Source organism: Streptomyces sp. NPDC085524, assembly GCF_044541755.1.
Taxonomy (GTDB): Bacteria; Actinomycetota; Actinomycetes; order Streptomycetales; family Streptomycetaceae; genus Streptomyces.
The window spans coordinates 55,166-112,268 of the sequence record NZ_JBITTH010000019.1 but is presented as its reverse complement, the minus strand read 5'-3'; the positions used below and the strand labels follow the sequence as shown (position 1 = coordinate 112,268).

General features: G+C 72.1%; 51 protein-coding genes and 1 tRNA gene (2 of these 52 cut by a window edge). 19 read left to right on the top strand and 33 right to left on the bottom strand.

Going from position 1 to position 57,103, the window contains the following annotated elements; all coding sequences use genetic code 11:
• The 10 genes from ACIGFK_RS27280 to rsmI all read right to left on the bottom strand — a co-directional run.
• Nucleotides 1-52, bottom strand: partial view of a PQQ-binding-like beta-propeller repeat protein gene (locus ACIGFK_RS27280; protein ID WP_400053929.1) — the 5' portion only. The gene continues 1,589 nt to the left of window position 1, outside the view; only the first 52 of its 1,641 coding nucleotides appear in the window; its start codon is at nt 50-52; the stop codon falls past the left edge of the window.
• 193 nt (nt 53-245) lie between these two features.
• Nucleotides 246-1,901: a PQQ-binding-like beta-propeller repeat protein gene (locus ACIGFK_RS27275; protein ID WP_400053927.1), complete on the bottom strand. Its 1,656-nt coding sequence runs from the start codon at nt 1,899-1,901 to the stop codon at nt 246-248.
• A gap of 147 nt (nt 1,902-2,048) precedes the next feature.
• Nucleotides 2,049-3,854, bottom strand: a complete 1,806-nt coding sequence (locus ACIGFK_RS27270) for an ABC-F family ATP-binding cassette domain-containing protein (RefSeq protein WP_376661326.1) — start codon at nt 3,852-3,854, stop codon at nt 2,049-2,051.
• Between the two features lie 28 nt (nt 3,855-3,882).
• Nucleotides 3,883-5,214 carry an acyltransferase gene (locus tag ACIGFK_RS27265; protein WP_376661325.1) on the bottom strand — a complete coding sequence of 444 codons (1,332 nt, stop codon included), beginning with the start codon at nt 5,212-5,214 and terminating at the stop codon, nt 3,883-3,885.
• Between the two features lie 307 nt (nt 5,215-5,521).
• A complete protein-coding gene (locus ACIGFK_RS27260; protein ID WP_386465056.1) occupies nt 5,522-6,439 on the bottom strand; it encodes a 4-(cytidine 5'-diphospho)-2-C-methyl-D-erythritol kinase in 918 nt (305 codons plus the stop codon).
• Nucleotides 6,436-7,347, bottom strand: a complete 912-nt coding sequence (gene rsmA, locus ACIGFK_RS27255; RefSeq protein ID WP_376662400.1) for a 16S rRNA (adenine(1518)-N(6)/adenine(1519)-N(6))-dimethyltransferase RsmA — start codon at nt 7,345-7,347, stop codon at nt 6,436-6,438. The genes ACIGFK_RS27260 and rsmA overlap by 4 nt, the downstream gene beginning before the upstream one ends.
• Nucleotides 7,344-9,008, bottom strand: a complete 1,665-nt coding sequence (locus tag ACIGFK_RS27250) for a ubiquitin-like domain-containing protein (RefSeq protein ID WP_400053925.1) — start codon at nt 9,006-9,008, stop codon at nt 7,344-7,346. The genes rsmA and ACIGFK_RS27250 overlap by 4 nt, the downstream gene beginning before the upstream one ends.
• A 101-nt stretch (nt 9,009-9,109) precedes the next feature.
• Nucleotides 9,110-9,985, bottom strand: coding sequence for a TatD family hydrolase (locus ACIGFK_RS27245; protein ID WP_376660169.1), 876 nt, complete (start codon nt 9,983-9,985; stop codon nt 9,110-9,112).
• A gap of 10 nt (nt 9,986-9,995) precedes the next feature.
• The gene (locus tag ACIGFK_RS27240) at nt 9,996-10,478 is read right to left on the bottom strand and encodes a hypothetical protein (protein ID WP_400053924.1); all 483 of its coding nucleotides are present in this window, start codon (nt 10,476-10,478) and stop codon (nt 9,996-9,998) included.
• A gap of 161 nt (nt 10,479-10,639) precedes the next feature.
• Nucleotides 10,640-11,497, bottom strand: a complete 858-nt coding sequence (gene rsmI / locus ACIGFK_RS27235) for a 16S rRNA (cytidine(1402)-2'-O)-methyltransferase (protein ID WP_376660170.1) — start codon at nt 11,495-11,497, stop codon at nt 10,640-10,642.
• A gap of 139 nt (nt 11,498-11,636) precedes the next feature.
• Here rsmI and ACIGFK_RS27230 point away from each other — a divergent pair, with 139 nt between their 5' ends.
• Nucleotides 11,637-13,400: a dolichyl-phosphate-mannose--protein mannosyltransferase gene (locus tag ACIGFK_RS27230; RefSeq protein ID WP_376660167.1), complete on the top strand. Its 1,764-nt coding sequence runs from the start codon at nt 11,637-11,639 to the stop codon at nt 13,398-13,400.
• Nucleotides 13,401-13,434: 34 nt separating this feature from the next.
• Here ACIGFK_RS27230 and ACIGFK_RS27225 read toward each other — a convergent pair whose 3' ends face one another.
• A complete protein-coding gene (locus tag ACIGFK_RS27225; RefSeq protein ID WP_400053922.1) occupies nt 13,435-14,670 on the bottom strand; it encodes an RNA-guided endonuclease InsQ/TnpB family protein in 1,236 nt (411 codons plus the stop codon).
• Between the two features lie 229 nt (nt 14,671-14,899).
• Here ACIGFK_RS27225 and ACIGFK_RS27220 point away from each other — a divergent pair, with 229 nt between their 5' ends.
• Both ACIGFK_RS27220 and ACIGFK_RS27215 read left to right on the top strand, forming a co-directional pair.
• Nucleotides 14,900-16,543 carry a penicillin-binding transpeptidase domain-containing protein gene (locus tag ACIGFK_RS27220; RefSeq protein ID WP_376660166.1) on the top strand — a complete coding sequence of 548 codons (1,644 nt, stop codon included), beginning with the start codon at nt 14,900-14,902 and terminating at the stop codon, nt 16,541-16,543.
• Between the two features lie 170 nt (nt 16,544-16,713).
• Entirely contained in the window at nt 16,714-17,199 is a 486-nt protein-coding gene (locus ACIGFK_RS27215) for a YbaK/EbsC family protein (protein WP_376660165.1), read from the top strand.
• Here the strand turns inward: ACIGFK_RS27215 and ACIGFK_RS27210 are convergent.
• From ACIGFK_RS27210 to ACIGFK_RS27195, 4 genes are all read right to left on the bottom strand, one after another.
• Nucleotides 17,196-18,362, bottom strand: a complete 1,167-nt coding sequence (locus ACIGFK_RS27210; RefSeq protein ID WP_376660164.1) for a serine hydrolase domain-containing protein — start codon at nt 18,360-18,362, stop codon at nt 17,196-17,198. The two genes, ACIGFK_RS27215 and ACIGFK_RS27210, sit on opposite strands and share 4 nt — an antisense overlap.
• A 114-nt stretch (nt 18,363-18,476) precedes the next feature.
• Complete coding sequence (locus tag ACIGFK_RS27205) at nt 18,477-19,241, bottom strand: energy-coupling factor ABC transporter ATP-binding protein (protein ID WP_376660163.1); 765 nt, start codon at nt 19,239-19,241, stop codon at nt 18,477-18,479.
• A gap of 198 nt (nt 19,242-19,439) precedes the next feature.
• The gene (gene cbiQ / locus ACIGFK_RS27200; protein ID WP_376660162.1) at nt 19,440-20,201 is read right to left on the bottom strand and encodes a cobalt ECF transporter T component CbiQ; all 762 of its coding nucleotides are present in this window, start codon (nt 20,199-20,201) and stop codon (nt 19,440-19,442) included.
• A complete protein-coding gene (locus tag ACIGFK_RS27195; protein WP_376660161.1) occupies nt 20,201-21,232 on the bottom strand; it encodes an energy-coupling factor ABC transporter permease in 1,032 nt (343 codons plus the stop codon). Before ACIGFK_RS27195 ends, cbiQ begins: the two co-directional genes overlap by 1 nt.
• Nucleotides 21,233-21,395: 163 nt before the next feature.
• On the opposite strand from ACIGFK_RS27195, the gene ACIGFK_RS27190 reads away from it, so the two are divergent.
• Nucleotides 21,396-21,794 carry an SsgA family sporulation/cell division regulator gene (locus tag ACIGFK_RS27190; protein WP_376660160.1) on the top strand — a complete coding sequence of 133 codons (399 nt, stop codon included), beginning with the start codon at nt 21,396-21,398 and terminating at the stop codon, nt 21,792-21,794.
• Nucleotides 21,795-21,860: 66 nt separating this feature from the next.
• On the opposite strand, the gene ACIGFK_RS27185 is transcribed toward ACIGFK_RS27190, so the two are convergent.
• The gene (locus tag ACIGFK_RS27185) at nt 21,861-24,065 is read right to left on the bottom strand and encodes an MMPL family transporter (RefSeq protein ID WP_400053920.1); all 2,205 of its coding nucleotides are present in this window, start codon (nt 24,063-24,065) and stop codon (nt 21,861-21,863) included.
• Nucleotides 24,066-24,188: 123 nt separating this feature from the next.
• Nucleotides 24,189-24,779 (bottom strand): TetR/AcrR family transcriptional regulator, encoded by a 591-nt coding sequence (locus ACIGFK_RS27180; RefSeq protein WP_376660158.1) that lies wholly within the window; start codon nt 24,777-24,779, stop codon nt 24,189-24,191.
• Nucleotides 24,780-24,932: 153 nt separating this feature from the next.
• Here ACIGFK_RS27180 and ACIGFK_RS27175 point away from each other — a divergent pair, with 153 nt between their 5' ends.
• Complete coding sequence (locus ACIGFK_RS27175; protein ID WP_376660157.1) at nt 24,933-28,187, top strand: S41 family peptidase; 3,255 nt, start codon at nt 24,933-24,935, stop codon at nt 28,185-28,187.
• A gap of 86 nt (nt 28,188-28,273) precedes the next feature.
• On the opposite strand, the gene ACIGFK_RS27170 is transcribed toward ACIGFK_RS27175, so the two are convergent.
• The 4 genes from ACIGFK_RS27170 to ACIGFK_RS27155 form a co-directional block, all read right to left on the bottom strand.
• Nucleotides 28,274-28,459 carry a hypothetical protein gene (locus ACIGFK_RS27170; RefSeq protein WP_376661862.1) on the bottom strand — a complete coding sequence of 62 codons (186 nt, stop codon included), beginning with the start codon at nt 28,457-28,459 and terminating at the stop codon, nt 28,274-28,276.
• A 74-nt stretch (nt 28,460-28,533) separates the two neighbouring features.
• Complete coding sequence (locus tag ACIGFK_RS27165) at nt 28,534-29,418, bottom strand: SDR family oxidoreductase (RefSeq protein ID WP_376661863.1); 885 nt, start codon at nt 29,416-29,418, stop codon at nt 28,534-28,536.
• Complete coding sequence (locus tag ACIGFK_RS27160; RefSeq protein ID WP_386465036.1) at nt 29,415-30,341, bottom strand: alpha/beta fold hydrolase; 927 nt, start codon at nt 30,339-30,341, stop codon at nt 29,415-29,417. The genes ACIGFK_RS27165 and ACIGFK_RS27160 overlap by 4 nt, the downstream gene beginning before the upstream one ends.
• Entirely contained in the window at nt 30,338-32,083 is a 1,746-nt protein-coding gene (locus ACIGFK_RS27155) for a flavin-containing monooxygenase (protein WP_400053959.1), read from the bottom strand. Before ACIGFK_RS27155 ends, ACIGFK_RS27160 begins: the two co-directional genes overlap by 4 nt.
• Nucleotides 32,084-32,250: 167 nt before the next feature.
• On the opposite strand from ACIGFK_RS27155, the gene ACIGFK_RS27150 reads away from it, so the two are divergent.
• A complete protein-coding gene (locus ACIGFK_RS27150; RefSeq protein ID WP_376661865.1) occupies nt 32,251-32,916 on the top strand; it encodes a MerR family transcriptional regulator in 666 nt (221 codons plus the stop codon).
• Here ACIGFK_RS27150 and ACIGFK_RS27145 read toward each other — a convergent pair.
• Together ACIGFK_RS27145 and ACIGFK_RS27140 are read right to left on the bottom strand one after the other, a co-directional pair.
• The gene (locus ACIGFK_RS27145; RefSeq protein WP_376661866.1) at nt 32,898-33,701 is read right to left on the bottom strand and encodes an exodeoxyribonuclease III; all 804 of its coding nucleotides are present in this window, start codon (nt 33,699-33,701) and stop codon (nt 32,898-32,900) included. The genes ACIGFK_RS27150 and ACIGFK_RS27145 overlap by 19 nt on opposite strands.
• Nucleotides 33,702-33,736: 35 nt before the next feature.
• On the bottom strand, nt 33,737-35,356 hold the full coding sequence (locus ACIGFK_RS27140) for a recombinase family protein (protein WP_400053919.1): 1,620 nt from the start codon (nt 35,354-35,356) through the stop codon (nt 33,737-33,739).
• A gap of 142 nt (nt 35,357-35,498) precedes the next feature.
• Here ACIGFK_RS27140 and ACIGFK_RS27135 point away from each other — a divergent pair, with 142 nt between their 5' ends.
• Together ACIGFK_RS27135 and ACIGFK_RS27130 are read left to right on the top strand one after the other, a co-directional pair.
• Nucleotides 35,499-35,747, top strand: a complete 249-nt coding sequence (locus ACIGFK_RS27135) for a hypothetical protein (protein ID WP_376661868.1) — start codon at nt 35,499-35,501, stop codon at nt 35,745-35,747.
• Nucleotides 35,748-35,830: 83 nt separating this feature from the next.
• Nucleotides 35,831-36,322, top strand: coding sequence for a GNAT family N-acetyltransferase (locus ACIGFK_RS27130; RefSeq protein ID WP_386465029.1), 492 nt, complete (start codon nt 35,831-35,833; stop codon nt 36,320-36,322).
• A 130-nt stretch (nt 36,323-36,452) separates the two neighbouring features.
• On the opposite strand, the gene ACIGFK_RS27125 is transcribed toward ACIGFK_RS27130, so the two are convergent.
• Nucleotides 36,453-37,805 carry a CoA transferase gene (locus ACIGFK_RS27125; RefSeq protein WP_400053918.1) on the bottom strand — a complete coding sequence of 451 codons (1,353 nt, stop codon included), beginning with the start codon at nt 37,803-37,805 and terminating at the stop codon, nt 36,453-36,455.
• A complete protein-coding gene (locus ACIGFK_RS27120) occupies nt 37,792-38,349 on the bottom strand; it encodes a TetR/AcrR family transcriptional regulator (protein WP_400053917.1) in 558 nt (185 codons plus the stop codon). Before ACIGFK_RS27120 ends, ACIGFK_RS27125 begins: the two co-directional genes overlap by 14 nt.
• Between ACIGFK_RS27120 and ACIGFK_RS27115 the strand changes: the two genes are divergently transcribed.
• From ACIGFK_RS27115 to ACIGFK_RS27105, 3 genes are all read left to right on the top strand, one after another.
• A complete protein-coding gene (locus tag ACIGFK_RS27115; RefSeq protein WP_400053916.1) occupies nt 38,240-38,698 on the top strand; it encodes a DUF6463 family protein in 459 nt (152 codons plus the stop codon). The genes ACIGFK_RS27120 and ACIGFK_RS27115 overlap by 110 nt on opposite strands.
• A gap of 413 nt (nt 38,699-39,111) precedes the next feature.
• Nucleotides 39,112-40,659, top strand: coding sequence for an MFS transporter (locus ACIGFK_RS27110; protein WP_400053915.1), 1,548 nt, complete (start codon nt 39,112-39,114; stop codon nt 40,657-40,659).
• 136 nt (nt 40,660-40,795) lie between these two features.
• Nucleotides 40,796-41,227, top strand: a complete 432-nt coding sequence (locus ACIGFK_RS27105; RefSeq protein ID WP_400053914.1) for an ester cyclase — start codon at nt 40,796-40,798, stop codon at nt 41,225-41,227.
• 270 nt (nt 41,228-41,497) lie between these two features.
• On the opposite strand, the gene ACIGFK_RS27100 is transcribed toward ACIGFK_RS27105, so the two are convergent.
• The 7 genes from ACIGFK_RS27100 to galU form a co-directional block, all read right to left on the bottom strand.
• Nucleotides 41,498-41,571, bottom strand: a tRNA-Ala gene (locus tag ACIGFK_RS27100).
• A 78-nt stretch (nt 41,572-41,649) separates the two neighbouring features.
• Nucleotides 41,650-42,696, bottom strand: a complete 1,047-nt coding sequence (locus ACIGFK_RS27095; RefSeq protein WP_376657454.1) for a hypothetical protein — start codon at nt 42,694-42,696, stop codon at nt 41,650-41,652.
• 169 nt (nt 42,697-42,865) lie between these two features.
• Nucleotides 42,866-43,474 (bottom strand): GNAT family N-acetyltransferase, encoded by a 609-nt coding sequence (locus ACIGFK_RS27090; RefSeq protein ID WP_376657455.1) that lies wholly within the window; start codon nt 43,472-43,474, stop codon nt 42,866-42,868.
• A gap of 17 nt (nt 43,475-43,491) precedes the next feature.
• The gene (locus ACIGFK_RS27085; protein ID WP_400053957.1) at nt 43,492-43,983 is read right to left on the bottom strand and encodes a molybdenum cofactor biosynthesis protein B; all 492 of its coding nucleotides are present in this window, start codon (nt 43,981-43,983) and stop codon (nt 43,492-43,494) included.
• Between the two features lie 92 nt (nt 43,984-44,075).
• A complete protein-coding gene (gene moaC, locus ACIGFK_RS27080) occupies nt 44,076-44,555 on the bottom strand; it encodes a cyclic pyranopterin monophosphate synthase MoaC (RefSeq protein ID WP_376657456.1) in 480 nt (159 codons plus the stop codon).
• Between the two features lie 73 nt (nt 44,556-44,628).
• Nucleotides 44,629-45,990: a gephyrin-like molybdotransferase Glp gene (glp, locus tag ACIGFK_RS27075; protein WP_400053913.1), complete on the bottom strand. Its 1,362-nt coding sequence runs from the start codon at nt 45,988-45,990 to the stop codon at nt 44,629-44,631.
• Between the two features lie 4 nt (nt 45,991-45,994).
• Nucleotides 45,995-46,897, bottom strand: coding sequence for a UTP--glucose-1-phosphate uridylyltransferase GalU (gene galU / locus ACIGFK_RS27070; protein ID WP_376657458.1), 903 nt, complete (start codon nt 46,895-46,897; stop codon nt 45,995-45,997).
• 94 nt (nt 46,898-46,991) lie between these two features.
• Here galU and ACIGFK_RS27065 point away from each other — a divergent pair, with 94 nt between their 5' ends.
• Nucleotides 46,992-47,603: a 5-formyltetrahydrofolate cyclo-ligase gene (locus tag ACIGFK_RS27065; protein WP_376657459.1), complete on the top strand. Its 612-nt coding sequence runs from the start codon at nt 46,992-46,994 to the stop codon at nt 47,601-47,603.
• A 13-nt stretch (nt 47,604-47,616) separates the two neighbouring features.
• Here ACIGFK_RS27065 and ACIGFK_RS27060 read toward each other — a convergent pair whose 3' ends face one another.
• Nucleotides 47,617-50,451: a penicillin acylase family protein gene (locus ACIGFK_RS27060; protein ID WP_400053911.1), complete on the bottom strand. Its 2,835-nt coding sequence runs from the start codon at nt 50,449-50,451 to the stop codon at nt 47,617-47,619.
• A 288-nt stretch (nt 50,452-50,739) separates the two neighbouring features.
• Here ACIGFK_RS27060 and ACIGFK_RS27055 point away from each other — a divergent pair, with 288 nt between their 5' ends.
• The 7 genes from ACIGFK_RS27055 to ACIGFK_RS27025 form a co-directional block, all read left to right on the top strand.
• Nucleotides 50,740-52,227: a potassium/proton antiporter gene (locus tag ACIGFK_RS27055; protein WP_376657461.1), complete on the top strand. Its 1,488-nt coding sequence runs from the start codon at nt 50,740-50,742 to the stop codon at nt 52,225-52,227.
• A gap of 411 nt (nt 52,228-52,638) precedes the next feature.
• Nucleotides 52,639-53,961 carry an MFS transporter gene (locus ACIGFK_RS27050; protein WP_376657462.1) on the top strand — a complete coding sequence of 441 codons (1,323 nt, stop codon included), beginning with the start codon at nt 52,639-52,641 and terminating at the stop codon, nt 53,959-53,961.
• 67 nt (nt 53,962-54,028) lie between these two features.
• Nucleotides 54,029-54,346: an FmdB family zinc ribbon protein gene (locus tag ACIGFK_RS27045; RefSeq protein ID WP_386465010.1), complete on the top strand. Its 318-nt coding sequence runs from the start codon at nt 54,029-54,031 to the stop codon at nt 54,344-54,346.
• Between the two features lie 90 nt (nt 54,347-54,436).
• Nucleotides 54,437-55,270, top strand: a complete 834-nt coding sequence (locus tag ACIGFK_RS27040; protein WP_376657464.1) for an S-methyl-5'-thioadenosine phosphorylase — start codon at nt 54,437-54,439, stop codon at nt 55,268-55,270.
• A 190-nt stretch (nt 55,271-55,460) separates the two neighbouring features.
• The gene (locus tag ACIGFK_RS27035) at nt 55,461-55,940 is read left to right on the top strand and encodes a hypothetical protein (protein ID WP_400053908.1); all 480 of its coding nucleotides are present in this window, start codon (nt 55,461-55,463) and stop codon (nt 55,938-55,940) included.
• A gap of 93 nt (nt 55,941-56,033) precedes the next feature.
• Entirely contained in the window at nt 56,034-56,588 is a 555-nt protein-coding gene (locus ACIGFK_RS27030; protein WP_400053906.1) for a carboxymuconolactone decarboxylase family protein, read from the top strand.
• A 129-nt stretch (nt 56,589-56,717) separates the two neighbouring features.
• A protein-coding gene (locus tag ACIGFK_RS27025) for a hypothetical protein (protein ID WP_376657467.1) crosses the window boundary here: on the top strand, nt 56,718-57,103 show its 5' portion. It continues 136 nt past the right edge of the window; 386 of the gene's 522 nt are visible here — the first part of the coding sequence; the start codon lies at nt 56,718-56,720; its stop codon lies beyond the right edge, outside the window.

The following is a 57,103-nucleotide window of genomic DNA, read 5'->3' as shown; positions in this document are numbered from 1 at the left end:
CCGGCGGGGGGCCCGGCGGCGGCACGGGCTGGGCCGCGGGCTGGACCGGCATGGTCGGCGGCTGCGGCACGGGCTGGGCCGGAGGCTGCTGCGCAGGCGCCGGCGGCCCGGGCGGCGGGGGCGGGGCGAACCCTCCGTTCGGGGGATCCTGCGGCGCTCCGAAGCCGCCGGACGGCGGCTGGCTGGGGGGCGGCGGGGTACTCATGCGTTGCTACTGCCTCTCGGTGGGCGGCTGTCGGACACGTTCACTTGCCGAAGACCATGAGGAGCTTCTCGTCCTTGCCCTCGGCCTTCAGGTGGCCGGTGGAGATGAAGAACCGTCCGTCCACGTAGTCGGCCTTCGGGAGACGGAACGAGTGCTCGATCGGAGCGGCGGGGCCCGAGGGGTTGCGCAGGAGCGCGGTGGGGGTGCCACCGGCGGCGGGGATCGAGAGGATCTCGCCGCCCTTGTCCTCCTCGGCCTCGCGGTAGAAGATCAGCTGTCCGTCCGCTGCCTTGAGCGGGGTGATGGTGCGCTTGTCCCCGGCCGGGGTGCGCCACTTGGCCTTGCCGGTGGACAGGTCGAAGGCGACGATCTCGTTCGCCTTGCCGTCCGGCTCCTTGGTGGCCAGGTAGAGGGTGTTGTCGGCGACGGCCGAGGAACTGCACGTCGTCAGGGACCGGAAGAGTCCGGTGTCGCCGCAGCCCAGGGGGAAGTTGCCCTCGCCGGTGAGGGTGGCGGTCTGCTTCCCGTCGGGGCCGATGACCACGATGGAGCGCTCCTTGCTCTCCTCGTTGCCGAGGTCGAGGACGAGCGGGTCCACCGAGTAGATGCTGGTGACCTTGAACTTCGGGGGGAGCCGGAAGGTCCAGTTCGGCTTGCCGGTGACCGGGTCGGTGCCGTGGACCTCGACGGTGCGGTTCTCGTCCTGGCAGGTGGCGAGGGCGATCATCTTGCCGTTGCCCGCCGTGTAGGAGTCGGGCTGGCACCCGTCGCCCTGGTTGCTCGCGAACAGCTTGTCACCGGTGCTGATCTTGAAGGCGCTGGCGTTGCCGCCGCGGCTGATGGCGACGGTGTCGCCGGTGATGTCCACCGAGGGGCTGGTGAAGAGGTCGAACAGCCCTTCCTTGGGCACCTCCTTCGACCAGACCTCCTTGCCCGTCTTCAGGTCGACGACGCGCATCTGGGTGCAGGAGGCGGTGTCCGACTCGCCTTCCCTGTACATGACGACGGTCTTGCCGTCGGTGGTGGTCTGCGGGCTGGTGGCGCAGATCAGGGCCGGGAAGGGCAGCGTCCACTTCTCCTTGCCGTCGGCGGCCGAGTAGGCGGTGAGGGACTTCCAGACGCCCTTGACGACGGTGTCGCCCACCACCCACTGGCCCGGGGAGTCGACCCCCATGCCCGGTCCGTCGATCTTGACCATCTTGAGCCAGAGGACCTTGTCCTCGCCCTGCTTGCGGCCGGCGTTGAGGTCGGCCTCCTGGGCGCCGTTGCCGCTGCCGTCGCCCTTGTCCACGGAAGGCGACGAGGAGGGCTTGCCGTCGGCGGGCACGGAGTTCTGCGCGGTGGGCTTGTCCGGGCCGTCGTCCCCGCGGGAGAGGGCGACCCAGCCGACGCCTCCGATGAGCAGGAGCGCGGTCGCCGAGGCGGCGACCAGCAGGGTCAGCTTCTTCTTCGGCGGCATCCCGGGCGCGGGCGGAGGCATCCCCGGCAGGCCGGGAGGCGGCGGCGGGTACCCGTACCCCGGCTGCGTCGGGGGCTGTGGGGGGTGCTGGAACTGCTGTGGCTGCTGGGGCGGCTGGGCGTACGGGTTGGGGCCCTGCGGCGGATGGCCGTACGCGGACGGCTGCGGCGGGCCGGGCAGGTGCCCGTAACCGGAAGGAGTCGGCGGCTGGTTCGGCGGCTGGGGCGGCTCGGTCATCAGCGCACGCTTTCGGCTTCGGGCGGGTGTGGGGGGATGACCTTTCTATCACTGCCCGCACGTGCACAACGGGCCGGTCCGTCCCCTGTTCCCAAGGGAGGACCGGCCCGTGACGCCGTCGTTATCGGTTCGGCCGGCGCGGTCCGGCTACTGGGCCTCTTCGGCCAGTTCCAGCCAGCGCATCTCCAAATCGTCCCGTTCCGAGAGGAGTTCGCGCAGTTCCGCGTCGAGCTTGGCGACCTTGTCGTAGTCGGTGGAGTGCTCCGCGATCTGCGCGTGCAGGTTGCTCTCGCGGTCGGAGAGCTTGTTCAGCTGGCGCTCGATCTTCTGGAGTTCCTTCTTCGCCGCGCGGGAGTCGCCCGACGAGGTGGACTTCGCGGCGGCAGCGGCGGGCGCGGGCGCCGGGGCGGCCGCCTCGATCATCCGCTGGCGGCGTTCCAGGTACTCGTCCAGGCCGCGCGGGAGCATCCGCAGGCTCGCGTCGCCGAGGAGGGCCATCACCGTGTCGGTGGTGCGCTCGATGAAGAACCGGTCGTGGGAGATCACGATCATCGAGCCGGGCCAGCCGTCGAGGAGGTCCTCCAGCTGGGTCAGGGTCTCGATGTCGAGGTCGTTGGTGGGCTCGTCGAGGAAGAGGACGTTCGGCTCGTCCATCAGCAGGCGCAGGATCTGCAGCCTGCGCCGCTCGCCACCGGAGAGGTCGCCGACGGGCGTCCACTGCTTCTCCTTGGTGAAACCGAACTGCTCGCACAGCTGGCCCGCCGTCATCTCCCGGCCCTTGCCGAGGTCGACGCGGTCGCGTACGCGCTGCACCGCCTCCAGGACCCGCAGGGACGGGTCGAGTTCGCCGACCTCCTGGGAGAGGTAGGCGAGCCGGACGGTCTTGCCGACGGTGACCCGGCCGGCTGCGGGCTGGCTCTCGCCCTGGGTGCGGGCGGCTTCGGCCAGGGCGCGCAGCAGGGAGGTCTTGCCGGCGCCGTTGACGCCGACGAGTCCGATGCGGTCGCCGGGGCCGAGGTGCCAGGTGAGGTGCTTGAGGAGGACCTTGGGGCCGGCGTGGACGCTGACGTCTTCGAGGTCGAAGACGGTCTTGCCGAGGCGGGCGTTGGCGAAGCGCATCAGCTCGGACTTGTCGCGCGGCGGCGGCACGTCGGCGATCAGCTCGTTGGCCGCCTCGATGCGGTAGCGCGGCTTGGAGGTCCGGGCGGGCGCGCCGCGGCGCAGCCAGGCCAGCTCCTTGCGCATCAGGTTCTGCCGCTTCTGCTCCTCGGTGGCGGCGATCCGCTCGCGCTCGGCGCGCGCGAAGACGTAGTCGCTGTAGCCGCCCTCGTACTCGTGGACGTCTCCGCGCTGGACGTCCCACATGCGGGTGCAGACCTGGTCGAGGAACCAGCGGTCGTGGGTGACGCAGACGAGCGCGGAGCGGCGCTCCTGGAGGTGCTTGGCCAGCCAGGAGATGCCCTCGACGTCGAGGTGGTTGGTGGGCTCGTCGAGGACGAGGAGGTCCTGGTCGGCGATGAGCAGCTTGGCGAGCGCGATGCGTCGGCGCTCACCGCCGGAGAGCGGGCCGATGACGGTGTCGAGGCCCTGGCCGAAGCCGGGCAGGTCGAGCCCGCCGAAGAGGCCGGTCAGCACGTCGCGGATCTTGGCGTTGCCGGCCCATTCGTGGTCGGCCATGTCCCGGATGATCTCGTGGCGGATGGTCGCCGAGGGATCGAGGGAGTCGTGCTGGGTCAGGACGCCCATGCGCAGGCCGCCCGACTGGGTGACGCGCCCGGTGTCGGGCTCCTCCAGCTTGGCCAGCATGCGGATGAGGGTGGTCTTGCCGTCGCCGTTGCGGCCGACGACACCGATCCGGTCCCCCTCGGATACGCCGAGGGAGATGCCGTCGAGCAGGGTACGTGTGCCGTACACCTTGCTGACTGCCTCGACATTGACCAGATTGACGGCCATCAGACGCGCTCCAGGGAAGGGGTGTGGATCAGCCCCTCAGCCTAACGCGCCGGGCAGTGCCGGACCGTTCCACCAGGAGCCAGCCGCACAGCGCCATCGCGATGGCGGCCGGCGCGGTGACGGGAACGGCGATCAGGGTGGCGGTGTGGCCGTCGAGCAGGCCGCCGAGGCCGGTCATGGAGAGCCCGAGGATGCCGAGGAGGCACAGGGTGATGCCGGCGGCGGCGCGCGGACCGCTGCCGGAGGCGGTGGGGGCCCCGGCCTGCTGCGGCGGGGCCTCGAAGCGGCGGAACAGGGCGACCAGGCATCCGGTCAGGACGGCGGCGGCCGCGATCCTCACGGGCACCTGCGCCCACCAGGCGGCGGTGGCCGGCTCGGGCAGTGCGATGCCGAGGGCGATCTGGGCTCCGTACACGGCGAGCATGGCGGTGAGGTGCCAGAGGAAGGCGGTCATGGCGATCCCGTTGGCGGCGACGACCCCGCGCCAGACCCGGGGCCGGGCCAGCCAGGCCGTGGCGGGCTCAACCAGCAGTTGGACGGCGCCGACGAGCCACAGGCCGTGGCAGAGCAGGGCCAGGGTGGGCGGGGCCATGTTGGAGACCTTCTCGCCGGGCATCCCGACCATGGACAGCGGGTACGGGCCGTACGCCACCAGCAGCGCGGCCCCGGCCAGGCCCGCGGCGGCCAGGAGGGCGGGGCGGCGGATCCGGCCGTCGGCGCGGAGGAAGCCGAGCTGGTGGACGGCCAGCCAGACGAAGCCGAAGTTCAGGAACTCCACGTACGGCACGCCGAGCGCGAAGCGCAGTACGTCCACGGCGGCGGCCGCGCCGGCCAGCCCCGCGAAGGCCGCCCAGCCGTGGCGCTCGTGCAGCTTCAGCAGCGGCGGGGTGAAGGCGACCATGGCGAGGTAGATCCCGATGAACCAGAGCGGCTGCGTGACCATCCGCAGCGCGGCCCCGCTCAGCACCCCGCCGCCGTGCCCGGCGGCCTGCACGGCGAGCGCGAGGGCGGCCCACACGAGGACGAAGACGAGCGTGGGCCGCAGCAGGCGGCGCAGCCGGGCGCGCAGGAAGTCGGCGTAGACGGGCCGGCCGTCGCTGCGCCGCGCCAGGGAGCGGTAGGACAGCGCGTGCGAGAACCCGCCGACGAAGAAGAACACCGGCATGATCTGCAGTCCCCAGGTGAGCACCTGGAGCCCGGGCACGACGGCGAGGAGGTTCCCTATGCCGCCGCTGCTGACGGCGGCCATCAGCCAGTGCCCGGCGATGACGGTGCCGAGGGAGGCGACCCTCAGCAGATCCACGTACCGGTCCCGCCCGGCGGGGGTGGCGTCGGCGATGTCGCGTGCGCTGGCTGTCATGTCCCCCACGGTCGCCCGCCGGCCGGCTCCGCCGACAGGGCGCGGGTACTCAACTGCCGCCTGAGTACGGCGCGCTCCCGGGGCTCCGCCCCGACCCCCGCGCGTCAAATCGCCGACGGGGCTGATTCGCCGTCGCGTGCGGCGCCGTTGCGGGGGCTCCGCCCCCGAACCCCCGCTCCTCAAACGCCGGAGGGGCTGGATTTTGCCGCACCTGGCGGACGGCAGCAGCCGAAAAGCCTCGCCGGCATTTGAGGAGCGGGTCTGGGCGGAGCCCAGGGTGCCGCGCAGCGGCATCTCGGCCGTGGGGCTACGCCAGGACCACCGCTCCGGGGGCCGGGGCCGAGGCCACGCGGGTGGTGCGGCACGTACCCGAGGCTTCCAGGGCCGCGGCCACCTTCAGCGCGGATTCCGGGTCGCGGACCAGGAAGGCCGTGGTCGGGCCCGAGCCCGAGACCAGCGCGGCCAGCGCACCGGCCTCCACGCCCGCATCCAGCGTCGCGGCCAGCGACGGCCGCAGGGACAGCGCGGCCGGCTGGAGGTCGTTGGCCAGCACGCCCGCCAGCGCGTCCGGGTCGCCGGAGGCGAGGGCCGCGAGGAGTTCCGGGGAGGCCTGCGGCTCCGGGATCTCCCGGCCCTCGGTCTCGGCGAGGCGGTCGAACTCGCGGAACACCGCCGGGGTCGACAGCCCCCCGTCGGCGACCGCGAACACCCAGTGGAAGGCGCCCGCCGCGACGGGCGTCAGCAGCTCCCCGCGCCCCGTGCCGAGCGCGGCCCCGCCGACGAGGCTGAAGGGGACGTCGCTGCCGAGCTCCGCGCAGATGTCCAGCAGCTCGGCCCGCGGGGTGTCGAGCCCCCACAGCGCGTCGCACGCCAGCAGGGCCGCCGCGCCGTCCGCGCTGCCGCCCGCCATGCCTCCGGCCACCGGGATGTTCTTCGCGATGTGGAGGTGCACGGAGGGGGAGATGCCGTGGCGCGCCGCGAGGATCTCGGCGGCCTTCGCGGCGAGGTTCGTACGGTCCAGCGGCACCTGGTCGGCGTCCGGTCCGGTGCAGCTGACGGTGAGGGAGTCGGCCGGCGTCGCCGTGACCTCGTCGAAGAGGGAGACGGCGAGGAAGACGTTGGCCAGGTCGTGGAAGCCGTCGGGGCGCGCCGCGCCCACCGCGAGCTGGACGTTGACCTTCGCGGGGACCCGTACGGTCACGCCCGTGCTGGTGCTCGTGTTCACAGCGCGGGCCTCTCCGCCTGCGGCTTGTGCTCGGCGATCGCGGCGAACTGCTCCACCGTCAGCGACTCCCCGCGCGCCTGCGGGGAGATCCCGGCGGCGACCAGCGCCTCCTCGGCGCCCGCGGCCGAACCGGCCCAGCCGGCGAGCGCGGCGCGCAGCGTCTTGCGGCGCTGTGCGAAGGCGGCGTCGACGACCGCGAACACCTCCGCCTTGGAGGCGGTGGTCTTGATCGGCTCGGTGCGGCGGACGAGGGAGACCAGGCCCGAGTCGACGTTGGGGGCGGGCCAGAAGACCTTGCGGCCGATGGCGCCGGCCCGCTTGACGTGCGCGTACCAGTTGGCCTTGACGGAGGGCACCCCGTAGACCTTGTTGCCGGGCTCGGCGGCGAGCCGGTCGGCGACCTCCGACTGCACCATGACGAGGGTCCGCTCGATGCTCGGGAAGCGGTCGAGCATGGTCAGCAGCACCGGCACGGCCACGTTGTACGGCAGGTTCGCGACGAGCGCGGTGGGCGCCGGCCCGGGCAGCTCCGTGACGAGCATCGCGTCGGAGTGGACCAGCGCGAAGCGGTCCTTGCGCTCGGGCATCCGCGCCTCGATGGTGGCGGGCAGCGCGGCCGCGAGGATGTCGTCGATCTCGACGGCGGTGACCCGGTCGGCGGCCTCCAGCAGAGCGAGCGTCAGCGAGCCCAGCCCCGGCCCGACCTCGACGACCACGTCGTCGGGCCGCACCTCGGCGGTGCGCACGATCCGGCGGACCGTGTTGGCGTCGATGACGAAGTTCTGCCCCTTCTGCTTCGTCGGCTTCACGCCGAGTACGGCGGCCAGCTCCCGGATGTCGGCCGGGCCGAGGAGGGCGTCGGAAGGGGTGGAGGGGTTCTCGTTGGGCTGCTGCTCTGCGGTGCTCACCGGGCAAGCCTACGGCCGCAGTGCGGCCACGGGCTCGCCCCCCGCTGCACGTAGAGCTTCTTCGCCCGGTACGTCTGTTCCGCGGCGGGCGCGTCCTGCGGGCGGCCGCTGCCGCCGAGCGCCTGCCAGGTGCGGACGTCGAACTGGTAGAGGCCGCCGTAGGTGCCCGAGGCGTCCGTGGCGGAGGGGCGCCCGCCGGACTCGCACTGGGCGAGGGCGGCCCAGTCGAGGCCGTCGGCGCCGGAGACGGTGGTGGGCAGCGGCTTCGTGCCGACCTTGACCAGCTGGGTGACGGGCTCGCGGACCACCTCCTCGGCGATGCGGCGGGGCTTCTGCCGGACCCCGTTGACGGTGCGCAGGCTGTAGGTGACCCGCCGGGCGCCGGGCCGGCCGGCGCGTTCGACGACCTCGGTCCCGGCGAAGAGGCCGGGGTCCTCGGTCTTCTCGACGGCGTAGGGGATGCGTTCCTCCCGGACCTCGCGGGTGCCGGTGATGCGGAGCACGGTGACGGTCTGGCCGTCGCGCGGGAAGGAGTCCGCGGGGACGGAGGTGCCGTCCTGGCCGTGGAGGGTGATGCCGGCCTGGTCGAGGGCCTCCTGGACGGTGGCCGCGTTGGTGCGGATGGTGCGTTCGCTGCCGTCGGCGAGGAAGGTGATGCTGCGTTCGGTGCGGACGCTGAGGGCGAGGCCCGTGCGGGGGACGGGGGCCTCGCGTGGGGAGGAGAGGAAGGCGCCCTCGGCGCGGATGCCGAGCTGGCGCAGGGCGCCTTCGACGGTGCGCGCGGTCGTCCACACCTGGCGGGGCTGTCCGTCGAGGGTCAGGCGCAGGGGGCGGCCGTAGCGGACGACGACCTCCTCGCCGTCGTCGAGCGGTTCGCCGGGGGCAGGTGCGACGAGGTCGTGGGGGCCGACGCCGAGGCCTTCGGAGGCCAGGAGTTCATCGACGTCGTCGGCGAAGGTGTGGAGGTTCCTGGGGACGCCGTCCACGGTGAGCCGGACCGTCTTGTCGGCGGCGACGAAGGCGGTGGTGCCGCCGGCGAGGAAGGCGACGACGAGCGCCTGCGGCACGATCCGCCGCCAGGTCCCTCCGGGGGCGGGCGGGGGTGCGGCCGCGGCCCGCCGCCGGCCGGTGCCGGGTCCGGCGGGGGCCGGCAGGGTGGCGGGTTCGCCGCTCCGGCGGCGGCCGGTGCCGGGTCCGGCGGGGGCGGGGGCCCCGGCGCGGCGTCTCCCGGCCCCCGGCGGGGCCTCCCCGCCGGGCGGGGCGGCGGCGGGGCCGCCGAAGGCGGCCTCGGCCTGTGCACCGCGTCGCCGCCCGGGTCCCGGCGGGGCAGGGGCCGTGGTCGCGGAGGTCCCGCCGTTCGCCGGGCTGCGGCGGCGGCCGGTGCCGGCCGCGGTGGCGGGTGGGGCGGCGGGTGGGGCGGCGGGTGGGGCGGCGGCGCCCTGCGGAGTGGCGGGGGCCGGGCCGGGCGCCGTCGGTGCGGCGCCCGGCCGGTCGGTGTTCCGGCCCCGGGCCCGCCGGCGCGAGCCGCGGCCCCCCGCGTCCCGGGGGGCCGGGACCTCGGGGCCGGCCGGGCCGGGTGCGGGCCCGGAGGGACCCGCGGCGGCCTGTCCGGCCCCCGGCCCGGGACGGCCGCGGCGGTGACTGCCCTGCGCTTCGCTCACGACGCTCGCTCCCCTGGTGGTCGGCACCCGCTGGTTCGGGGCACGGCACCATAGCGGAGGAGTCGTCACACTCCAAAGTTGTACGACTACTCTGGGTGGCGTCAGTAGTCGAAGGCGCGGGCCGTGTTGGCCGCCAGGGCCGTGGCCATCGCGTCCTCGTCGATGCCGCGGACCGCGGCCATGGCGCGCACCGTCAGCGGAATGAGGTACGGCGCGTTGGGCCGTCCGCGGTACGGCGCCGGGGTCAGGTACGGGGCGTCGGTCTCCACGAGGACGAGCTCCAGCGGGGCCACGGCCAGGGCCTCGCGCAGGGGGGCCGCGTTCTTGAAGGTGACGGTCCCGGCGAAGGACATGTAGTACCCGGCGGCGGCGCACTCGCGGGCCATGTCGGCGTCCCCGGAGTAGCAGTGGAAGACGGTCCGCTCCGGGGCGCCCTCCTCGCGCAGGACGCGCAGCACGTCCGCGTGGGCCTCGCGGTCGTGGATGACGAGGGCCTTGCCCTGCCGCTTGGCGATCTCGATGTGGGCGCGGAAGGAACGCTCCTGCGCGGCCATCCCCTCCGGTCCGGTGCGGAAGTGGTCCAGCCCGGTCTCGCCGACGGCCTTGACGTGGCCGAGGGCGGCCAGCGCCTCGATCTCCGCGAGCGCCTCGTCGAGGGCCGCGTCGCCGCCGCCCGCCCTCGCGCCCTGCCGGGACCAGCCGTCGGGGTCCCCGTGCACGATGCGGGGGGCCTCGTTGGGGTGCAGGGCCACGGCGGCGTGGACGTTCTCGTACGCCGCCGCGGTCTCGGCGGCCCACCGGGAGCCCTTCACGTCGCAGCCCACCTGGACGACGGTGGTCACCCCGACCGAGGCGGCCTTCGCGAGGCCCTCCTCGACGGTGCCGGACTGCATGTCCAGGTGGGTGTGCGAGTCCGCGACCGCCACCCGGAGGGGTTCGGGCAGCGGCGGCGGTGCGTCTTTCGAGGAGGAGCTCATGCGGCCGATCTTATGACCGGCGGAAGACCCCCATCAGCCGGGAGAGCAGGCTCCGGCCGCGTTCCGCCTCGTCCACCGGGACGGGTCCGGGGCCTTCGTGCGTGCGCGGCCTGGGGGTGCGGGGGACGTCCGCTCCGGCCGGTACCGGCCCGGCGATTCCGGGGGCGATGCGGTGGTGGTAGAGCCGGTCGATCGTGCCGAGCACCGAGGAGACCTGGCCGGCCCGCATGATCCGCACGACGTGCCCGCCGCAGTTCATGCACGTCGGGTTGGACAGCGGGGAGGGCACCCGCTCGCCGTTGACCATGCACATGATGAAGGGCTCGCCCCTGCCGTCCACGTGGTGCTCGATCGCGTAGGCCTGCTCCCAGGCGTATCCGCACTTCATGCACGCGAACGAGTACGCCTCGTGCACGGTCTGCACGGGAGGGGTGGAAACGGCTGCGGGTACCGCGCGGGCCACGGGTACCGGGGTGTCAGCGATCTCACTCATGCCAGCTCCTCTTGTTCCACTGGTGCCATTGCCAGTGGACGCCTCTTCGGGCGGGAGCGCATCAGGCCCTGCCGACTGTTGGACGGTCTTTGGGCGACTCATGCCCCAAAGCGCCCGGTGCGCGGTCTGAGCTTTGCTTTTCAGGTTAGCTCTTTACCGACCTACGGCATCTTTTGAGCCGCATTCTTTGCCGCGACGACCGCGTCGAACACTTCCCGCTTGGGTACTCCGGCCTCCGCCGCGACCGCCGCGATGGCTTCTTTCCGACGCTCCCCCGCCTCCTCGCGCACCCGGACCCGGCGCACCAGTTCCTCGGCGTCCACGTCTCCGGGCCCGGCCGCCGGGGCTCCCTCGACCACGACCGTGATCTCCCCGCGCACCCCCTCGGCCGCCCACGCCGCCAGTTCGCCGAGACCGCCGCGCTTGACCTCCTCGTACGTCTTCGTCAGCTCGCGGCACACGGCGGCCCGCCGGTCCGCACCGAAGACCTCGGCCATCGCGGCCAGGGTGTCGTCGAGCCGGTGCGGGGCCTCGAAGTAGACGAGGGTCCGCCGCTCGCCCTCGACCTCGCGCAGCCGGCCGAGGCGCTCCCCCGCCTTGCGCGGCAGGAACCCCTCGAAGCAGAAACGGTCCACGGGCAGCCCGGACAGGGCGAGCGCGGTCAGCACGGCGGAGGGCCCGGGGACGGCGGTGACCTTGATGTCCTTCTCCACGGCGGCGGCCACGAGCCGGTAGCCGGGGTCGGAGACGGAGGGCATGCCGGCGTCGGTCACCAGCAGGACGCGCTTGCCCTCCTCCAGGGCCTCGACGAGCTCCGGGGTGCGCGCGGACTCGTTGCCCTCGAAGTACGAGACGACCCGCCCGGTGGTGTGCACGCCGAGCCCCTGGGTCAGCCGGCGCAGCCGGCGGGTGTCCTCGGCGGCGACCACGTCGGCCCGCTCCAGCTCGGCCGCGAGCCGCGGCGGGGCGTCCGCGAGGTCGCCGATGGGCGTCCCGGCGAGGACGAGCACGCCCGTCAGGCCTGCGGCCGTGGCCGTCGCGGAGGAGGGTGCGGTACGGAGGGGCTGGTCAGTCGTCACCCGCCCATCCTCTCAGTCCCGTGGCCCGCCGCCCCCCGGGTACTGGGGCACACACAGATCTCTTCCCTACGATGTGCCGGTGACCAGTACCGCGACGCCGCCGCCCAGCCCCGCGGGGGCCCCTCCCGCCCTGCCGTCGGGGCGGGCCGAAGAGCAGCCCACCTGGCTGCGCCGCCTGCGCGGCTTCGGCTACGCGCCGCCCGCAGGAGCGCGCACGGACCTCCGCGGCCGCCTGGTGCCCCCGTACGCCCAGCCGTCCCCGCAGCTGTGGATGACCTTCGGCCTGCGGCCCGAGGTGTGGGGGACGTGGAACCGGATCCTGGCGTGGGCGGGGCCGCTGCTGGTGGCGCTGGTCGCCGGAGTGCTGAGGTTCGTGCACCTGGGCAGCCCGAAGGCGGTGATATTCGACGAGACGTACTACGCCAAGGACGCCTGGGCAACGATCAAGCAGGGCTACGAGGCGAGCTGGCCCAAGGACATCGACAAGCTGATCCTCGAGAACCCGCACGGGGTCGCCCTCCCGGCGGACGCCGGCTACGTGGTGCACCCGCCCGTCGGCAAGTGGGTCATCGGCCTCGGCGAGTGGATGTTCGGCTTCGACCCCTTCGGCTGGCGGTTCATGACCGCCCTGCTCGGCACCCTGTCGGTGCTGATGCTGTGCCGGATCGGGCGCCGCCTGTTCCGCTCCACCTTCCTGGGCTGCCTGGCGGGCGCGCTGCTCGCAGTGGACGGCCTGCACCTGGTGATGAGCCGCACCGCCCTGCTCGACCTGGTGCTCATGTTCTTCGTCCTGGCCGCCTTCGGGGCGCTGCTCATCGACCGGGACAGGACCCGGGCCCGGCTCGCGGACGCGCTCCCGGTGGACGAGGAGGGCCGCACCCGGCCCGATGTGAGGATCGCCGAGACGCTGCGGCTGGGCTGGCGCCCGTACCGGATCCTGGCGGGCGTCTGCCTGGGCCTGGCCGCCGGCACGAAGTGGAACGGCTTCATCGCGCTGGCGTTCTTCGGCGTCCTGACCGTGCTGTGGGACGCGGCCGCGCGCCGCACCGCGGGTGCGGGGGCCCCGTACGCGTCGATGCTGCGGCGCGACGCGCTGCCGGGCTTCCTGTCGACCGTGCCGGTCGCGGTCGTCACGTACCTGGTCTCCTGGTCGGGCTGGATCTTCAGCCCGGACAACGGCAAGGGCGGCTACCTGCGCGACTGGGCGGCCAAGTACGACCAGAAGAGCTCGCTGTCGTTCCTGCCGGAGTGGCTGCGGAGCCTGTGGCACTACGAGACCGAGGTCTACAAGTTCCACGTCGGCCTGACCTCGGGGCACACCTACGAGTCGAACCCGTGGAGCTGGCTGGTCCTGGGCCGGCCCGTCTCCTACTTCTACGAGTCCCCCGCGCCCGGCACGGACGGCTGCCCGGCGACCGAGACGGGCAAGTGCGCCCGCGAGGTGCTGGCCCTGGGCACCCCGCTGCTGTGGTGGGCGGGCTGCTTCGCGCTGCTGTACGTGCTGTGGCGGTGGTTCTTCCGCCGCGACTGGCGGGCGGGGGCGATCGCGTGCGCGCTGGGTGCGGGCCTGCTGCCCTGGTTCAACTACCAGGAGCGGACGATCTTCTACTTCTACGCGGTCGTCTTCGTCCCGTACCTGTGCCTGGCGGTGGCGATGATGATCGGCGCCCTGCTGGGCCCGGCCGGCTCGAGCGAGCGGCGGCGGGCGCTGGGCGCGATCGGGGCGGGTGCGCTGGTGCTGCTGATCGCATGGAACTTCATCTATTTCTGGCCGATCTACACGGGCCAGAGCCTGCCGATGGACTCGTGGCGGGGCCGGATGTGGCTGGACACCTGGGTTTGAACCCTCCCCCTCGCAAATGAGGGGGATTCCTACCTCACGCTGCCTGGCGGACCGGCGGTCCGTCGGGTCTTCCACGATCAACGGCAGCCGGGATGAGACCAGCCCGGACGAGCATCACGCGTGCGGAGTTCTTGTCCCTGGGGGAGACGGCTCCGCACGCGGTGCACGTGTAGGTACGTTCCGACAGCGGCAGTGCGTGCTTGGCTCTCGCTCCACACCGCCCGCAGTCCATGGTGGTGTGCGCCGGGTGCACGAGCCGCAGGTGGCGGCCGTGCTTGCGCGCCATGTTGATCAATTCGTGCTTGGTGGCCGAGATCGCCGCGTCGGCCGCCTTGCGGGCCATGGCTGACTTGGCGAGAAACTTCGGCCGGAAGTCCTCAACCGCGATCCGGTCGAAGTCCGTCACCACGCGCTTGGCCCACTTGCGGGCCGCGTCCTGCCGCTGCCAGGCGATCTTCTTCTGCGCCTTCGCGGCCTGCCGCTTCGCCTTCCGGTACCCCTTCGACGCGGCCTGCCCGGACTTCGGCTTCCGGCGGGCCATCATCCGCTGATACCCGGCCAGCTTCCCAGCGGATTGCTGGCCGTACCCGGGGTGCGGAAGGTCGTGTTCGTCGCTGGTGGTGGTCGCGGTCTCCTTCACTCCCCAGTCAATGCCGATCGCCTCACCGGTTTCCGGCAATGGCTGCACGTCCGTCTGAACAATGAAGGAGGCGTACCAGTGGCCGAGAGTGTCAAGGTAGACACGCACGCTGGACGGGTCAGAGGGCAGATCACGCGACCACACCACCGTCAGCGATATTCCGCCTGCGAGACACAGCCGCCCATCCTTCAGCCGGAAACCACGCCGGGTGTAGTTAAGCGTCGGACCTGCGACCGTCTTCTTCTTGAAGCGGGGCATCCCCGCGCGCCGCCGCATAGGCAACCCGGCCTTGATGTCCTTCACCGCTTTGGAACGGGACGTGGCAAAGTCCCGGATGATCTGCTGCTGCGGCACGCTCCCACCGGCGCGCAGCCACTCATGCTCGCCGCGCCATCCGGTCAGCAGCCACTCATGCTCGCCGCGCCATCCGGTCAGCATTCTGTCCAACCGGGCAGGACCACACTTCTCTTTGGCCTTGTGTGCCGCCCTGGATTCCGCCACGCACTGGTTCCACACCCACCGACACCGGTCCCACTCACTCAAGAGAGCCGTGCGGGCGATAGACGACACACGCAGCCGGAAGGTGTACCGGGCGTGCCCGCCCTCCCCGACCTCCGCCAACGCCGTCACGACGCCAACCTAGTGCCGCAGCCGACTTCGGTCCCCCGAACCAAAACACCCAACCCGAACGAGTGGCCGCCCCAATACGCCGGGCCCTCTTGCCATTTCCCGCTCCCTTTCGGCCATCGAGGTTCCGTTCCGGTAACGAGAGCGAAGTCGCACGGCGACGGGGCGTAAGGTCCGCACCAAGGGTTCTTTGAACGCGTTCAGAGAACTGTGGTTCGGGGGAGGATGCGACATGAACGGGGCGGCAAAGGGCGCCATCGTCGGCGGGGTGTTCCTCACGCTCGTCGGCGGCGCCGGGTACGGGGTGTACACGCTGGTCGGGGACGGCGGCCAGGGCGGGAAGAGCGGCGCGAAGGACGGCACGACCTCCGTCCAGGCGGGCAAGGGCAGCGGGCCGGTGACGGAGAAGGAGACGGTGGAGACCGCCAAGGCCTTCCTCGCCGCGTGGGCCGCCGGGGACTCGGCCGCGGCCGCCGCGCTGACGAACAACGCGCATGACGCGCAGCCCGCCGTCGGCGAGTTCAAGACGAGGGCGCTCGTGTCCAAGGCCGTGATCACCCCCGGCGCGCACAACGGCACCACCGTGCCCTTCAAGGTCGAGGCGGAGATCACGTACGAGGGCACGACCAAGCCCCTCGCCTACGACTCCGAGCTCACCGTGGTGCGCGGGCTGACCACCGGGAAGCCGCTGGTCGACTGGAAGGACTCGATCATCCACCCGCAGCTCCAGCGCGGCGAGCGGCTGCGCGCCGGCGCCCCCGCGACCCCGCCCGTGAAGGCGCTCGACCGCAACGGCAAGGAGCTGACCGCCGAGCAGTACCCCTCGCTGCGGGCGGTCCTGGACGACCTGCGCAAGGCGTACGGCGAGAAGGCGGGCGGCACGAAGGGCGCGGAGGTGTGGATCGAGCCGTTCACCCCGAACGACCCCAAGCGGACCCTGATGACGCTGTCCGAGGGCAAGCCGGGGGAGATCCCGACCGTGCTGGACGCCGAGGTGCAGGCCGCGGCGGAGAAGGCGGTGGCGAAGTACGCCGAGGCCTCGGTGGTCGCGATCCAGCCGAGCACGGGCGAGATCCTGGCCGTGGCCAACCACCGCAAGGACGGCTTCAACGCGGCGATGCGGGGGGCGCGGGCGCCGGGCTCGACGATGAAGATCGTGACGGGGGCCATGCTGATCGAGCAGGGCCTGGTGTCGGCGGACAAGCCCGCGGCCTGCCCGGCCACCGCCACGTGGGAGGGGCGGACCTTCCACAACCTCGGCAACTTCAAGTCGGAGGGCGAGACCTTCGCATCGAGCTTCGCCAGGTCCTGCAACACCGCCTTCATCAGCCTGATCGACGACGTGCACGACAACGGGGCGCTGCCGCGGGAGGCGAAGGACGTCTTCGGCATCGGGCTGGACTGGAAGACCGGGATCGTCTCGCGGGACGGGTCGGTCCCGCAGGACTCGGGGGCGGGCGCGGCCGCCGCGTACATCGGCCAGGGCACGGTCACGATGAACCCGCTGAACGTCGCCTCGATCACGGCGACCGCCCGGACCGGGGTGTTCCGCCAGCCGGTGATCGTCAAGGCCTCGCTGGACGGACGCACCCTCGCCACCGCCTCGCGGGCCCTGAAGCCGGGGGTGTCGGCGCAGCTGGTGAAGATGATGAAGCTGACCGCGACGAGCGGCACCGGCCGCGAGGCGATGTCCTCGGTCGGCGGCTCGGACAAGGGCGCGAAGACCGGCTCCGCCGAGGTCGACGGCGCGGGCAGCCCGGACAGCTGGTTCACCGGCTTCAGTGGCGACGTGGCCGCGGCGGCCATGGTCGAAGCGGGCGGCCACGGCGGCGAGGCGGCGGGCCCGATCGTGGCGCAGGTCCTCAACGCCGGGTAGCCCTCCCGGGCCGTTTCCCTCCCGGGCTGGGTCGGGCCGCTCCTGGAGTGCGGCGCCGTTGCCGGGGCGCTGCCCCGCGCCCCGCCAGGAGGGTGCCCGCGAACCTGCCCGACCCGGCCCGGGAGGGAAACGGCTCGACCCGGGCGGAGGCGCGGCGCTAGCGTCCCGGTATGACGACCTCCACGCACCCCCTCTTCGCCGAGGCCCTGGCCGGGCTGGGGCTCGACCCCGCCGTCCGGACCTTCCCCGAGGGGACCCGTACGGCCGCCGACGCGGCCGCCGCGATCGGCTGCGAGCTCAGCCAGATCGTGAAGTCGCTGATCTTCGCCGCGGACGGGGTCCCCGTACTGGTCCTCATGGACGGGGCCTCCCGGGTCGATGTCGAGGCCGTGCGCCGCGAACTCGGCGCCGGGAAGGTCACCCGGGCGGACGCGGCCGTGGTCCGGGAAACCACCGGCTACGCCATCGGCGGCGTCCCGCCCTTCGGGCACCGGACCCGCACGCGCGTGCTCGCCGACCGGTCCCTGCTGGCCCACACCGAGGTCTGGGCGGCGGCCGGCACCCCGAACAGCGTGTTCCCGATGGCCCCCGGGGAGCTCATCGCGCACGCGGGCGCCACGCTCGCCGATGTGCGGGAAGGGGCCTCCCAGGGCTAGAGGGCCGACTTCAGGGCCCGTACCAGCGCCTGCGCGCGGGGGTCGGCCGTGACCGACTTGGCGTGGGCGTTGGTGACGTAGCCGAAGCCGATGCCCGCGTCCGGGTCCGCGAAGGCCAGGGAACCGCCGCGGCCCGGGTGGCCGAAGGAGGCCGGGGAGAGCAGCGGGGAGGCCGGGCCGTGCAGCATGTAGCCGGGCCCGAAGCGGGTGTTGACGATCAGCACCCGGTCGGGGCCCGAGGAGAGCTCGCGGGCGGCCAGGGCGGTGGTCTCCGGGGTGAAGATGCGGGCGCCGTCCTCGACCACGCCGATGGTGGCGCCGTAGAAGCGGGCCAGGGCGCGGGCCGTGCCGATGCCGGCGGAGCCGGGGAGCTCGGCGGCCTGGTAGGCGGGGTCGTTCTCGTCCGGCTGGGGGTCGATGGCCGCGAAGGCGCGGCGGGTGAGGGAGTCCGGGTCGGCGTAGGCCTCGGAAACGTTTCGCCGCGGCCGGGTCTTCAGCAGGCCCGCGCTCTCCGGCGGGTCGACGGGCGCGACCCGTCCCACCCGGTGGGACTCCGTCTCCGGCAGGCCGATCCAGAAGTCCAGCCCCAGCGGCTCGGCCATCTCCTCCGCGAGGAACGAGCCGATGGTGCGGCCGGTGGCCCGGAGCACCAGCTCGGACACCAGCCAGCTGAAGGTCTGCGCGTGGTAGCCGTGCTCGGTGCCGGGCTCCCAGAAGGGCCGCTGCGCGGCGACCGCGCGGGCCCCGGTGACCCCGTCCGCGGCCTCGGCCACGGTCAGCCCCCGGTCCAGCGCCGGAACGCCGGCCCGGTGCGCGAGGAGGTCGCGGACGAGCGTCTTCTCCTTGCCGCCCGTCTTGAACTCCGGCCAGTACGAACCGACCGGCGCGTCCAGGTCCAGCAGCCCGCGCTGGTGCAGCAGCAGCGGCACGGCGGCGGCGACGCCCTTGGTGGCGGAGCGGACTATCTGCGCGGTGTCCTCGGCCCAGGGCTCGGAGCCTTCGCCGCCTTCGGCGTCCTTGGTGCCGCCCCACAGGTCGACGACCTTGCGGCCGTCCCGGTACACGGCCACGGCCGCACCCCGGTCACCGAGCACGTCGAAGTTGCGTACGAAAGCCTCGCGGACCGGCTCGAAGCCCTCCGCCACCGACCCGTGGACATCCACGTCTACTCCCAGCACCTGCCGTGGCGCCCCGACGGCGCCCACGACACAATGCAACGCCTGCTGGACGGCCCTGCTTCCCGGGTCCCCGGAACGACTCCCCGGGCCCGGCGCCGGTCAGTGCGAGGGGGGCGTCAGGAGGGGCGTGCGCGGGTCGAAGCCGAAGGGCAGCTCCAGCCGGTGGGCCCGCATCAGCTCCTCGTCGCACAAGAGCTCCTGGGTGCGGCCGTCGGCGGCGATGACCCCTTCGCTGAGGATCACCGAGCGCTGGCACAGCTCCAGGGCGTACGGCAGGTCGTGGGTCACCATCAGCACGGTCACGTCGAGGGAGCGCAGGATGTCGGCGAGCTCGCGGCGCGAAGCCGGGTCGAGGTTGGAGGAGGGCTCGTCGAGGACGAGGATCTCCGGCCGCATCGCGAGGACCGTGGCGACGGCCACCCGGCGGCGCTGGCCGAAGGACAGGTGGTGCGGCGGCCGGTCGGCGAAGTCCGCCATGCCGACCTGGTCCAGCGCCCCGCGCACCCGCTCCTCCAGCTCCGCGCCGCGCAGGCCCGCGGCCGCGGGGCCGAAGGCCACGTCCTCGCGGACGGTCGGCATGAACAGCTGGTCGTCGGGGTCCTGGAAGACGATCCCGACCCGGCGGCGGATCTCGGCGAAGTTCCGCTTCTCCACCGGCAGCCCGGCCACGGCCACCGAGCCGACCCCGCCGCCGAGGATGCCGTTGAGGTGCAGCACGAGGGTGGTCTTGCCGGCGCCGTTGGGGCCGAGCAGGGCGACCCGCTCGCCGCGCCCGACGCTCAGGTCCACCCCGAAGAGGGCCTGGTGGCCGTCGGGGTAGGCGTAGGCGAGTCCGGATACTTCGAGCGAGGGCTCGTGGTTCACTTGGACCTCCGGTCACAGAATCCGATACACTTCACTACAGACAGTGCGCAGCGAGAACCAAGCACGCACGTCACCTTTCGCATTGCTGTTGTCCGGGCTGGTTTCAACCCGGCTGGCGCTGATCGTGGAAGACCTGACGGGCCGCCGGTCCACCAGGCAACGTGAGCCAGGAATCCCCTCCCTCGGGAAGGGGAGGATTCAAAGGGACCATCCCATCAGACAGACGGCGAGGGCCGTCACCGGGAGCACGGCCGCGTACGCCCACTGGGCTCGGGTCGCCACGACGTCGTCGGTCACCGGCATCGAGCCGGCGTAGCCGCGGCTGACCATCGCGAGGTAGACCCGCTCGCCGCGCTCGTAGGAGCGGATGAACAGTGCGCCGGCCGTCTTGGCCAGCACCCCCCAGTGGCGGATGCCGCTGGCCTCGAAGCCGCGGGAGCGGCGGGCGATGGACATCCGGCGCAGCTCGTCGCTGATGACGTCGCCGTAGCGGATCATGAAGGAGGCGATCTGCACGAGCAGCGGGGGCAGCTTCAGCCGCTGCAGGCCGAGGAGCAGCGCCCGCAGTTCCGTCGTCGAGGCGAGCAGGACGGAGGCGGCGACGCCGAGCGTTCCCTTGGCCAGGACGTTCCAGGCGCCCCAGAGGCCGGAAACGCTGAGCGACATGCCGAGGACCTCCACGCGCTCGCCCTGCGCGACGAACGGCATGAGCACGGCGAAGGCGACGAAGGGGATCTCGATCAGCAGCCGGCGCAGCAGGAAGCCGGCCGGGATCCGGGCGGCGGCAGCGGCGGCCGCGATGAGGAGCGCGTACACCCCGAAGGCCCACACCGCCTCGCGCGGTGTGGACACGACGGCGACGACGAACGCGAACGTCGCCGCCAGCTTGCAGTGCGGGGGGAGGTCGTGGACGGGGGTGTGGGCGTGCCGGTAGAGCTTGTGGGCGTGTCCCGCGCCCATCAGACCGCGGCCGACGGCTCGGACGTGCGGCGGCGGCGCACGGCCCAGAAGATCCCGGTGCCCACGGCGACGGTCGCGCCGACGCCGAGGGCGCCCGCGAGGCCGCCGGAGAGGCGGGCGTCGGCGACGTCCTTGACGGAGTAGTCGGCGAGCGGGGAGTCCTTGGCGGCGTGCTCCTGGACCTTGGCGTCGATGCCCTGGTCGGCGGCGACCTTCTCCAGGCCGTCGGGGCTGGCGGAGGCGTAGAAGGAGACGAAGCCGGCGAGAACGAGGGCGGAGACCAGGCCGGTGACCCACACCTTCGTGGCGGAGCGGGCGGCGGCGGGCGCGGCGGCCGCGGGCGCGTCGACGAGTTCCCCGCCGACGCGGAGCTTCAGCGGGGCGGTCAGCCCGCGCGCGCCGTGCACCAGGTCGGGCCGTACGGCGATCACGGCGCCCACGGTCGCCGCGGTGATGGCGGCTTCGCCGATGCCGATGAGCACGTGGACGCCGACCATCGCGGTGAGCACCTTGCCGATGGGCACGTCGGTGGTGCCGCCGACGGCGTAGATCGCGGTGAAGGCGGCGGCCGCGCCGGGCACCGAGAGGAGGGCTCCGGCGAACGCGGCGGCGGTCACGGAGCGGCGGGTGGCCGGCAGCACCTTGAGCAGACCGCGGAAGACCGCGTAGGCCACGACGACGGTGACGACGCCCATGACGGTGATGTTCACGCCGAGGGCGGTCAGCCCGCCGTCGGCGAAGAGGATGCCCTGCATGAGGAGGACCACCGACACGCACAGCACGCCGGTGCAGGGGCCGACGAGTATCGCGGCGAGCGCCCCTCCGAGGAGGTGTCCGCTGGTGCCTGCCGCGACGGGGAAGTTGAGCATCTGCACGGCGAAGATGAAGGCGGCGACGAGCCCGGCGAGCGGGGCGGTGCGCTCGTCGAGTTCGCGGCGGGCGCCCCGCAGGCTGACGGCGACCGCGCCGGCCGCCACCACTCCGGCGGCCACCGATACGGGTGCGTTGATGAATCCGTCGGGCACGTGCATGGGGGCTCCGCTTTCTCGCAGTTTTCAGCCGTCCAAGAATAGTGCCTAGTTGCAAACCGTTGGCAACAGCGTCTGCAGCACAAATGACCCCGTGCGGTTTCGCTGGGATGTGCGAGGCTGGAGGGCAAACGGACGCATATGTGCCGAAAAGAGGAGTCTTGTCGTGTCAGCCACCGCCGAGAATCCCCCAGCGACCGCCACCTCCGTCGAGGAGCGCGTGATCGCGCGCGTGATCAGCGACGACCCCCTCTACCGGAAGATTCCGGTGGCCCTGCGCTTCGCCGAGTCCGAACCGCTGGCCGTGCGGATCGTCTTCCCCGCCGAGCTGTCCCCCGAGGGCACGGAGAACGAGTGGGTGTTCCCCCGGGCCCTGCTGGAGGCCGGGCTCCAGGCTCCGAGCGGGACCGGGGACGTACGCGTCTGGCCCTGCGGCCGCGTCCAGGCGGTCGTCGAGTTCCACTCCCCGGACGGCGTGGCGGTGGTGCAGTTCGACATCGCGGCCCTGCGCCGCTTCCTGCGCCGTACGAACGCCCCCGCCCCCGCCGGGCGCCGGCTCGGGTGAACGGGTCCGGCCCCGCACCTCCTGGTGATCAGGGGGTGCGGGGCCGGGGCCGTCGTGCGGGAGCGGTTACGCGTTGACGAGCTCGCGGTCCTTGCCCGGGCCCTCCGGGCCGTCCGCGGACTCAGCGGCCAGGTGCTTGCGCAGGCTCTCGCCCTCGACGTCCACGTTCGGCAGCAGCCGGTCGAGCCACTTGGGCAGCCACCAGGCCTTGTGGCCGAGCAGGGCGAGCACCGCCGGGACGATGGTCATGCGGACCACGAAGGCGTCGAAGAAGACGGCGACGGCCAGGCCGAAGCCGATCATCTTGACCATCTGCTCGCTGGCTCCGATGAAGCCCGCGAACACCGCGATCATGATGACGGCGGCGGCCACGACCACCCGGGCGCTGTACTGGAAGCCGGTCACCACGGCCTGGCCGGGGCGCTCGCCGTGGACGTACGCCTCCCGCATGCGGGTGACGAGGAAGACCTCGTAGTCCATGGCCAGGCCGAAGACCACGCCGACCATGAAGATCGGCATCATCGACATGATCGGGCCGGTCTGCTCCACGCCGAAGAGCGAGCCGAGCCAGCCCCACTGGAAGACCGCGACGACCGCGCCGAGGGCGGCGACCACCGAGAGCAGGAAGCCGAGGGCCGCCTTGAGCGGGACCAGGACGGAGCGGAACACCAGCATCAGGAGCAGGAAGGCGAGGCCGACGACGAGCGCGAGGTAGGGCAGCAGCGCGTCGTTCATCTTCTGCGAGAAGTCGATGTTCATCGCGGTGGCCCCGGTGACGAGGACCTCGTCGCCGCTGCCGTTCCGGATCTCGTGGACCAGGTCCTCGGTCTGCGTGGAGGAGGGCCGGTCCTTCGGGATCACGTTGATGATCGCCGCGTCGCCGTCCTTGTTGAGCATCGGCGGGGTGACCGCGGCCACGCCGTCGAGGCCCTTGATCTGGTCGACCGTCTTGTCGGCGAGCTCCTTGCCGCCGTCCACGACCACCATCAGCGGACCGTTGAAGCCGGGGCCGAAGCCGTCGGACAGCAGGTCGTACGCCTTGCGCTGGGTGGTGGAGACCGGCTGGGCGCCGTCGTCGGGCAGGCCCATCTCCAGCTTGCTCGCGGGGATCGCGACGACGCCGAGGCCGATCACACCGGCCAGCAGCACCATGACCGGGCGGCGCAGTACGAAGCGGGCCCAGCGGGTGCCGCCGTTGACCTTGGGCTTGTCGCCCGCAGGCTTGCCCTTGCCGAACAGCTTGCTCTTCTGGCCGGCCGGCAGCACCTTCTTGCCGGCGAAGCCGAGGATGGCCGGGACCAGGGTCAGCGCCACGAGCACCGCGATGACCACCGTACCGGCGGCCGCGGCGCCCATCTTGGTCAGCATCGGGATGTTGACGACGGACAGGCCCACGAGGGCGATGACCACGGTCAGACCGGCGAAGACGACGGCGGAGCCGGCGGTTCCGGCGGCGCGGCCGGCGGCCTCGTCGCGCTCCCGGCCCTCGGCGAGCTCCGTGCGGTAGCGGGAGACGATGAAGAGGGCGTAGTCGATGCCGACCGCGAGGCCGATCATCATCGCGAGGGTGGAGGTGGTGGAGCCGAGGTCCAGCACGTTGGCGAGCGCGGTGATGGAGGAGATGCCGATGCCCACGCCGATCAGCGCGGTCAGCAGCGGCAGGCCGGCCGCGATCAGCGAGCCGAAGGTGATGACGAGGACGATCGCGGCGATCAGGATGCCGATGACCTCGCCGGAGCCGGTCTCGGGCGCCGCCATCAGGGCGTCGCCCCCGATCTCGACGGTCAGCCCGTGCTCCTGGGCCTCCGTGCCGGAGTCCTTCAGCGCCTCGCGGGTCGCGTCGGTCAGCTCCATGCCGCTGACCTTGTACTTGGTGCTGATGTAGGTCGTCGAACCGTCCTGGCTCACGGCCTGCGCCTGGTACGGGTCGGTGACCGAGGAGATCTGGTCCTTGCCCGGGCCGGACTTGAGGTCGTCGATGATCTTCTGGACCTCGGCCTTGGGGCCGGGGTCGGTGACCTTCGCGCCCGCCGGGGCCTTGATGACGATGCGGGCGGTGGCGCCGTCGGCGGCCATGCCCGGGAAGCGCTTGTCCAGCAGGTCGAAGGCCTTCTGGGCCTCCGTGCCGGGGATCGAGAAGGAACCGGAGCTGGGGGCGCCGGCCGAGGCCGCGCCGAATCCGGCGGCGAACAGCAGCGCCACCCATATGAGGGCGACGAGCCCGCGGCGCCGGAAAGCGCCGCGGCCGAGCCGGTAGAGGAAGGTGGCCACGAGGGTGGTTCTCCCGTTCAGGTCGTGGGATGGAAGGCAGGATGAGCCGGCCCGACGACGAGAGCGGCGTGTCAGGAGCAGCAGCGAGCGACGAGCTGTGGGGACTGGGCGAAGCGGGGAGGATCAGACGCCGAGGGCGGGGAACACCACGGCGTCGATGAAGTCACCGAGGAAGGTCCGGTCCACCGGACGGTCCTCGATCAGCGGGAGCGCGATGAACGCCCCGATGAGCATGTGGGGTACGAAGTCGAGGGCACGGCAGTCCGGGCTGATCTCGCCCCGGTCCACCGCACGCCGCAGCATCAGCTGGAGACCGTTGATCTCCGGGTCGACGAGCAGGTCGCGCAGTGCCTTGTGGAGTTCCGGGCTCTCGTGGATGGCGTGGGTCAGACCCCGCATGAGTGCGGTGTCCTTGGCCATCTGCGCGTCGTCGGAGTGCTCCACCATGCGCGCGAAGTCCCCGCGCAGGCTGCCCGTGTCGATCTCCCGCAGCGAGACGGGCTGCGTGCATCGCAGGGCCTTGGCGACCAGTTCGGGCTTGCTCCCCCACTGGCGGTAGAGGGTGGCCTTGCTGGACTTCGTACGAGCGGCGATCGCATCCATGGTCAGCGCCTCGTAGCCGACGTCACGCAGGAGGTCGAGGACCGCCTCGTGCAGTTCGGCCTGCCGTTCGGGGGTGATCCGGCTGCGCCGCGACGCACTCGCCTCGGTCATCTCCGCACCTCCCATCCGAACGAAACTACTTCGTACTCATAAGACCATACCCCCTCGCCCCAGCGAAACGAAACCGTTCCGTTTCGATAATGGGAGTGGTCTGGATCACCTGTACGAGTTGCCAGGCCCCTCCGGCGCGGAAAGCATTGTGGGGTGAGTCACGACGTCGCGTACCTCCGCTTCCCGCATCTGCACGACGACCTCCTGTGCTTCGCCACCGAGGACGATCTTTGGGTCGCACCCTTGGTTCCCCCTGGAGATCCGGTCGGCCGGGCCTGGCGGCTCACCGTCGACCGGACCCGGGTCGGCCACCCCCGCTTCTCCCCCGACGGCAGGCACATCGCCTACACCAACTGGCGCAGCCTGGACCCCGAGATCCACCTCGCCCCCGTGGACGGCGGGCCGGTCCGCCGGCTGAGCTACTGGGGCGCCACCGACACCCGCGTCTGCGGATGGGACCCGGACGGCAACGTCCTCGCGGTCACCTCCCAGGGCCAGCCCTTCTCCTACTACTCCTGGGCCTACAAGGTGCCGACGGACGGCAGCCCCGGCGGGCGCCTGCCCTGGGGGCCCGTCTCCGACATCCAGGTCGCCGACATCGACGGGGAGCACCGCACCCTGCTGCTCACCGGCAAGCCGCCGCACGAACCCGCCGCCTGGAAGCGCTACCGGGGCGGCGCCACCGGCCGGCTGTGGCTGCACGGCAAACGGCTGCTGGAGGACGTCGAGGGCCACCTCGACGCCGCCATGTTCGTGGACGGCCGCATCGCCTTCCTCTCCGACCACGAGGGCGTCGGCAACCTGTACTCCTGCCGGCACGACGGCACCGACCTGCGCCGCCACACCGACCACGAGGAGTTCTACGCCCGGCACGCCTCCAGCGACGGCCGCCGGGTCGTCTACCAGTGCGCCGGGGAGATCTGGCTCGTCGACTCCCTCGCCCCCGGCTCCGTGCCGCGCAAGCTCGACGTCCGGCTCGGCGGCCCGCGCGCCGGCCGGCGCACCTACCAGGTGCCGGCCGCCAGCCACGTCGACTCCCTCTCCGTCGACACCACCGGCCGGGCCAGCGCCGTCGTCGTGCGCGGCAGCCTGTACTGGCTGACCCACCGCGACGGGCCGGCCCGGACCATCGCCGACACCCCGGGAGTACGGGTGCGGCTGCCCGAGATGCTCGGCTCCGGCGGCCAGGTCGCCTACGTGACGGACGCCGAGGGCGAGGACGCGATCGAGATCGCCTACCTCCCCCGGGCCTCCGGCGACCGGGAGCCGCGCCGGCTGGCCTCCGGCGAGCTGGGCCGCGTACTGGAACTGCTGTCCGACCCGGACGGGGAGCGGCTCGCGATCGCCTCCGACGACGGGCGGCTGCTGCTCATCGACGCCGCGGAGGAGTCCGACGGGGAGGTCACCGAGCTCATCACGTCCATCAACGGGCCCGTCACCGACCTGGCGTTCTCCCCCGACGGAGCCTGGCTGACCTGGTCGCACCCGGGCATCGGGCGCTCGCTGCGGCAGATCAAGATGGCCCGGATCTCCGGCCCGGGGCCGCACGTCATCGTCGACGTCACCAACGGCCGCTTCGCGGACGAGAACCCGGTCTTCACCCGGGACGGCCGCTACCTGGCCTTCCTGTCCTGGCGCGGCTTCGACCCGGTCTACGACGTGCACACCGGCGACCTCTCCTTCCCCCTGGGCTGCCGCCCCTACCTGGTGCCGCTGTCCTCGGCCACCCCCTCCCCCTTCGCGCTCTCCGCCGAGGGCCGGCCCGCCGCGGGCGGACTCGACCCCGCGGAGGGCGACACGGGCGACGGCACGGTGACCGTCGAGGTGGAGGGGCTGGAGAGCCGGGTCACGCCCTTCCCCGTGACCGCGTCCAAGTACTCGGCCCTGTACCCGGTGAACGGCGGCGGGCTGGTCTGGCTGCGCTGGCCCATCTCGGGCGCGCTCGGCGAGACCTTCGCCAACCCGAACGACATCAGCGGCAAGCCGACACTGGAGTACTTCGACCTCACCAAGGCCCGCAAGACGGAACTGGCCTCCGGGCTGGACTGGTTCGCAGTCAGCGGCGACGGCACCCGGCTCGTCATCAACGACGACGGCGACCTGCGCGCGGTACCCGCCACCGAGTCCGGCGACAGCGACTCGACTGTCTACCTCGACCTGCGGCGCATCCTGCACGAGGTGGACCCGGCGGCCGAGTGGCGCCAGGCCTTCGAGGAGGCCGGGCGGATCATCCGCGCGTACTTCTGGGAGCCGAAGATGTGCGGCATCGACTGGGACGGCGTACTGCGCCAGTACCGCCCCCTGGTCGAACGGGTCGCCTCCCCCGACGAGTTCGCAGACCTGCTGCGCGAGGTCCTCGGCGAACTGGGCACCTCGCACGCCTACGTCTCGCCCGCGCGCCGCAACGAGGGCCCCCCGCACTACCAGCGCGCCATCGGACTGCTCGGCGCCAACCTCGTCCCCCGGGACGGGGCGTGGGTGGTCAGCCGCATCCTGCCCGGCGAGTCCTCCGACTCCAAGGCCCGCTCCCCGCTGGCCGGCACCGGCATCCGGGAGGGCGCCGTGCTCACCCACGTCGACGGCCGGCCCGTGGACCCGGTGACCGGGCCCTACCCGCTGCTGTCGGCGGCGGGCGGCACCACCGTCGAGCTGACCTTCACCCCGGCCGAGGGCGAGGGCCCGGCCCGCCGGGTGGCGATCGTTCCGCTGATCGACGAACGGCCGCTGCGCTACCAGGACTGGGTCGCCAAGCGGCGCGCGGTGGTCCGCGAGCTCAGCGGCGGCCGGTGCGGCTACCTGCACATCCCCGACATGGGCGGCTCGGGCTGGGCGCAGTTCAACCGCGACCTGCGCATGGAGATGTCCCGGCCCGCGCTGATCGTGGACGTACGCGGCAACGCGGGCGGGCACATCAGCGAGCTGGTGGTGGAGAAGCTGACCCGCTCCATCCTGGGCTGGGACCTCACGCGCAACGCGCAGCCCGTCAGTTACGCCTCCAACGCGCCCCGCGGTCCGATCGTGGCGCTGGCCGACGAGGCGACCTCCTCGGACGGGGACATGATCACCGCGGCGTTCAAACTGCTGGGCCTCGGCCCGGTGGTCGGCCAGCGCACCTGGGGCGGGGTGGTCGGCATGACGGGCCGGCACACCCTCGGCGACGGCACGGTGATCACGGTGCCGATGAACGCCGCCTGGTTCCCCGAGTACGGCTGGTCGGTGGAGAACCACGGCGTGGAACCCGACCTGGAGATCCTGCGCACCCCGCTCGACTGGGCGGAGGGCCGGCACGCCCAGCTCGACGACGCCGTGCACCTGGCGCTGGAGCTGCTGGAACAGGACCCGGCCGCGGTCCCGCCCGGCTACACGGACGTCCCGGACCGCCGCCGCCCGAAGCTGCCGCCGCGGTAGCCGGCGCACAGCAGCCGGCGCACACGGAAGGGGCGCGGTTCCCGCAGCTGCGGGAACCGCGCCCCTCGGCGCCGTACGTGTCGCGGTCAGGCGTCGAAGTCGTCGTCGAACCGGGCACGGGCCTTGTCGCCCGCCTCCCGCGGCTGCCCCTTCGCCCGTTCCGCGGCCTGCGAAGAGCGTGCGGCGGCTTCGTCCTTCGCTCCGCCGGCCTCCGGCTTCGCCTTCTGCCCGAGCCGTTCGGCCTTGTCCTGGAACTGGTCCTTGATACCCATGCTTTCACTCCGTGCGGGGTGTAGGGGGTGGGGCCCGATCAGACTTGCACGACGGGACGAACCGCGCATTTCGATCAGCGGCCGACGGTGCGCTCCTTCTCGTCCGCGGCCCCGCCCGCGCCCACGAGCCCCTTGGATACACCGGCCAGCCGCGGTTCGAACCGCTTCATCTCCCGCTGTCCGACCGTCGCGATGATCCCGGGCAGGTAGCCGCGCATCCCCTGCATGCCGCGCAGCCACCACTGCGCGTACACGTGCGCCGAGCGCCGCTCGATGCCCGCCACGATCCGGTCGACGGCCGGGCCCAGCGGGTAGGTGCGGTTGGAGGGCCACGGGAGCCGCTGGCGCAGCTCGCGCATCACCTCGTCCTGGTCGGCGCCGCGCACCATGTCGGTGTCGGTCCAGGAGAGGTAGCCGACGCCGACCTTGACGCCCTTGTAGCCGACCTCGGCGCGCAGGCAGTGTGCGAAGGCCTCGACGCCCGACTTGGAGGCGCAGTACGCGGTCATCATCGGGGCCGGGGTGATCGCGGCGAGCGAGGCGATCTGCAGGAAGTAGCCGCGGCTCTCCATCAGTACGGGCAGGAAGGCGCGGGCCGTGACGGCCCCGCCGATGAGGTTGACCTCGATGACCCGGCGCCAGGCGTCGGGGTCCGAGTCGGTGAACGGCCCGCCGGCGGCGACGCCCGCGTTCGCGACGACGATGTCGACCTTGCCGAAGCGCTGCTTGACCTCCTGTGCCACGCGCGCCATGGCCTCGTGGTCGGTGACGTCGGCGTACCAGTGGTCGCTGTCGGTGTGCAGCCGCTCGGAGACCTCCTTGAGGGCCTCCGGCTCGAGCCCGACGAGCGCGATCTTCGCGCCGCGCGCGGACAGCTTGCGGGCGAGCAGTTCGCCGACCCCGCGGGCGGCGCCGGTGACGACGGCGACCTGGCCTTCCAGACTGCGGTGGGAGCTCATGCCGTCTTCTCCTTCACGTCCGTGTTCAAGTGCGTGTCGACGAGTTCGCGGATCACGCGGGTGACGGCTTCGGGGGCCTCGACCGGCGTCATGTGCCCCATGCCGGTCAGCTCCGTCAGCCCGGCGCAGTCCGGCAGTGCGGCGGCCAGGCGGCGGGCGTGCACGACCGGGGTGAGCCGGTCGGCGGTGCCGCCGATCACCGCGGTGGGCACGGTGAGCGCGGCCAGGTCCGCGTCGAGGTCGAGCCCCGCCAGCACCTCGGACCACGCGTGCCGCACCTTGGTGGGACAGGCGTGCACGATGCGGGCGCAGGCCTCGACCCGGTCGGGGGCGGAGCCGGGGCCCATGGTGGCGTACTTGAGCACCTTCCGGGCGACGGGCGTGACCGGCCCGAGCGGGGCCCGGGAGCCGAGTACCGCGCCGGTGATACGGGTCCGCGCGCGCCCGGCGCGCAGCGGCAGCACCCGCGCCTCCTCGACCAGCCGGGAGCTGCCGGTGCTGCACAGCAGCGCGGCGGCGGCGTGCTCGGCGAACTCCGGCCGCCCGGCGGCCGCCATGATCGTCATGCCGCCCATGGAGTGCCCGGCGACGACCGCCCGTTCCCCGGGGGCCAGGGTGGCCCCCAGCACCGCGACGAGGTCGTCGGCGAGGGCGGTCGTACTGTGCGCGGCCGCGGCGGGGCTGCGGCCGTGGCCGCGCTGGTCGTAGGCGATGACCCGGTGCCCCTTGGCCAGTTCCCGTATCTGGGCGGCCCAGAAGGCGGTGGAACAGGTCCACCCGTGCGCCAGCACCACGGCCGGCGCCCCCTCCTCCCCGTGCACCTCGACGTGCAGCCGGGCCCCGTCGGCCGACACGGCGACGGCCTCCCGCCGCGCGACGGGCGGCGCGTAGACCCCGGAGGTGACGTGCGCTGCGCGGCTCATGCCGCGCCCTCCTGGTCCCCCGCGGCAGCCCCGGCTCCCGGACGGCCCTTCGGCGCCCTGGGCGCCGCCTTCGCCTTCACCTGGTCGGCGGGCCGACCCTTTCCGGCCCCGCTGGGGGCAATCCCGGCCCCGCCGTTCTCCGAAGCCCCGCCGGGGGCGAATTCAGCCCCGCCGGCGTTTGAGGCGCGGGGGTCCGGGGGCAGCGCCCCCGGCAACGGCGCCGCACCGGCCCCCACGGCGGCTGGGACCCGCTCACGGTCCCGGAGGCGTACGACCTCGTACTCGGAGAGGTCCACCGCCCGGGTCTCGCGGCGGAACTCCCCGGTCGTCCCCGGCCACACCGTCGTGTTGCGCCCCTGCGCGTCGAGGTACCAGCTGGTGCAGCCGCCGGTGTTCCACACCGTCCGCTCCATCCGCGCCTGCACGTGCCGGTTCCACTTGTTCACCGCCGACGGCCGCGCCGCCAGCGCGACCCTCCCGCCCAGCACGCCCAGCTGGCGCAGGTAGTCCGCCATGTAGTTCAGCTGCGACTCGATCATCAGGATCATCGAGCTGTTCCCCAGCCCGGTGTTCGGGCCGATGATCGTCATCCAGTTCGGGAAGCCGGCCGCCGTCGCCCCGCGCAGCGCCTGCATCCCGTCCTTCCAGGCGTCCGCGAGGGTCTGGCCCTCCGCGCCCACCACCCGGTCGGCGATCGGCATGTCCGTGACGTGGAAGCCCGTACCGAAGACGATCGCGTCTACCTCGGTCTCGGTCCCGTCCGCGGCCACCAGCACCGAGCCCCGGATCTCCTTCAGCCCCGAGGCGACCAGGTCCACATTGGGCCGGGCCAGCGCCGGGTAGTACTCGCTCGACAGCAGGATCCGCTTGCAGCCGATCCGGTACGAGGGCGTCAGCTCGGCCCGCAGCGCCGGGTCCTTGATCGAGCGCGCCATGTTGGCCTTGGCGAGCGACTCGATGATCCCGAGCTGGTTCGGCCGCTTCGTGAACGCGCTGACCTGAAGCTCCCGGATCCCCCACAGCAGCCCGCGCCGCGCCGCCCGGGTGAAGGGCAGCTGGCGGTGCAGCCAGCGCTCCACGGCCGTGATCGCCCGGTCGGTGCGCGGCATCACCCACGGAGGGGTCCGCTGGAACAGCGTGAGCCGCTGCACGTCCGGCGCGATGGCCGGCACGATCTGGATGGCGGAGGCACCCGTACCGATCATGGCGACGCGCTTGCCCGCGAGGTCGTAGTCGTGGTCCCAGCGAGCGGAGTGGAAGACCTTGCCGGGGAACTCGGCGAGCCCCGGGACCTCCGGCATCTTCGGGTCGGACAGCGGACCGGTGGCGGAGACGACCACGTCGGCGGTCAGGTCCCCGCCCGCGGTCTCGATCTCCCAGCGCAGCTCGTCCGCGTCCCAGCGCATCATCCGGACCTCGTGGTCCAGCCGGATGTGGCGGCGCAGCCCGAAGGTGTCGGCGACGTGTTCGAGGTACGCGCGGATGGCCGGCTGCCCGGAGAAGGTACGGGGCCAGTCGGGATTGGGCGCGAACGAGAACGAGTACAGGTGGGAGGGCACATCGCACGCGCACCCGGGGTAGCTGTTGTCGCGCCAGGTCCCGCCGACCGAGTCGGCCCGCTCCAGTACGACGAAGTCGGTGATCCCCTCGCGCCGCAGTCGCACGGCCGCGCCGAGCCCGCCGAACCCGGACCCGATCACCGCCACGCGTACGTGCTCACGCACGCGCTCGCCCTTGCCCATGCCGCCCATGCCGCCGCCTTCCGCATCTGCAACACTGCCAGCAATCACTGGCACAATCGGGAGAGTAGAGCAGGCCCGTACTCATGGGTAGGGGTCGCGCGCGGAAAGTTACCGCCAGTACGCCATAGGCTGCGCCCGTGGCGAAGGATGAGACGGAACCAGACACAGTGCGTGAGTACCGTACGGAGGAACTGGCCGAGGCGGCCGGCATCCCCGTGCGCACCCTGCGCTTCTACCGCGAGCGCAAGCTGCTGCCGCCGCCGCGCCGCGAGGGCCGGATCGCCTGGTACGACGAACACCACCTGGCCCGGCTGCGCACCATCGCCGCCCTGCTGGAACGCGGCCACACCCTCGGCGGCATCGCCGAACTCACCGCCGCGTTCGAGAGCGGCCGCGACGCCGGCCAGCTCGGCGAACTGCTCGGCATCGGCTGGTCGGAGGAGACCCCGGTGCGCCTCACCCCCGAGGCCCTCGCCGACTACTTCGAGGGCGAGGTCACCCCGGAGAACCTGGCCGCCTCGCTCGACCTCGGCTACCTGGCGATCGACGGGGACGCCATCGTGCACGTGAGCCGCCGCCTGCTCGACGTCTCCTCCGACCTCGTCCGCGAGGGCGTGCCGCTGGCGGCGGTCCTGGAGACGGGCCGCCAGGTCCGCGCGCACGCGGACGCGATGGCGGCCCTGTTCACGGAGCTCATCGCCACGCACATACCGGGCGGGGACGCGGTGACCCGGCTGCGCCCGCTGGCGAAGAGCGTCGTCGAGGCGGAACTCACGATGGCGATGGACCGCCTGCTGTCCCGCGGGGACGGGAATCAGACCCCGAGCTCGTAGACCACCGTGACGGGCGCGTGGTCGGACCACCGCTCGGGGTGCGTCTCGGCCCGCTCGACGAAGGCCTTCACGGCCTTCGCGGCCAGCCCCGGGGTGGCCACCTGGAGGTCGATGCGCCAGCCGGCGTCGTTGTCGAAGGCCCGCCCGCGGTAGGACCACCACGAGTACGGCCCCTCGGTGTCGGGGTGCAGCCCGCGCACCACGTCCACGTACCCGGCCTCCGCGTACACCTTCCCGAGCCACTCCCGCTCCTCGGGCAGGAAGCCGGCGTTCTTCCGGTTGGTCTTCCAGTTCTTGAGGTCGGCCTCCTGGTGGCAGATGTTCCAGTCACCGCACACCACGACCTCGCGCCCGTCGGCGGCTGCCCGTGCCTTCAGCTCGGCGAGGTAGGTGAGGAACTCCCCCATGAACCGGTACTTCTCGTCCTGCTTCTCGGTCCCGGCCTCCCCGGAGGGCAGGTAGAGGCTGGCCACGGTCACGCCGGGCAGATCGATCTCGATGTACCGCCCGCTGGTGTCGAACTCGTCACTCCCGAATCCCACCTGCACCCGCTCGGGCACCCGCCGCGTGTACAGCGCGACCCCCGCCCGCCCCTTGGCGGCGGCCGGCGCGAACACGGTGTGCCACCCCTCGGGCTTCCGGGCCTCCTCCGGAATCTGCCCCTCCTCGGCCCGCACCTCCTGCAGGCAGACCACGTCGGCGTCCGACCCGGCCAGCCACGGGACGAACCCCTTCTTGGCCGCGGCGCGGATCCCATTCACATTCACGGAGGTAACGGTGATCAAAGAATTCTCCCCACATCGCACAAAACGGGAGCAGCCTACTCGCCACAGCCCTCTGGAGGCCTGTTCGTCTCATCACCGTCGACCCAAGGGTCCGGCTCCCATAACGGATGCACAGTGATGATCACAGGTCCCCCCTCTCCCCGCCTGAAGGCAACTCGACGAACGAGCTGCTTGAGCAGCGCGTTCTTTTCAGGGTCCGGCAGCGTCTCCCACTCCTCTGCCAGCCCGGCGATCAAAGGCCCGAAGCCGGCACGATCCCCTGCCCCCTCGTCCGCAGCCATCCTTTCGAGCTGGGCGATCGTGAGGTTCCGCTGCTCTTTGATGCGGTCCCGGGCCGATTCGTAATCGCCCGGCGCATAGTCGTCCGGGTTGACGGCATGATCGGCGCGCAGCCTGCTGAGTCCAGCGTCGAGTTTGTCGAGCACGATCTGCAGGCGTACACGTTCCCCTACTGCCCACACCCTGTCGTCCTGCCCCGTCGGGCGCTGACACCGGGCGGCCGGCGCGGCGTCGGACGCGGCTTCGCGAACGATCCAGTCGTGCAGCGCACGCTCGACCACGGATCGACGAACCCAGAAGCCGGGGCACCCGTGCGTGCTCGTCACCGAGCGCCGGCCGCAGCAGTAGGAGTACCCGCGGACGAGCTCCTTCCGGCCGTCCGGCCCATTGCGCTCTCCCGACTCGACCGGGGCGGTACCACGGCAGTGATCACATCTGGCAAGGCCGGTGAGCGGATACAGGGGTCTGGCGGACCTCTGTGGCGCCTTCCTCCTCCCATCGCGCTCGTCCTGGTACTGCTGCCAGAGTTCCGGCGAGATGAGCCCGTCGTGCGCGCCGGGGACGAAGATGCGGTTCAGGCAGCGGCCGGCTTGCCCGCAGGCGCATTCCGGGTCGTGCACGCGAAGCAGGCCGGCCGGAAATCCGGAGTCCATGTACCGCGTGAGCACCTGAACGCTCCAGGGATTGCCTCGCACCGTGAAGTGCCCCTCGGTGTTGAGCCAGCCGCACAGGGCGTAGTACGAAGCACCATCGACGTAACGGCGGTACGCCTCGGCGTAGACGGGCCCGTCGTTGTCGATGTCGGGTTCGTAGCGTTCTTCCTGAACGGTCCAGCCGCCCTTGCCGTCCGGCACCCGGCGCGGGTGCCAGACGTAGCCGGCGCGGGGGCGCCCGGCGGCAGGGACCCCCAGCTTGTAGCGGCGGTGGTCGTGGGTCTCGCGCCACTGCTCACCGAGCTTGTCGGACTCGTAGGCCGCGAACTCGAACAGGATGCCCCTCTGGAGGCGCCCGGTTGCCGTCCGGGCATCAACCTGCTCGGTTGCCGACAACAGTTGGCCGCCCGCATCCTCAAGCCTTTTGAGGTTGATCGCAATGCCGTCACGAGAGCGTCCGAATCGGCTGTACTTCCAGACCACGATGCCCAGCGCCTCGCCCTTTTCGACCATGGCGACGGCTCTCATGACCTGACGATTGAAGTTCCGGCCGGTGTGGTCGAGGTCGACAACCCATTCGACAATCCGACGTCCGGTACGGCGGGCCCAGCCTTCGATCGCCGCCTTCTGCAGTTCCGGTGAAATCTTCTCTTCCTTCCAGGTGGAGACCCTGATGTAGCCGACGTAGGGCTCAGACCTGGACGACCGGACCGGTGCACTCATCAGACGCAATCCCCCTTGTTCACTGGCACACAAGGCACGCCGGCTCCCCCACGGCGCTCCGAATACGTCGAATTTATAGACACCTAGAAACAAATTCAAGGCCCCTAGAGGGCGAAATCCCGAGGGGGCTAGGATCTCTGACATGGACACTCAGGCCCCCGCCACTCTCCTCCGCACGGCCATCGAAGCCGTGCGCGCCATGCCCGCCGGGGCGGAGCGCGCAGTTGCCGCGACCGAACTGCTCGGCACCCTGCGGGAGGCGCAAGCGGACCTGCGGAAGATCCGCACGGACGATGTGACCGAGCTGCGCAAGACTCTCAAGCTGCGAGAGATCGCCGAGCAGCTCAGCCTCTCGACCGGTCGCGTCGATCAAATCCTGAAGGGCAAGTAGCACCTGCACCCTCCGGGGGCCTGCCACCATGCGCAGCCCTCACGCCGGGCTCGGGCGGTGAGCCCGGTCCGTAAGATGTTCGGATGTCTCACGGTATAAACCTCCGCGCCGTGCCGTACGACCACCCGGACGCGGTCAAGCTCAACGACCAGGTACAGCTCGAATACCAGGAGCGGTACGACGGCGAGGGTGACGAAACGTTCCTTGACCCGGCGATGTTCGTACCGCCGCGGGGCCTCTACCTGATCGCCTACGACGCCTCGGGCGCCCCGGTCGCGAGCGGCGGCTGGCGCAGCCAGGAGGAGAACGACGAGGGTTACTCGGACGGCGACGCCGAGCTGAAGCGCATGTACGTCGTCCCGGAGGCCCGCGGCCTCGGCCTGGCCCGCCGCATCCTGGCCGTCCTGGAGGACGACGCCCGCGAGGCGGGCCGCACCCGCATGGTCCTGGAAACGGGCGACCAGCAGCCGGAGGCGATCGCCCTGTACCTGTCCTCGGGCTACGCGATGTCGGCCAAGTTCGGCTTCTACCGCCACTACGACTCGAGCCGCTGCATGTCCAAGCCCCTGCGCTAGCGCGAGCCGCCGCACCCGCCACCCCCGCCGGGCAGACGCAACCCCGCCGGAGGTGAATCCAGCCCCTCCGGCGTTTGAGGCGCGGGGGTCCGGGGCAGCGCCCCCGGCAACGGCGCCGCACCCACTCCCGCTACCCCCGGGGGAGCCAGGCCGGCTCGTCGGTGCCCCAGCGGGACGGCCCCCGCCCCCACTCCCCGAGGGGACTGGCGGCGTACCGGAGCACCCCGTACCCCGAGTCCGCCTCCCGCAGCCACGGCTCCGCCGAGTACTCCCCGCCCGCCCCGGCCGGCGCAAGCCCCCGCACCAGCCACGACCCCGTCCCGGCGAGGGAGAACCGCAGCCCCCGCCCGCCCCCTTCCGCCAGCGCCCTCAGCACCCCGGCCGCCACGAGGTACCCCGTCCCGTGGTCCAGCGCCTGCGCCGGCAGCACCCCGGGCACCCCGCCCGAATCCGCGCACGCCGCCGCGATCCCGTACCCCGCCTGCACCAGCGAGTCGAACCCCCGCCGCCCGGCCCACGGGCCCCACTCCCGCCACCCCCACGCGCACAGCTCGGCCACCACCAGCCCCGGCCACCGCTCCAGCAGCTGCGCCGCGCCCAGCCCGTACCGCTCCAGCGTCCCCGGCCGGTACCCCGAGACCACCACGTCGGCCTCGGCCAGCAGCCCCTCGAGCACCGCCCGGTCCTCCGCCGCCTCCAGGTCCAGCAGCGCCGACCGCTTCCCGAAGCCGGTGTCCGCGTGCGCGTCGTCCGCCTCCGGCAGCCGCGGCGAGTCGATGCGCAGCACGTCCGCGCCCAGCAGTCCGAGCGTCCGCGTGGCCACGGGCCCGGCGATGACCCGGGTCAGGTCCAGCACCCGCACCCCGGCCGCGGGCCGCCCGGCGGGGGCCGGTCCCAGCGGCCGCCCCCGCGCGCCCGATTCCCGTACGGGCTCCACGAGCGGCTGCGGCTCCCCGTAGGCCACGGCCACGGCGACGGCCAGTCCGCCCGCCGCGTACGCGGACTCCTGCACCCCGACGGCCGGCCGCTGCTCCACCGCGGCGCGCAGCGCCTCCGGCGTCGCGGACGGCAGCGCGAGCGCCCGCACCAACGCGGCTTCGTGATGCGGGTAGTTGGCATGGGTCCGCACCCACCCGTCGGCCGCCCGCCAGAAGCCGGACAGCGGCGCGAAGTTCACCGGGGCCCGCCCGGCCACCCGCAGGTGCCGCTCACTGACGAACGCCGTTGCGACCGCGCCCTCGTCCACCACCACCGGAGCCACGTCCTGCGGCCCGCCTCCGGCCCGTACGGCGGCCAGCTCGCCCGCCGCCAGCGCGCACGCCCCGACCGTGGACCGCGCCAACTCCGCAACGGGCAGCGGCCCTTCGCCGAGATTCCCGGACCCCCGGTACCGCACGCGCCCCGCCAGGCCCGGCGCCCCGCCGAGTGCCGCCCAGGCCTGCGCAAGGCCCCCGTCCCGCCCACCCGCATCAGCGATCGTCATGGACCCATTCTGCGATCCCGGCCGCCACCATCGAGGCGATGCGCGGGGCGAGTGCCGGCCCGGGCGGCCCCGCGAGCAGGAACACCCACGCGAAGACGGTCCCGAGCACGGCCGCGTGCACCATCACCGGGTCCGGCAGGGCGCTCAACTCGCCCCTCTCCAGGGCCTGTTCCAGCAGCGCCACCACCTGCTCGCGCTCCCCGGCGATGAAGGTCTCCTGGAAGCGGGCGGCGATCTCGGGCTGCTGCTTCAGATCGGCGAGCAGCCCCGGGGTCGCGGCAACGACGACGGGATCGGAGAACACCGCGAGGACCACTCCGGCGAGCCCGGCGAGGTCCCCGAGCAGTGTCCCGGTGTCCGGCAGCGGCTGCGGCCGGCGCCCGTGCACGAGCACGGAGAAGACCAGTTCGCCGCGCGAGGCGTAGCGGCGGTAGATGGCCGCCTTGCCCACCCGCGCCTTGGCGGCGACGGCGTCCATGGTCAGCGCGGCGTACCCCGCTTCGGGCACCAACTCGCGTACGGCGTCACGGGTCGCCTCGTCCACGCGGGCGTCCCGCGGCCGGCCGGGGGGTTGCTTCGAAGGCTCGACGGGGTCATCACACGAAACTATGAGCATCGGAACTAGCAGTGCCGTAATTACTCCCGCCAACACGGACTCGCTCCGCCTGTTCTGGTCCCTGCCGGGCAGCTTCGCCGTACCCCTGATCCTGCTCGGCCTGCTCCTCGCCCGGATGGCCCGCACGGGCCAGGAGGTGCCGCGCTACGTCCCCTGGACCCTGGCCGCATGGGTCCTCCTCAGCGGCTGGATCCTGGAACCCGCCGGCTTCCCCCTCGGCCTGATCCCGGTCACCCTGCTCCTCCTCGCACACCGCGAGACCGCCCCCAAGCCGTAGCCGGGCGGTCTCCCGGGCAGCCGCAAGGAACGCGCCCCGCAAATGCCGGGATCGAGTGCTGTGTCAGCCGAGGCAGCCGAAGGGCCACGATCGGCGAGCCGAGCAGCGGGGACCATGCGGTTCTCACGTGCGGGAGCGGGAGCGGACGTATTCGGCGTGCAGGTGAGTGAACCTGCCCCGGCCGCGTACGGATGAGAACGCACCGTGGCCGACGCCCTGAAAGGCTGGACCGGAATCCTTCCAACGCCTTTACCGGGACGGGCGGAGGGCGGCCGGCAGCGGTGCTGGATCCGCATCCTCACGAACCCGGTATCGGGCCGCGCAGCTCGGCCGCGAGAAGAAGGGCCTGAAGCGGGACCGGATTGCAGCCGGTCCGACGAGCGGTCGGCGTCGGCCGACGTACGGGAGCTGCGGTGTCGACTTCGGAGACCCCATCCACCATCGCGGTCCTCCCCATCATCTCGGGGCTCTCCCTCGCTTTCACGGTCACGGCCGTCGACCCGCTGATCCTCAGCCTGAACATGCCGCAGATCAGCCGGGCCCTCAACGTGCCGCCCGACGTCGTCGGGTTCCTGGGAGGTGCCGCGACGCTGGTCGTCGCCGCCGCCGTGCTCGCCGTGGGCAGTCTCGGGGACGCCTTCGGGCTCAAGCGGCTGCTGATGCTGGGGCTGGTCGGCGACATCGTCGTCAACCTGCTCTCCGCGCTCTCCCCCGGCTACATGTTCCTGCTGGTGATGCGCCTCCTCGACGGCCTGGCGCTGGCCGCGATGCTGGGAGTGTCGCTGGCCCTGCTCAAGGCGTCGGTGCCGGCGGAAAGACGGCCGGCGGCCATCGGCATCTTCATGGCCATCGAGATGGTGCTGTGCGGGGTGACCCCCGCGGCCGGGGGCTGGCTGGCGGAGACGCTCGGCTGGCGATGGCTGTTCCTGGTCGCCCCACTGCTGTCGCTGATCGCGCTCGGGCTGACGGCCCGGTTCGTCACCGAGCCTCCCGTCCTGCAGCGCCGCGGAGTCGACGTCGGCGGCGTCAGCCTGGTCGGCCTCGCCCTGCTGACCCTCGTCCACGGCATCGCCGAGGCGGAGAACGGGATCACCCGGATCGAGGCCTGGCTGCCGTTGGTGATCAGTGCGGTCGCCGGCGTGCTGTTCGTGTTCCATGAGCGCCGGACACCCGAACCGGTCCTGGAGCTGTCGCTGTTCCGCAGCGGCGCGTTCACCGTGGCCGCGCTGTCCAGTCTGACGCTGAACTTCGCCGCCGCGGGGTTCAGTTTCGTCCTGGGGCAGTTCGGCAGCGTGATCCTTTCGCTGCCCCCGCAGACGATCGGCCTGCTGTTCCTGCCCGGCACCCTGCTGATCGCAGGCGCCGTCATCCTCGCCGGGCGCCTGATCGAGAAGTACACCCCCCGGCCGGTCCTCATCACCGCCCTGCTGTTGCTGGTCGCGAGCGGGCTGCTGATGGCGGCCACCGCCGCGCCCACGATGGAGCTGTGGATCCTCGTACTGGCCACCTGGCTCACCAACCTCGGCTCGCTGGTGGCCTCCGCCTCGGTGGCCGAGACCATCCTCTCGCACGCCCCAGACGGAAAGGCCGGTGCAGTGGCCTCCGTTCAGCCGGCGTTCGGAATGACCGGCTACGCGCTCGGCCCCGCCGTCTACCTCCTGCTGCTCAACCTCTTCTTCCAACGGCAGTGGCTCAGCGACGCCGATGCGCGCGGTATGTCGGCGACCCAGGCCGAGCAGGCCGTGGACGCGACACGGAGCGCCATGGCGCACAGTCCGGGCACCGCCGGATACGACCCGAACCTGCTCCGGCAGTCCGGACTGGACCTCGGGCTGGACTTCACCGACGGCCTGAGGCTCACCATGCTGGTCACGAGCCTCCTGCCGCTCGCCCTGGCCGTGGCGGCGTACGTGCTCATGCCCCGCCGGAGCCGGACCGCACCGCGGGGCCGACAGGAGTGACGGATCGATCGGCTGCTCTCCCCATGCGGGGTTCCGGACGGGACGGACAGGCGCCCGGCCGGTCGCGTCTGGACTGCGGGGTCGAACGCGGCGGGTCAGCATGGAAGAAGGGGGATGTCTCCGAGCGGAGGTTCCCATGACTGACCACGAGACTCTCGTCCGCGATCTCTTCACGGCGTGGAACGACCGGGACTACGACGCCATCGCCGGGGCAGTCGCTCCGGACTGCACTCTCATCGACAAGGGCAGCGGGAGAAAGCTGGAGGGGCCGGAGGGGTTCACCTGGCTCGCCAAAACCCTGTTCAACGCGATGCCCGACGGCACGTTCACCCTCGATCGCCTCACGTCCCAGGGGGACACGGTGGTCGTCGAGTACACGGGCAGCGGGACACAGACCGGGGACCTGGTCCTGCAGGCGGGCACCGTGCCCGCCACCGGACGTCACGTCACACTGCACGCCTGCGACATCTACGAGGTCAAGGACGGCAAGATCCAGGAGGGCCGGGCCTATCTGGACACCGGAGCGATCATGAGCCAGCTCGGTCTGACCGAGCAGTTGCGGGCCTGACCGAGAGAAGCGCCCCGGCCGCCGATGAAGGCCGGCACGCGCACCTGACAACCCGGCACCACACAAGGGGCTCACGCCTGTCCGACAGCAGCACCCACGCCCCACGCAGCCGAACCGCCCGCCGTCCCGGCCGATCCCGGACGATTCACAAGGCTGCGCCCCGCAGGGGCACCGTCTCGAACGGGATCCAAAACGCCGAGATCCCGCCCGGTCTTCCGACCGGACGGGATCTCGTGACGTTCCCGAGAGCTACTCGCGAACTGTCGTCTGTGGACCTGTGGGGATTTGAACCCCAGACCCCCTCGATGCGAACGAGGTGCGCTACCAGACTGCGCCACAGGCCCTTGCGACGTGTGAAACATTAGCATCCCTGCGGCGGTGCTCCAAAACGCGTATCCCGGAGCGTCCCCGCAGGTCACCCATCACTCGTTCGCGGCACGCGGGCGGTCGTCGCTCTCGTACTGGTCGAACAGCGGCGTGCGGCCCCGGCCCTGGCCTCGCGGGCGCGGGGTGGACTGGGGCTTCGGCTCCTGCTTCGCGGGCGCGGGCTGCGGCTGCAGCTGGGCGCGCAGGCGCGGGTCCGTCGGTTCGGCCGTGCTGGAGCGGGTCGCGCTCCAGGCGTCCGGGGTCGCCGGGCCCGTGGCGCGGGGGGCCACCGGGGCGGTCACGTACGTCGGCAGCGGGACCGGGACCGGCTCCCAGCTGTCACCGCGCCCGGGGCCGCGGTCGCGTTCGCGCTGCTGGTCCACCCACTCGGCGTGGTCGGTCTGTTCGACGAGCGCGCGCCGGCCGGCCTCCTGCGGGGAGACCGGTGGCGCGGGGTCCGGTTCGGCGCCCGGTGTCGCGGGCTCCTCGGGGTCGCGGCGGCGCGGGCGGTTCTCCCTCAGGCTGCGCGCGGCGGCCTCGGCGCGGCGCCGGTCCATCGTGAACTCGTAGCGGCGCCGCTCCTGGACGCGCAGGTGCACGATGTACGCGCTCAGCAGCAGGGCGGGCACGGCGGGGGCCCACAGGTAGCGCACGCCGCCGACCGCGGCGACGACCGCGCCGAGGGTGAAGACGAGGAAGAGGAGCGCCGTGGTGCGACGGCGGCGCGCGAGGACCTGGAGGCGCTGTTCGCGCCGGGCCCGCTCCGCGCGGTGCTCCCGTTCGGCGGTGGCCGCTCTCGGCTCCGCCCTGGTCGGGGACACGCCAAGGGCCCGGGCGTCGGCGTCGACGGAATCAACCGTCTCCGTGACCGCGTCCGGGTCCGCGTGGGGCTGGGGCTCCGCCTCCTCGGCACCGCGCTCACGCAGCCCCTTGGCGTAACGGCGCTCCATTCCCGCCCGGCCGGAAAGCAGCCGAATGGCAGTGGAGAAGCGTTCCGTCGGACGGGCTTCGTTCAGCTCGTCCTGCCTCCGGAGCCACATGGGCACCAAGTAGGCGGCCCAGGCCCCGACAATGACTGCGTAGATGAGGCCGCTGCTGCTCACACCTCACACCGTAGAGGGGCGCGGCCTACGGGATCGGCCAATTGGGCCGGTGTGTCGCGCGTTCTCGCTGATATCACGGACTTTTTTTGTGATTCTTCGGATCAGGTTATGGGCAAATCGGTTGCCGGGGGCATACGAGCCTCGGTAAATCGAACGGATAATCGATTATCTATTTCGGCGGGGCACCCGACTGCCGGGACCGCTGCCAGCGCCGCAGCAGCCCCTCCGGCACCTCCTCCGCCGTGACCGCGTAGACGAGGTGGTCGCGCCAGGCGCCGTCGATGTGCAGGTAGCGCGGACGCAGTCCCTCCTCGCGCAGGCCCAGCTTCTCCACCACCCTCCGGCTCGGCCCGTTCTCGGGGCGGATGCACACCTCGATGCGGTGCAGTCCGACCTTCGCGAAGCAGTGGTCCACGGCGAGCGCGACCGCCGTGGGCATGACCCCGCGGCCCGCCACGTCGCGGTCCACCCAGTAGCCGACGTGGGCGGCGCACATCGAGCCCCAGGTGATCCCGGCGACGGTGAGCTGGCCGACCAGTCGGCCCTGGTACTCGATGACGAAGGGCAGCATCCGGCCCGCGTTCGCCTCCGCCCGCAGATGCCGGACCATCTGGCGGTACGTCGGCCGCTGTATCACCGGCCCCCACGGGGCGGGCGGCGGAATGGTGGCCTCCCAGGGCCGCAGCCAGTCCCGGTTGCGCCGGTTGACCTCCCGCCAGGCCTTCTGGTCCCGCAGTTTTATCGGCCGGAGGGTGACGTCGCCGTCGGTCAGGACCACCGGCCAGGTGGGGCCGTTCAGCTCGTGCTCCCGGAGGGTTCCGCCGGTCTGGCGTGGTCACCGCCGCGGATCTGGTCCACGGCGTGCGGGATGACGCGGGAGAGGACGGCGAGGCCGTCGCGGACGCCGCCCGTGGAACCCGGCAGGTTCACGATCAGTGTGTGCCCGGCGACGCCCGCCAGCCCCCGGGACAGCGCGGCGGTCGGCACCTTCGCGAGGCCCTCCGCGCGGATGGCCTGCGGGATGCCCGGGATCTCGTAGTCCAGCACCCGGGCGGTGGCGTCGGGGGTGCGGTCGGTGGGCGAGATGCCGGTTCCGCCGGTGGTCAGGATGACGTCGTACCCGGCGGCCACGCCCTCGCGCAGCGCCTGCTCGACGGGATCGCCGTCCGGGACGACCCGGGGGCCGTCCACCGCGAAGCCGAGTTCCCCCAGCGCCTCGGCGAGCAGCGGGCCGCCCTTGTCGGCGTACACGCCCTGCGAGGCCCGGTTCGAGGCCGTGACGACCAGCGCCCGGCCCGTGGAAGCGGGCGCGGGAGCTGCCGGAGCGGGTTCGGCGTGGCTGTGGCTGTGGCTGTGGACCTCGCCGCCGCGCGGGGGGTTCACGAGCGCGCCCAGTCGCCGGACTTGCCGCCGGTCTTCTCCTCCACGCGGACGTCCGTGATCACGGCGCCCTTGTCGACGGCCTTCACCATGTCGATCACGGTGAGTCCGGCGACCGCGACGGCGGTCAGCGCCTCCATCTCGACGCCCGTGCGGTCGGTCGTCTTGACGGTGGCGAGGATCTCGACGGCGTCGTCGGCGACCTTCAGGTCGACCTTCACGCCCGAGACCGCCAGCGGGTGGCACAGCGGGATCAGGTCGGGGGTCTTCTTGGCCCCCATGATCCCGGCGATCCGCGCCGTCGCGAGGGCGTCGCCCTTGGGCACGCCCTCGCCGCGCAGCAGCTCGATCACCCGGGGGGAGACGCGTACCCGTCCGCTGGCCCGGGCCGTCCGGGTGGTGACGTCCTTCTCGGAGACGTCGACCATCCGGGCCGCACCGGCCTCGTCGATGTGGGTCAGCCTGCTCTGGGTACTCATTGCTGTGCCGCTCCGCTCTGGGCCCGCGCGGGGCCTGTGTGGTGCGACACACGCTACCGGCAACGGCCCCGGTTCAGCCGAGCAGGACCACTTCCAGCTCGGTGCCCGGCTCCACCGAAGTGACGTCCTCCGGTACGACCATCAGCGAGTCGGCGTGCGCCAGCGCGGCGATCAGGTGGGAGCCCGATCCGCCGACCGGGCTGACCGTGCCGCTCTCCGCGTCGTACTTGCCGCGCAGGAACTGGCGGCGGCCGGCCGGGGAACCGAGCGCCTTGTCGGCCGTCAGCACCGCCCGCACGCTGGGGCGGCGCACCTCGGAGTCGGGCAGCCCCATGAGCGCCCGGATGGCGGGGCGCACGAACAGCTCGAAGGAGACGTACGAGGACACCGGGTTGCCGGGCAGGGCCAGCAGCGGGGTGTGGTCGGGGCCGATGGTGCCGAAGCCCTGCGGCTTGCCGGGCTGCATGGCGAGCTTGCGGAAGTCCATCCGCCCGCCGTCGACGTCCGCGGCGTCCGTGCCGTCGGCGCCCGCGTCGGACTGTCCGATCGAGGACAGCGCCTCCTTGACCACGTCGTACGCGCCGACGCTGACCCCGCCCGTGGTGACGAGCAGGTCGGCCCGGATCAGCTGGTCCTCGATGGTGGAGCGCAGGGTGTCGGCGTCGTCCGCGACCGCCCCGACCCGGTAGGCGATGGCCCCGGCGTCCCGCGCGGCCGCGGCCAGCGCGAAGCTGTTGGAGTCGTAGATCGTCCCGGCTGTCAGCGCCTCGCCCGGCTGGACCAGCTCGCTGCCCGTGGACAGCACGACCACGCGCGGCCGCGGCCGCACCCGGACGGTGCCGCGCCCGATGGCGGCGAGCAGGGCGATCTGCGGCGGGCCGAGCACGGTCCCCGCGGCCAGGGCGAGGTCCCCGGCCTGTACGTCGCTGCCGCGGGAGCGGACGTGCGCCCGCGCCTCGGCGGCGCGGTGCACGCGCACCTCGCCGGCCGCGCCCTCGGGGGCGGTGCTGGCGGGGGTCATCCCCAGGGCCGCGCCGCCGCCCGTGCCGCCGTCGGTCCACTCGACCGGTACGACGGCTTCGGCGCCGGGCGGGAGCGGGGCGCCGGTCATGATGCGGGCGGCCTCGCCGGGGCCGACGGTGGGCAGCTCACCGCTGCCCGCCGCGACGTCCCCGACGACCGTCAGCACCGCGGGGAACTCCTCGCTCGCACCCTGGACGTCGGCCACCCGGACGGCGTACCCGTCCATGGAGCTGTTGTCGAAGGGCGGGAGGGCGACGGGCACGGTGACGTCCTCGACCAGGACACAGCCCTGGGCGTCCAGCAGCTGGAGCTCGATCGGCTCCAGCGGGCGGACGGCGGCGAGGACGTCCGCGAGGTGCTCGTCCACGGACCACAGACGGTGGCCGGTCTCCTGCGGTGCGGAACTGCTCAAGGTGCTACATCTCCTCCGTGACGTAACGGTGAAGCCAGGTGCGGAACTCCGGACCCAGGTCCTCACGCTCGCACGCGAGACGGACGATGGCCCGCAGGTAGTCGCCGCGGTCCCCGGTGTCGTAGCGACGGCCCCGGAAGACCACGCCGTGCACCGGACCGCCGACGGTCTCGTCGGCGGCCAGCTTCTGCAGGGCGTCGGTGAGCTGGATCTCCCCACCGCGGCCCGGCTCGGTCTCCCGCAGTATGTCGAAGATCGCGGGGTTGAGGACGTAGCGGCCGATCACCGCGTAGTTGCTGGGGGCGTCCGCGGCGTCCGGCTTCTCGACGAGACCGGTGATCCGGACCACGTCCTCCTCGTCCGTGGCCTCGACGGCGGCGCAGCCGTAGAGGTGCACGTTGGCCGGGTCCACCTCCATGAGGGCGATGACGGTGCCGCCGGTGCGGGAGTAGATGTCGGCCATCTGACGCAGCAGCGGGTCGCGCGGGTCGATGAGGTCGTCGCCGAGCAGGACGGCGAAGGGCTCCTTGCCGACGTGCGGTTCGGCGCACAGCACGGCGTGGCCGAGGCCGCGCGGGTCGCCCTGGCGGACGTAGTGCATGGTGGCCAGGTCGCTGGACTCCTGGACCTTCTTCAGCCGGTCGTCGTCGCCCTTGGCGATGAGGGCGGACTCGAGCTCGTAGTTCCGGTCGAAGTGGTCTTCCAGGGCACGCTTGTTACGCCCGGTGATCATGAGGACGTCGTCGAGTCCGGCTCCCACGGCCTCTTCGACCACGTACTGGATGGCCGGCTTGTCCACAACCGGGAGCATTTCCTTGGGGGTCGCCTTGGTCGCCGGAAGGAAACGAGTACCGAGGCCCGCGGCCGGAATGACGGCCTTCTTGATCACGGGGTGCAACATAGTCATGGCCAGAACGATAGTGGGTTCCGCCGTACGCTCAACGGGATCGCGGTAGGTAGATCCACTTATGTCCATATTGCAAAGGAAATTTGGTTCCGCTGTGAATGAGCACCCGCACACCGCCGCCTCCACCAAGGCCGAGCTGCGCCGGGAACTCCTCGCCGCCCGACGCGCCTTGTCCCCCGATGCCTGCCGTGCGGCGGCTTCGTCGCTCGCCGGCCGGGCCCTGGAACTGCCCGAACTGGCCGGTGCGGGCACGGTGGCGGCGTACGTCTCCGTCGGCACGGAGCCGGGCACCCGCGATCTGCTCGACGCCCTGCGCGCGGCCGGCAAGCGGGTGCTGCTGCCCCTGCTGCTGCCCGACAACGATCTCGACTGGGCCGTGTACGAGGGTCCGGCGAGCCTCGCCGAGGCCGCGCACCCCGGGAAGATGCGGCTGCTGGAGCCGTCCGGCCCCGCGCTCGGGCCGGAAGCGGTGACCGGCGCCGGGGCCGTGCTGCTGCCCGGGCTCGCGGTGGACCGGCGCGGCATGCGGCTCGGCCGCGGCGGCGGCTCGTACGACCGGGTGCTGGAGCGGCTGGAGCGCGCGGGGGTGCATCCCGCGCTGGTGGTGCTCCTCTACGACGACGAGGTGGTCGCGCGGGTCCCGGAGGAACCGCACGACCACCCCGTCCAGGCGGTGGCCACCCCTTCCGGGGTGCTCCGCTTCTGAGACCTGCGGGCCGCTAGGGCTTGAGGGTCAGGGTGTCGACCGTCGCCTTGTCGACGGCCTCCTTGCCGAAGGGCCACTCCAGCAGCTCGCCCTTGGCCCACATCGTCGTCTGGTCGGTGTAGTTCGAGTGGTACGTGTGCCCCGAGGCGCCCGTGAGGTTGATCCAGCGGGACTTGTCGAGGTCGTTGAGGTTGACGATCATCCGCATCGACGGCACCCAGGTCACCCCGTACCCGCTGGAGGCGTTCCAGCCGGTCGCGTTGACGGTGGCCTCGCCGCCGCCCAGGTTCCAGGGGCCGCGGTTGAGGAGCCACTGCATGAAGCCGGGGCCCTCGGTGCCGATCGTCTGGTTCTTCAGGGTCAGCTGGTGCAGCCGGCCCCAGCTCCAGGTGGACTGGTCCTTGCCGAGCTTGGCGGTCAGCTCCCAGCGGGCGTCCTCCATGGCCCGCGCGAACAGCTCGTCGCGGGTGGTGGTCGCCGGGACGGTGAGGTTCTTCTTGGGCGCGGCCCACCAGGGCGACTTCTCGTCCTTGACGAGGCGGCGGACCACCTCGAACCAGCGGTCGCCGCCGTCCGGCTGCGCCGAGTCGCTGCCGCGCATGCCGCATTCGCGGACCACTTCGGCCAGGTCGTCGTTGGGGCCGCTGCTCTGGTCGTGGACGTTCATGCAGCTGCCCTCGATGCGCAGCTCCTTCGGCATCTTGTCGCCGAAGGCCAGCTTGAGGATGTTGCGCCAGACGGCGTTGAAGTAGGCGGCCGCCGCCGAGTCGGGCTCCTGGGTGTAGTTCCAGCCCTCCAGCAGCTTCTGCGCGGAGCGCACGTCCGGGTCCTTGACCTCGATCTTGGCGAGCATCGGGGTGAGCAGCGCGGCGATCTCGCTGCTGTTGTCCATCTGCATGGCGCGCATGTCGTCGGTCGAGATCTTGCCGCTGTCCTTGATCTTCGCCTCGATGAGGTCGTTGATCCGCTGGCTGCGGGCGCCGTAGCCCCAGTCGGTGGTCAGCATGTTCGGGTACTTGCCGGCGCCGGTGCCGCTCTCGACGACCGCCTGGTTGGCGGTGACGATGAAGCCGCGCTGGGGGTTCTGGTCCCAGGGCAGCTCGTTCTGCGGGATCCAGCCGGTGGCGCTGCCCGGGGTGCCCTTCCAGGCGTACTTGGGGTCCCAGCCCGGGGCGGGCATGCGGCCGTCGCCCGCGCCGCGCACGGGGATCCGGCCGGGGGCCTGGTAGCCGATGTTGCCGTTGGGGCCCTTGTTGTCGGCGTAGATCAGGTTCTGGGAGGGGACCTCGAAGTCGGCGGCCGCCTTGCGGAAGTCGTCGAAGTTCTTGGCCCGGTCGAGCTTGAAGACCGCGTCCATGGACTTGCCCGGGTCGAGGGCGGTCCAGCGCAGGGCCACGGCGTAGCCGGTGCCGCGGTCGGGGGCCGAGGAGGCGACGGGGGCGCGGGAGCCGACCGTGCCGAGCTCGTCGCTGCGGTCGGAGATCAGCGGGCCGTTGTTGGTGGTGCGGACGGTGATCTTCTTGCTCTTCTCGCCCGCGATCTTGATCTCTTCGACGCGGGTGGTGAAGGGGAGCACCTTGTTGTCGTAGACGTAGCCCTCGGGCCTGACCTGCTCGAGGTAGAGGTCGGTGACGTCGGCGCCGAGGTTGGTCATGCCCCAGGCGATGTCGGCGTTGTGGCCGATGACCACGCCGGGCATGCCGGAGAAGGTGTAGCCGGCCACGTCGTACTGGCACTGGGCCGAGGCGGCGCGGCAGTGCAGGCCCATCTGGTACCAGACCGAGGGCAGCTGCGGGGAGAGGTGCGGGTCGTTCGCGAGCAGCGGCTTGCCGGTGGTCGTGTACTTGCCGGAGACGACCCAGGAGTTCGAGCCGATGCCGCTGCCGTTGGGGCCGAGGATCGCGGGGATCTGGTCCAGGGTCTTGGCGAGGGAGGTCATCCGGGTGCGCAGGCCCACGGTCGCGCCCTGGGCGGTGGCGTTGTCGGCGAGGCCGGTGCCGTTGGTGCCGCCGTTGGCGGTCGCGTTCGAGCCGGTGGCGGTGCCTGCGCCGGTGCCGTCCTTGGAGCCGCTGCCCGCCGGGGTGCCCTGCGGCGCGTACTTGCCGCCCTCGACCTTGCCGCCCTCGACGATCGGACGGTTCCGGTCGAAGGGGTACGGCGGGTACAGCTCGTCGATCTGGGCCGGCGAGAGCGTGCTCGACATCAGCGCGCGGTCGATCTCGTCCTGCATGTTGCCGCGCAGGTCCCAGGCCATCGCCTTGAGCCAGGCCACCGAGTCCACCGGCGACCACTGCTCGGGCTTGTAGTCGGAGCTGAGCTTCAGCGCGGCGTGCTCGACGGAGAGGTCCTTGCCGGACTTGCCCTTCAAGTACGCGTTGACCCCGTCGGCGTAGGCCTGGAGGTACTTCTTCGTCTCGGGCGAGAGCTTCTTGTCGAACTCCTCCTGCGCGACCTGGCGCCAGCCCAGCGTCCGCAGGAAGGCGTCGGTCTCGACCTGGCCGGAGCCGAACATCTCCGAGAGCCGCCCGGAGGTCATGTGGCGGCGTACGTCCATCTCCCAGAACCGGTCCTGGGCGTGGACGAAGCCCTGCGCGCGGAAGAGGTCCTCGTCGTTGTCGGCGTAGAGCTGGGGAATGCCGTGCTCATCGCGCTTGACGTCGACGGTCCCGGTCAGGCCCGGCACCTTGAGGGAGCCGGTCGTCTGGGGGAACGAAGCGCGCACGCCGTCCACAGCCCAGTACGCCCCGTAGCCGAGGCCCGCGAAGAGCGCCAGGACCAGCACGAGCACGATCAGACGGGCTCGTCGTCCCTTCTTCTTGACGGGAGGAGCGGTTTCGTTGGCGGGCATCGCTGTCCTTAGAGGGGCAGGGTGGTCCTGGGAGTGCTGGGAGCAACCATAGGCGCAGGACCGGTCCCGGTGATCCGCCAGGGGTCCAGGTGCTGAGGACAGGGGCAAACACACGTTTCACAATGTGGTTATCACGTAAAGAGAGCGTCAAAGATTAGGTAAGGTAACGAACTACTTGCCGAACCTGTCGCGCGGAGGAGCGGTCCACCGGCTCCGCCGTGCGCTTTGAGGAAGGGTCGCCCACTGACTGTCCACACGCTCAATGAGCTTCTGCTGGTCTGCTCGCTCGTGCTGCTCGTCGCCGTCGCGGCGGTACGCATCTCTTCACGCAGCGGCCTCCCCAGCCTGCTCATCTACCTCGGCATAGGCATCGCGATCGGCCAGGACGGCATAGGCAACGTCGTATTCGACAACGCCGAGCTGACCCAGGTCATCGGCTATGCCGCACTCGTCGTGATCCTCGCCGAGGGTGGTCTGGGCACCAAGTGGAAAGAGATCAAGCCGGCCCTGCCGGCCGCGATCGTGCTGTCGACGGTGGGCGTCGCGGTCAGCGTGAGCGTGACGGCTGCCGGGGCGCACTACCTGGTCGGGCTGGAATGGCGCCAGGCCCTGCTGATCGGCGCGGTCGTCTCCTCGACCGATGCCGCGGCCGTCTTCTCCGTACTGCGCAAGGTCCCGCTGCCCTCCCGGATCACGGGCGTCCTGGAGGCCGAGTCCGGCTTCAACGACGCACCCGTCGTGATCCTGGTCGTCGCCTTCGCGACGGTCGGCCCGGTGGGCCCCTGGTACGTCCTGGTCGGCAAGATCGCGCTGGAGCTGCTGCTGGGCGCCGCCATCGGCCTGGCCGTGGGCTTCCTGGGCGCCTACACGCTGCGGCACGTGGCCCTGCCCGCCTCGGGCCTCTACCCGATCGCCGTGATGGCCATCGCCATGGTGGCGTACGCGGCCGGCGCGCTGGCGCACGGATCCGGCTTCCTCGCCGTCTACCTGGCGGCCATGGTCCTCGGCAACGCGAAGCTGCCGCACTGGCCGGCGACGCGGGGGTTCGCGGACGGGCTCGGCTGGATCGCCCAGATCGGCATGTTCGTGCTGCTGGGGCTGCTGGTCACCCCGCACGAGCTGGTGAACGACTTCTGGCCCGCGGTGATCATCGGGCTGGTGCTGACGATGGTGGCGCGCCCGCTGGAGGTCTTCGTCAGCCTGCTGCCCTTCCGGCTCCCGTGGCGGGAGCAGGCCCTGATGTCGTGGGCCGGCCTGCGCGGAGCGGTGCCCATCATCCTGGCGACCATTCCGATGGTGTCCGGGATCGAGGGCAGCGAACGGGTCTTCAACATCGTCTTCGTGCTCGTCGTCGTCTACACCCTGGTGCAGGGGCCGACGCTGCCCTGGCTGGCGCGCAAGCTGCGGCTCGGCGACACCGGCGAGGGCGCCTCCGACCTCGGCATCGAGTCCGCCCCGCTGGAGAAGCTGCGCGGACACCTGCTGTCCTTCGCGATCCCGCCGGCCTCGCGGATGCACGGCGTGGAGGTGAGCGAGCTGCGGCTGCCGGCCGGAGCCTCGGTCACCCTGGTGGTGCGGGACGCGAAGAGCTTCGTACCGGCGCCGTCGACCGTGCTGCGGCGCGGGGACGAGCTGCTCGTCGTCGCCACGGACCCGGTGCGGGACGCGGCGGAGGCGCGGCTGCGGGCGGTGGCCCGGGGCGGCAAGCTCGCGGGGTGGCTGGGCACGGGCAACGGGTCCGGCAACGGAGCGGGGCGGGGCGCCGCCCGGCGCTAGGACACGAAGGGCGCAAGGGGCGCAAGGGATGTCACCCAGCGTTAGAGCGTCGCTCTAATTCGATGTTTTCGATGGATCCTGCCCGGATTTACCCGCCTTTCTGGGGTTCCTGAATGCGAAGTTCCAGTTAATCGCAGGTGAAGACATCCCTTGTCGCCGTAATCACAGGGCCTGGTAGCCACCCTCCCTGTATGATGAAGGCACAACACATCGAACCAACTCTGCCTGACGCAGAGCTGGCGCGACCGCAAAGCGGCCGTGGCTCCCTCCCGCAGTGGGCGCCCAGGTATCACTCGGTTCTGCGCAAGAGGACAGCTCTCGGGGCTCCCACATGTACGGGTGCGGTCGCTCACAAGGCGAAGCACCGTCCGCAGACGGGGACGCTCTACCAGGCAGCGGAAAGGCAAGGCCGTGACATCCGCGGTCACGACCGACAAGTCCGCCCGCCCCGGCTACGGGCAGCTCCTGCGCACGCCCGGCGCCCTCAGCTTCGTACTTCCCGGCTTCGCAGCCCGGCTCCCCTTCGGCATGCTGACCATCAGCATCCTGCTCCTGGTCCAGCACACCACCGGCTCCTACGGCAGCGCCGGCATCGTCGCCGCCGTCACCGGCATCTCGATGGCGCTGTCCGCGCCGCTGATGGGCATCTTCACCGACCGCTTCGGCCAGAGCGCCGTCCTGGTCCCCGTGGTCCTCACGCACGCCGCCGCCGTCAGCGCCCTGGCGGTGCTCGCGCTGATGGACGCCCCCGTACTGGCGCTGGCCCTGGCCGCCGTCCCCACCGGCGCCTCGGTGCCGCAGGTCGGACCGATGGTCCGGGCGCGCTGGGCCGCCAAGCTGCAGGGGTCGCCGCTGATGCCGACGGCCGCCGCTTTCGAGTCCGTCAGCGACGAGTTCACCTTCGTCGTCGGCCCGGTCCTGGCGACCGCCCTGTGCACCGGCGTCCACCCGGCGGCCGGCCTGTTCACCGAGGCGACGCTGACCCTGCTCGGCGGCCTGCTCTTCGCGGCCCAGCGGGCCACCCAGCCCAAGCCGCACGCCCCGTCGGCCTCCGGCGAGAAGCGCGCCTTCGCACTCTCCTCCCCCGGCCTGCGCGTACTGATCTTCGCGTTCCTCGGGATCGGCGCCGTCTTCGGCGGCATGCAGGTCTCGCTCGCCGCCTTCGCCAACGAGATCGGCAACCCCGGGGCCAACGGCCTGCTCTACGGCATCTTCGCCGCCGGCAACATGATCGCCGGCATCGCCATGGGCGCCATCACCTGGAAGACCGGACCGCGCCGCCGGCTGATCCTGGGCTACGTCGGCCTCACCGCCGTCGTGTCCGTCCTGTGGGCCGCGCACTCGGCGGTCCTGCTGGGCGCGCTCGGCCTGGTCGTCGGCCTGTGCATCGCCCCGGCGCTGATCACGGGCTTCACGATGGTCGAGCAGCTGGTCCCCGCGAACGCCCGGACCGAGGCCTTCACCTGGCTGACCGGTTCGATCGCCTTCGGGCAGGCCATCGCCGTGACCCTGGCCGGCCGCCTGACGGACGCGCACGGGTCCTCGTACGGCTTCCTGGTGCCCGCGGCGGCCACCGTTCTCGCGCTGACCACGCTGCTGCTGCTGCGCGGGAAGCTGGCCCCGAAGGCCCCGAGCCGGATCGTGAAGTCGTCCGCCCCGGTCGCCCCGAAGGTGATCCGGAACACGGCGACCGAGCGTGGGATGGGTCACCGCGTGCCGGTGACGGTGGACTGAAACGCCGGAATACGTCACCATGGAGCGTCGTTAGCACTCATTGAGTCAGAGTGCCAGGAGGAAATTCGTGCCGACCTACCAGTACCAGTGCACCGAGTGCGGTGAGGGCCTTGAGGCCGTGCAGAAGTTCACCGATGACGCGCTGACCGTGTGCCCGAGCTGCGACGGACGCCTGAAGAAGGTGTTCTCCGCGGTCGGCATCGTCTTCAAGGGCTCCGGTTTCTACCGGAACGACAGCCGCGGCGCCTCGTCGAGCAGCACCCCCGCCTCGAAGTCGTCGACGCCGTCGTCCACGACGGCCACCGCCGCCGCAGCTCCCGCCGCTTCGTCCTCCTCGACGTCGTCGAGCTCGGGCAGCAGCACCGGCTCCACCTCGGCGGCCTGACCGTCCGATCGCCTTTCCCTCAGGCCCCGCAGCCCTCCCGGGCAGCGGGGCCTCGGGCATGCCCGGGTGGACCCCGTTAGGGTGACCTGCATGGCGAACGCAGAGATCGGTGTCATCGGCGGCTCGGGCTTCTACTCCTTCCTGGAGGACGTCTCCGAGATACAGGTGGACACCCCGTACGGACCCCCGAGCGACTCCCTCTACGTCGGCGAGCTGTCGGGCCGCACGGTGGCCTTCCTGCCCCGGCACGGGCGCACCCACACCGTCCCGCCGCACAAGATCAACTACCGCGCCAACCTGTGGGCCCTGCGCTCGGTCGGCGTCCGCCAGGTGCTCGGCCCCTGCGCGGTGGGCGGCCTGCGGGCCGAGTACGGACCGGGCACCCTCCTCGTCCCGGACCAGCTGGTCGACCGTACGAAGTCCCGTGCGCAGACCTTCTTCGACGGGGAGCCGCTGCCCGACGGCAGCGTCCCGAACGTCGTGCACACCACCTTCGCCGACCCGTACTGCCCCGTGGGCCGGTCCGTGGCGCTCGCGGCGGCCCGGGAGCAGGGCTGGGACGCGGTGGACGGCGGCACCATGGTCGTCATCGAGGGCCCGCGCTTCTCGACGCGCGCCGAATCGCAGTGGCACGCGGCGGCGGGCTGGTCCGTGGTCGGCATGACGGGCCACCCGGAGGCCGTCCTCGCCCGCGAGCTGGGGCTCTGCTACACCTCGATGGCCCTGGTCACCGACCTGGACGCGGGCGCCGAGACGGGTGAGGGCGTCTCCCACACCGAGGTCCTGAAGGTGTTCGGCGAGAACGTGGGCCGCCTGCGCAAGGTCCTCTTCGACGCGGTCGCCGCCCTGCCGGAGACGGAGTCCCGGGACTGCCTGTGCACCCACGCCCACGACGGCTGGGACCTGGGCATCGAGCTTCCCTAGCGCTGTGGCCGGAAGGGTCTGCCGGGTCGCGGTGTCCGGTGCGGTGCATCGCAAGGCGGAGGGCCACGTCTCGTACTGGACGTACCTGCGTGGTCCGACAACGCGGCGAGGTGCCGTGCCGGGCGCCGTGACCCGGTGAACCTTTCCGGCCACAGCACCAGCTGTCGGTGGCGGGCCTTACCGTCCGGGCATGGGAAATTCCGGGGGAATGATCGTGGCCCGCTGCGCTGCGGCAGAGCTGCTCGGCATCGCCGGGGCGGCCGGCTTCGAGGAAGCCTGCCACGGGGAGGACCTGGCCGGGGAGTGGGCGGCGGTGCAGTACGCCGACCGGCCCGTGGGCGGCGGCACCGTGGTGGCGCGGCAGACGGGGGAGCCCGTCTTCACGGTGGCGTACCTCGACAGCGACGTCGGCTTCGTCGAGGCCGTCACCCCGCTCGGGAGCCGCTGGAAGGCCCTGCTGAACCGGAAACGGGCCGAGGGCTACGGGATGCCGCTCGACCGGTACCCGGTCGATCCGGCCGTGGCCGGCGCGCTCGCGTGGGCGGCCGCCGCCGGGCTGACCGCCGACGCGGCGGGCGTCAGGGCCGCGCTCACCGGCGAGGAGGCCCTCGCGGAGGACCTCACCGACCGGCTGCTCGTCGCGCTCGGGATCGCGCCCGGGGCCGCGTAGAAGGATTTTCCCGGAGGCTGTCACATTCCGGGGGGCTGTCCGGTCCTCACTGGTGAAGGACCCACCGAGACCGCTTCCCGGGAGACGACAGCCATGCCGCGCATCTCGCTCAACCCGCCCCGCACCCTCCTCATGCGCATCGGCGCCTGGTACTCGCGCCGCACCTACGGCAAGGTGCTCAACCCCGGCCAGGCGTACGGGCACAACGCGCGCGTGCTGTTCTCGTACGTCCGCCTCGAACAGCAGGCGGCGAAGTGGAACGCCCTCGACGCCGGGCTGGGGCACCTCGCGGTGATGGCCGCCGCAGCCCGCATCAACTGCTCGTGGTGCATGGACTTCGGCTACTGGGAGGGCCGCGAGAAGGGCCTGTCGGCGCGGAAGATCGAGCTGGTCCCGCAGTGGCGGGAGAACCGTGAGGCGTTCACCGCGCTGGAGGCGCTCGTCATGGAGTACGCCGAGGCCATGACGGAGACCGAGCCGACGGTCACGGACGAGCTCGCCGCGGAGCTGATCGCGCGGCTCGGCGAGGCGGCGTTCGTCGAGCTCACCGCTGTGGTCGCGCTGGAGAACTGGCGCTCGCGCGTCAACAGCGCCTTCGGTCTGACCAGCCAGGGCTTCGCGGAGGCGTGCACGGTCACCCCCGTGTGAGTGACGGCGTCGTCCACAGGGCGGGGGCCGTCCACAGGCCGGAGCGGGATCCGGCGGGAGGCCGGATCGTGGGGCGTGTCCGGGCGCAGGGTCCGGGCACGGCACCCGATCGGCTTGGCGGTGTTCCTCATGTCCCGTACCGATGCGACCAGTTCCTCGATCCATTTCTCTTCTGCATGTCCCCCCGCGCGCACGGTCCCGCAGTTCCCGCCGCTCCGTGTGGGGCGGGGCGGGGACCGGCTGCGCAGGGTCCTGCGGCGCAGGCGGCGGGCCGCAGCGGCCGGGCTCGCGGTCGCGGCGGCGGCCCTGGCGGTGGGCGGGACGGAGGCCCGGGCCTCGCGGGTCGCCGCGCCGGCGGAGGCGAAGCCCCCGCCGCAGGCCGCCGTGCGGACGGTGTCCGCCCCGGTGCGCATCGCGGACGCGGCGACGGTGCGGCTGCTGCGGCCCGGAGACCGGGTCGACGTGGTGGCGGCGGAGCGCGCCGGGCCGCCCCGGGTGGTGGCCGCGGGGGCCCG

Coding starts and splice junctions, on each gene's coding strand:
- ACIGFK_RS27275 (WP_400053927.1), bottom strand. CDS start 1,901: ATGACCGAGCCGCCCCAGCCGCCGAACCAGCCGCCGACTCCTTCCGGT.
- ACIGFK_RS27270 (WP_376661326.1), bottom strand. CDS start 3,854: ATGGCCGTCAATCTGGTCAATGTCGAGGCAGTCAGCAAGGTGTACGGC.
- ACIGFK_RS27265 (WP_376661325.1), bottom strand. CDS start 5,214: ATGACAGCCAGCGCACGCGACATCGCCGACGCCACCCCCGCCGGGCGG.
- ACIGFK_RS27245 (WP_376660169.1), bottom strand. CDS start 9,985: ATGAGCTCCTCCTCGAAAGACGCACCGCCGCCGCTGCCCGAACCCCTC.
- ACIGFK_RS27240 (WP_400053924.1), bottom strand. CDS start 10,478: ATGAGTGAGATCGCTGACACCCCGGTACCCGTGGCCCGCGCGGTACCC.
- ACIGFK_RS27220 (WP_376660166.1), top strand. CDS start 14,900: ATGAACGGGGCGGCAAAGGGCGCCATCGTCGGCGGGGTGTTCCTCACG.
- ACIGFK_RS27215 (WP_376660165.1), top strand. CDS start 16,714: ATGACGACCTCCACGCACCCCCTCTTCGCCGAGGCCCTGGCCGGGCTG.
- cbiQ (WP_376660162.1), bottom strand. CDS start 20,201: ATGGGCGCGGGACACGCCCACAAGCTCTACCGGCACGCCCACACCCCC.
- ACIGFK_RS27195 (WP_376660161.1), bottom strand. CDS start 21,232: ATGCACGTGCCCGACGGATTCATCAACGCACCCGTATCGGTGGCCGCC.
- ACIGFK_RS27180 (WP_376660158.1), bottom strand. CDS start 24,779: ATGACCGAGGCGAGTGCGTCGCGGCGCAGCCGGATCACCCCCGAACGG.
- ACIGFK_RS27170 (WP_376661862.1), bottom strand. CDS start 28,459: ATGGGTATCAAGGACCAGTTCCAGGACAAGGCCGAACGGCTCGGGCAG.
- ACIGFK_RS27165 (WP_376661863.1), bottom strand. CDS start 29,418: ATGAGCTCCCACCGCAGTCTGGAAGGCCAGGTCGCCGTCGTCACCGGC.
- ACIGFK_RS27160 (WP_386465036.1), bottom strand. CDS start 30,341: ATGAGCCGCGCAGCGCACGTCACCTCCGGGGTCTACGCGCCGCCCGTC.
- ACIGFK_RS27155 (WP_400053959.1), bottom strand. CDS start 32,083: ATGGGCAAGGGCGAGCGCGTGCGTGAGCACGTACGCGTGGCGGTGATC.
- ACIGFK_RS27140 (WP_400053919.1), bottom strand. CDS start 35,356: ATGAGTGCACCGGTCCGGTCGTCCAGGTCTGAGCCCTACGTCGGCTAC.
- ACIGFK_RS27135 (WP_376661868.1), top strand. CDS start 35,499: ATGGACACTCAGGCCCCCGCCACTCTCCTCCGCACGGCCATCGAAGCC.
- ACIGFK_RS27130 (WP_386465029.1), top strand. CDS start 35,831: ATGTCTCACGGTATAAACCTCCGCGCCGTGCCGTACGACCACCCGGAC.
- ACIGFK_RS27125 (WP_400053918.1), bottom strand. CDS start 37,805: ATGACGATCGCTGATGCGGGTGGGCGGGACGGGGGCCTTGCGCAGGCC.
- ACIGFK_RS27115 (WP_400053916.1), top strand. CDS start 38,240: ATGGCCGCCTTGCCCACCCGCGCCTTGGCGGCGACGGCGTCCATGGTC.
- ACIGFK_RS27105 (WP_400053914.1), top strand. CDS start 40,796: ATGACTGACCACGAGACTCTCGTCCGCGATCTCTTCACGGCGTGGAAC.
- moaC (WP_376657456.1), bottom strand. CDS start 44,555: ATGAGTACCCAGAGCAGGCTGACCCACATCGACGAGGCCGGTGCGGCC.
- galU (WP_376657458.1), bottom strand. CDS start 46,897: ATGACTATGTTGCACCCCGTGATCAAGAAGGCCGTCATTCCGGCCGCG.
- ACIGFK_RS27060 (WP_400053911.1), bottom strand. CDS start 50,451: ATGCCCGCCAACGAAACCGCTCCTCCCGTCAAGAAGAAGGGACGACGA.
- ACIGFK_RS27040 (WP_376657464.1), top strand. CDS start 54,437: ATGGCGAACGCAGAGATCGGTGTCATCGGCGGCTCGGGCTTCTACTCC.
- ACIGFK_RS27035 (WP_400053908.1), top strand. CDS start 55,461: ATGGGAAATTCCGGGGGAATGATCGTGGCCCGCTGCGCTGCGGCAGAG.
- ACIGFK_RS27030 (WP_400053906.1), top strand. CDS start 56,034: ATGCCGCGCATCTCGCTCAACCCGCCCCGCACCCTCCTCATGCGCATC.